This window comes from Pseudomonas sp. CG7, from assembly GCF_023701885.1.
In the GTDB taxonomy this organism is placed as follows: Bacteria; Pseudomonadota; Gammaproteobacteria; order Pseudomonadales; family Pseudomonadaceae; genus Aquipseudomonas; species Aquipseudomonas zanjanensis.
Window position 1 is genome coordinate 1 of record NZ_JABAEE010000043.1, and the last position, 56,762, is coordinate 56,762.

The 56,762-nt window shown below is 62.8% G+C and carries 52 protein-coding genes and 1 pseudogene; 20 read left to right on the forward strand and 33 right to left on the reverse strand.

Annotated elements, in window-relative coordinates; translation table 11 throughout:
- Positions 1 to 134 precede the first annotated feature (134 nt).
- The 6 genes from HGO40_RS17875 to urtA all read right to left on the reverse strand — a co-directional run bounded on the left by HGO40_RS17875 (position 135) and on the right by urtA (position 6,707).
- Positions 135 to 977, reverse strand: a complete 843-nt coding sequence (locus HGO40_RS17875; protein WP_250964080.1) for an urease accessory protein UreD — start codon at positions 975 to 977, stop codon at positions 135 to 137.
- A 30-nt stretch (positions 978 to 1,007) separates the two neighbouring features.
- Positions 1,008 to 1,706 (reverse strand): urea ABC transporter ATP-binding subunit UrtE, encoded by a 699-nt coding sequence (gene urtE / locus HGO40_RS17880; protein ID WP_063323142.1) that lies wholly within the window; start codon positions 1,704 to 1,706, stop codon positions 1,008 to 1,010.
- Between the two features lie 134 nt (positions 1,707 to 1,840).
- Entirely contained in the window at positions 1,841 to 2,701 is an 861-nt protein-coding gene (gene urtD / locus HGO40_RS17885; protein ID WP_250964081.1) for an urea ABC transporter ATP-binding protein UrtD, read from the reverse strand.
- Positions 2,701 to 3,777, reverse strand: a complete 1,077-nt coding sequence (gene urtC / locus HGO40_RS17890) for an urea ABC transporter permease subunit UrtC (RefSeq protein WP_250964082.1) — start codon at positions 3,775 to 3,777, stop codon at positions 2,701 to 2,703. The genes urtD and urtC overlap by 1 nt, the downstream gene beginning before the upstream one ends.
- Positions 3,777 to 5,279, reverse strand: coding sequence for an urea ABC transporter permease subunit UrtB (gene urtB, locus HGO40_RS17895; RefSeq protein ID WP_250964083.1), 1,503 nt, complete (start codon positions 5,277 to 5,279; stop codon positions 3,777 to 3,779). The genes urtC and urtB overlap by 1 nt, the downstream gene beginning before the upstream one ends.
- A gap of 162 nt (positions 5,280 to 5,441) precedes the next feature.
- Positions 5,442 to 6,707: an urea ABC transporter substrate-binding protein gene (gene urtA / locus HGO40_RS17900; protein ID WP_025211599.1), complete on the reverse strand. Its 1,266-nt coding sequence runs from the start codon at positions 6,705 to 6,707 to the stop codon at positions 5,442 to 5,444.
- Positions 6,708 to 6,980: 273 nt separating this feature from the next.
- On the opposite strand from urtA, the gene HGO40_RS17905 reads away from it, so the two are divergent.
- Positions 6,981 to 8,516, forward strand: coding sequence for a class I SAM-dependent methyltransferase (locus HGO40_RS17905; protein WP_250964084.1), 1,536 nt, complete (start codon positions 6,981 to 6,983; stop codon positions 8,514 to 8,516).
- On the opposite strand, the gene HGO40_RS17910 is transcribed toward HGO40_RS17905, so the two are convergent.
- From HGO40_RS17910 to cbiE, 12 genes and pseudogenes are all read right to left on the reverse strand, one after another.
- Entirely contained in the window at positions 8,491 to 9,501 is a 1,011-nt protein-coding gene (locus HGO40_RS17910; protein ID WP_250964085.1) for a FecCD family ABC transporter permease, read from the reverse strand. The two genes, HGO40_RS17905 and HGO40_RS17910, sit on opposite strands and share 26 nt — an antisense overlap.
- Positions 9,498 to 10,445, reverse strand: a pseudogene (locus HGO40_RS17915) (ABC transporter substrate-binding protein). Before HGO40_RS17915 ends, HGO40_RS17910 begins: the two are co-directional and overlap by 4 nt.
- Positions 10,442 to 11,230: an ABC transporter ATP-binding protein gene (locus HGO40_RS17920; protein ID WP_250964086.1), complete on the reverse strand. Its 789-nt coding sequence runs from the start codon at positions 11,228 to 11,230 to the stop codon at positions 10,442 to 10,444. The pseudogene HGO40_RS17915 and the gene HGO40_RS17920 overlap by 4 nt, the downstream one beginning before the upstream one ends.
- Positions 11,231 to 11,435: 205 nt before the next feature.
- A complete protein-coding gene (locus HGO40_RS17925) occupies positions 11,436 to 12,815 on the reverse strand; it encodes a PepSY-associated TM helix domain-containing protein (protein ID WP_250964087.1) in 1,380 nt (459 codons plus the stop codon).
- Between the two features lie 211 nt (positions 12,816 to 13,026).
- The gene (locus HGO40_RS17930; RefSeq protein ID WP_250964088.1) at positions 13,027 to 15,153 is read right to left on the reverse strand and encodes a TonB-dependent copper receptor; all 2,127 of its coding nucleotides are present in this window, start codon (positions 15,151 to 15,153) and stop codon (positions 13,027 to 13,029) included.
- A gap of 84 nt (positions 15,154 to 15,237) precedes the next feature.
- Complete coding sequence (locus HGO40_RS17935; protein WP_250964121.1) at positions 15,238 to 15,633, reverse strand: DUF2946 domain-containing protein; 396 nt, start codon at positions 15,631 to 15,633, stop codon at positions 15,238 to 15,240.
- Positions 15,634 to 15,691: 58 nt separating this feature from the next.
- Positions 15,692 to 16,171 (reverse strand): copper chaperone PCu(A)C, encoded by a 480-nt coding sequence (locus HGO40_RS17940; RefSeq protein WP_250964089.1) that lies wholly within the window; start codon positions 16,169 to 16,171, stop codon positions 15,692 to 15,694.
- Positions 16,172 to 16,216: 45 nt separating this feature from the next.
- Entirely contained in the window at positions 16,217 to 16,615 is a 399-nt protein-coding gene (locus HGO40_RS17945) for a DUF2946 domain-containing protein (RefSeq protein ID WP_250964090.1), read from the reverse strand.
- A 277-nt stretch (positions 16,616 to 16,892) separates the two neighbouring features.
- Complete coding sequence (locus tag HGO40_RS17950; protein WP_250964091.1) at positions 16,893 to 17,168, reverse strand: helix-turn-helix domain-containing transcriptional regulator; 276 nt, start codon at positions 17,166 to 17,168, stop codon at positions 16,893 to 16,895.
- Between the two features lie 478 nt (positions 17,169 to 17,646).
- Positions 17,647 to 18,369 carry a cobalt-precorrin-6A reductase gene (locus tag HGO40_RS17955; protein ID WP_250964122.1) on the reverse strand — a complete coding sequence of 241 codons (723 nt, stop codon included), beginning with the start codon at positions 18,367 to 18,369 and terminating at the stop codon, positions 17,647 to 17,649.
- Positions 18,370 to 18,380: 11 nt separating this feature from the next.
- The gene (locus HGO40_RS17960; RefSeq protein ID WP_250964092.1) at positions 18,381 to 19,478 is read right to left on the reverse strand and encodes a cobalt-precorrin-5B (C(1))-methyltransferase; all 1,098 of its coding nucleotides are present in this window, start codon (positions 19,476 to 19,478) and stop codon (positions 18,381 to 18,383) included.
- Positions 19,471 to 20,682 (reverse strand): precorrin-6y C5,15-methyltransferase (decarboxylating) subunit CbiE, encoded by a 1,212-nt coding sequence (gene cbiE / locus HGO40_RS17965; protein WP_250964093.1) that lies wholly within the window; start codon positions 20,680 to 20,682, stop codon positions 19,471 to 19,473. Before cbiE ends, HGO40_RS17960 begins: the two co-directional genes overlap by 8 nt.
- Before the next feature lie 295 nt (positions 20,683 to 20,977).
- Here cbiE and HGO40_RS17970 point away from each other — a divergent pair, with 295 nt between their 5' ends.
- Genes HGO40_RS17970 through cobJ form a run of 5 tightly spaced genes read left to right on the forward strand, consistent with a single transcriptional unit; the run spans position 20,978 to position 25,682 of the window.
- Entirely contained in the window at positions 20,978 to 21,328 is a 351-nt protein-coding gene (locus HGO40_RS17970; protein WP_250964094.1) for a hypothetical protein, read from the forward strand.
- Positions 21,325 to 22,644, forward strand: coding sequence for a precorrin-3B synthase (cobG, locus tag HGO40_RS17975; RefSeq protein ID WP_284739151.1), 1,320 nt, complete (start codon positions 21,325 to 21,327; stop codon positions 22,642 to 22,644). Before HGO40_RS17970 ends, cobG begins: the two co-directional genes overlap by 4 nt.
- Positions 22,637 to 23,263, forward strand: coding sequence for a precorrin-8X methylmutase (locus HGO40_RS17980; protein ID WP_250964096.1), 627 nt, complete (start codon positions 22,637 to 22,639; stop codon positions 23,261 to 23,263). The genes cobG and HGO40_RS17980 overlap by 8 nt, the downstream gene beginning before the upstream one ends.
- A complete protein-coding gene (locus HGO40_RS17985; RefSeq protein ID WP_250964123.1) occupies positions 23,263 to 23,994 on the forward strand; it encodes a precorrin-2 C(20)-methyltransferase in 732 nt (243 codons plus the stop codon). Before HGO40_RS17980 ends, HGO40_RS17985 begins: the two co-directional genes overlap by 1 nt.
- The gene (cobJ, locus tag HGO40_RS17990) at positions 23,994 to 25,682 is read left to right on the forward strand and encodes a precorrin-3B C(17)-methyltransferase (protein ID WP_250964097.1); all 1,689 of its coding nucleotides are present in this window, start codon (positions 23,994 to 23,996) and stop codon (positions 25,680 to 25,682) included. Before HGO40_RS17985 ends, cobJ begins: the two co-directional genes overlap by 1 nt.
- A 25-nt stretch (positions 25,683 to 25,707) precedes the next feature.
- Here cobJ and tspR read toward each other — a convergent pair whose 3' ends face one another.
- Positions 25,708 to 26,304 (reverse strand): type III secretion system genes modulator TspR, encoded by a 597-nt coding sequence (gene tspR / locus HGO40_RS17995; RefSeq protein ID WP_250964098.1) that lies wholly within the window; start codon positions 26,302 to 26,304, stop codon positions 25,708 to 25,710.
- Positions 26,305 to 26,548: 244 nt separating this feature from the next.
- Between tspR and HGO40_RS18000 the strand changes: the two genes are divergently transcribed.
- The 4 genes from HGO40_RS18000 (at position 26,549) to HGO40_RS18015 (ending at position 28,749) form a co-directional block, all read left to right on the forward strand.
- Positions 26,549 to 27,325 (forward strand): hypothetical protein, encoded by a 777-nt coding sequence (locus HGO40_RS18000; protein WP_250964099.1) that lies wholly within the window; start codon positions 26,549 to 26,551, stop codon positions 27,323 to 27,325.
- Between the two features lie 60 nt (positions 27,326 to 27,385).
- A complete protein-coding gene (locus tag HGO40_RS18005) occupies positions 27,386 to 27,724 on the forward strand; it encodes a hypothetical protein (RefSeq protein WP_250964100.1) in 339 nt (112 codons plus the stop codon).
- 93 nt (positions 27,725 to 27,817) lie between these two features.
- Entirely contained in the window at positions 27,818 to 28,114 is a 297-nt protein-coding gene (locus HGO40_RS18010; RefSeq protein WP_250964101.1) for a hypothetical protein, read from the forward strand.
- Complete coding sequence (locus HGO40_RS18015; RefSeq protein ID WP_250964102.1) at positions 28,111 to 28,749, forward strand: hypothetical protein; 639 nt, start codon at positions 28,111 to 28,113, stop codon at positions 28,747 to 28,749. Before HGO40_RS18010 ends, HGO40_RS18015 begins: the two co-directional genes overlap by 4 nt.
- A gap of 30 nt (positions 28,750 to 28,779) precedes the next feature.
- On the opposite strand, the gene HGO40_RS18020 is transcribed toward HGO40_RS18015, so the two are convergent.
- The 12 genes from HGO40_RS18020 to HGO40_RS18075 form a co-directional block, all read right to left on the reverse strand.
- Complete coding sequence (locus tag HGO40_RS18020) at positions 28,780 to 31,554, reverse strand: hybrid sensor histidine kinase/response regulator (protein WP_250964103.1); 2,775 nt, start codon at positions 31,552 to 31,554, stop codon at positions 28,780 to 28,782.
- 99 nt (positions 31,555 to 31,653) lie between these two features.
- Positions 31,654 to 32,949 carry a phosphoribosylamine--glycine ligase gene (purD, locus tag HGO40_RS18025; protein ID WP_250964104.1) on the reverse strand — a complete coding sequence of 432 codons (1,296 nt, stop codon included), beginning with the start codon at positions 32,947 to 32,949 and terminating at the stop codon, positions 31,654 to 31,656.
- 156 nt (positions 32,950 to 33,105) lie between these two features.
- Entirely contained in the window at positions 33,106 to 34,713 is a 1,608-nt protein-coding gene (gene purH / locus HGO40_RS18030) for a bifunctional phosphoribosylaminoimidazolecarboxamide formyltransferase/IMP cyclohydrolase (protein ID WP_250964105.1), read from the reverse strand.
- Between the two features lie 83 nt (positions 34,714 to 34,796).
- Positions 34,797 to 35,117, reverse strand: coding sequence for a DNA-binding transcriptional regulator Fis (fis, locus tag HGO40_RS18035; protein WP_003186237.1), 321 nt, complete (start codon positions 35,115 to 35,117; stop codon positions 34,797 to 34,799).
- The gene (gene dusB / locus HGO40_RS18040) at positions 35,114 to 36,121 is read right to left on the reverse strand and encodes a tRNA dihydrouridine synthase DusB (protein WP_053181619.1); all 1,008 of its coding nucleotides are present in this window, start codon (positions 36,119 to 36,121) and stop codon (positions 35,114 to 35,116) included. The genes fis and dusB overlap by 4 nt, the downstream gene beginning before the upstream one ends.
- Before the next feature lie 185 nt (positions 36,122 to 36,306).
- Positions 36,307 to 37,533, reverse strand: coding sequence for a DUF3426 domain-containing protein (locus HGO40_RS18045; RefSeq protein WP_250964106.1), 1,227 nt, complete (start codon positions 37,531 to 37,533; stop codon positions 36,307 to 36,309).
- 30 nt (positions 37,534 to 37,563) lie between these two features.
- On the reverse strand, positions 37,564 to 38,442 hold the full coding sequence (gene prmA / locus HGO40_RS18050) for a 50S ribosomal protein L11 methyltransferase (RefSeq protein ID WP_250964107.1): 879 nt from the start codon (positions 38,440 to 38,442) through the stop codon (positions 37,564 to 37,566).
- Positions 38,443 to 38,675: 233 nt separating this feature from the next.
- The gene (accC, locus tag HGO40_RS18055) at positions 38,676 to 40,034 is read right to left on the reverse strand and encodes an acetyl-CoA carboxylase biotin carboxylase subunit (RefSeq protein ID WP_250964108.1); all 1,359 of its coding nucleotides are present in this window, start codon (positions 40,032 to 40,034) and stop codon (positions 38,676 to 38,678) included.
- A gap of 17 nt (positions 40,035 to 40,051) precedes the next feature.
- Positions 40,052 to 40,516, reverse strand: a complete 465-nt coding sequence (accB, locus tag HGO40_RS18060) for an acetyl-CoA carboxylase biotin carboxyl carrier protein (RefSeq protein WP_053118072.1) — start codon at positions 40,514 to 40,516, stop codon at positions 40,052 to 40,054.
- 48 nt (positions 40,517 to 40,564) lie between these two features.
- Complete coding sequence (aroQ, locus tag HGO40_RS18065; protein ID WP_058543870.1) at positions 40,565 to 41,017, reverse strand: type II 3-dehydroquinate dehydratase; 453 nt, start codon at positions 41,015 to 41,017, stop codon at positions 40,565 to 40,567.
- 458 nt (positions 41,018 to 41,475) lie between these two features.
- A complete protein-coding gene (locus HGO40_RS18070; protein WP_250964109.1) occupies positions 41,476 to 43,422 on the reverse strand; it encodes a methyl-accepting chemotaxis protein in 1,947 nt (648 codons plus the stop codon).
- A 52-nt stretch (positions 43,423 to 43,474) separates the two neighbouring features.
- Complete coding sequence (locus HGO40_RS18075) at positions 43,475 to 45,145, reverse strand: GGDEF domain-containing response regulator (protein ID WP_250964110.1); 1,671 nt, start codon at positions 45,143 to 45,145, stop codon at positions 43,475 to 43,477.
- 284 nt (positions 45,146 to 45,429) lie between these two features.
- Here HGO40_RS18075 and HGO40_RS18080 point away from each other — a divergent pair, with 284 nt between their 5' ends.
- From HGO40_RS18080 to HGO40_RS18105, 6 genes are all read left to right on the forward strand, one after another.
- Positions 45,430 to 46,497: a DUF2333 family protein gene (locus HGO40_RS18080; RefSeq protein ID WP_186707897.1), complete on the forward strand. Its 1,068-nt coding sequence runs from the start codon at positions 45,430 to 45,432 to the stop codon at positions 46,495 to 46,497.
- 3 nt (positions 46,498 to 46,500) lie between these two features.
- The gene (locus tag HGO40_RS18085; protein ID WP_250964111.1) at positions 46,501 to 47,058 is read left to right on the forward strand and encodes an NUDIX hydrolase; all 558 of its coding nucleotides are present in this window, start codon (positions 46,501 to 46,503) and stop codon (positions 47,056 to 47,058) included.
- A 169-nt stretch (positions 47,059 to 47,227) separates the two neighbouring features.
- Positions 47,228 to 47,599, forward strand: a complete 372-nt coding sequence (locus HGO40_RS18090; protein ID WP_053118082.1) for a translation initiation factor Sui1 — start codon at positions 47,228 to 47,230, stop codon at positions 47,597 to 47,599.
- 211 nt (positions 47,600 to 47,810) lie between these two features.
- Complete coding sequence (gene speA, locus HGO40_RS18095; RefSeq protein WP_250964112.1) at positions 47,811 to 49,724, forward strand: arginine decarboxylase; 1,914 nt, start codon at positions 47,811 to 47,813, stop codon at positions 49,722 to 49,724.
- A gap of 399 nt (positions 49,725 to 50,123) precedes the next feature.
- Positions 50,124 to 51,431 carry a type VI secretion system Vgr family protein gene (locus HGO40_RS18100; protein WP_250964113.1) on the forward strand — a complete coding sequence of 436 codons (1,308 nt, stop codon included), beginning with the start codon at positions 50,124 to 50,126 and terminating at the stop codon, positions 51,429 to 51,431.
- Positions 51,428 to 52,225, forward strand: coding sequence for a DUF4123 domain-containing protein (locus HGO40_RS18105; RefSeq protein WP_250964114.1), 798 nt, complete (start codon positions 51,428 to 51,430; stop codon positions 52,223 to 52,225). The genes HGO40_RS18100 and HGO40_RS18105 overlap by 4 nt, the downstream gene beginning before the upstream one ends.
- Before the next feature lie 3 nt (positions 52,226 to 52,228).
- Here HGO40_RS18105 and HGO40_RS18110 read toward each other — a convergent pair whose 3' ends face one another.
- Positions 52,229 to 53,578 (reverse strand): MATE family efflux transporter, encoded by a 1,350-nt coding sequence (locus HGO40_RS18110; protein ID WP_250964115.1) that lies wholly within the window; start codon positions 53,576 to 53,578, stop codon positions 52,229 to 52,231.
- Positions 53,579 to 53,748: 170 nt separating this feature from the next.
- Entirely contained in the window at positions 53,749 to 54,066 is a 318-nt protein-coding gene (locus HGO40_RS18115; RefSeq protein ID WP_250964116.1) for a hypothetical protein, read from the reverse strand.
- Positions 54,067 to 54,231: 165 nt separating this feature from the next.
- Between HGO40_RS18115 and HGO40_RS18120 the strand changes: the two genes are divergently transcribed.
- The 4 genes from HGO40_RS18120 to HGO40_RS18135 are packed head-to-tail and all read left to right on the forward strand — an operon-like array spanning position 54,232 to position 56,504.
- Positions 54,232 to 54,537 (forward strand): nucleoside triphosphate pyrophosphohydrolase family protein, encoded by a 306-nt coding sequence (locus tag HGO40_RS18120; protein ID WP_250964117.1) that lies wholly within the window; start codon positions 54,232 to 54,234, stop codon positions 54,535 to 54,537.
- A complete protein-coding gene (locus HGO40_RS18125; RefSeq protein ID WP_250964118.1) occupies positions 54,534 to 55,283 on the forward strand; it encodes a methyltransferase domain-containing protein in 750 nt (249 codons plus the stop codon). The genes HGO40_RS18120 and HGO40_RS18125 overlap by 4 nt, the downstream gene beginning before the upstream one ends.
- Before the next feature lie 25 nt (positions 55,284 to 55,308).
- Entirely contained in the window at positions 55,309 to 55,926 is a 618-nt protein-coding gene (locus HGO40_RS18130) for a DUF4136 domain-containing protein (RefSeq protein WP_250964119.1), read from the forward strand.
- 20 nt (positions 55,927 to 55,946) lie between these two features.
- On the forward strand, positions 55,947 to 56,504 hold the full coding sequence (locus tag HGO40_RS18135) for a DUF4136 domain-containing protein (protein WP_250964120.1): 558 nt from the start codon (positions 55,947 to 55,949) through the stop codon (positions 56,502 to 56,504).
- Positions 56,505 to 56,762 lie beyond the last annotated feature (258 nt).

Genomic DNA, 56,762 nt, shown 5'->3' on the forward strand with positions numbered 1-56,762 from the left:
TTATTTTTTTTGGACGTAACCACGTTTCGCTTGTGTGAGGGAGGTTGGGCGGGATAGGGGTGTAACAGCCAAGGTTTATGTTGATTTTTTTTTTCCTATCGCGAGCAAGCTCGCTCCCACAGGTAAAAGCAAATTCAGGTACTCCAGATTCTTGGTGGCACGGCTTCTCTTCCAAGCAACGCCGGGCGCAGGAGCCGCCACAACTCAATCAACCCCCCCCGCGCCAGCAGCGCCTCGCTCGCCAGGCAACGGGCCACGAGCAAACCGGGCAATTGGCTCAGGTCGCCGCGCACGGCATGGCCGAGGGACCGGCAGCGGTCAAGCAGTTCGCTGTCGATCTCGCCGGTCACCAGCAACGTGGCGAACACCGGATCACCGCCCAGGCCGAGGGGCGAGTCCAGCAGCCCATCGCCACCGGCGATGCGCTGGCGCTCATGCCACAGCAACTGGCCGTCGCGACGGATGTCCAGTCGCGATTGAAAGTGCCCAAGGTTGAACCGCTCGCCGCTGGCCGGACGGCCGAGGGCAACCATGTCCCAGTAGAACAACCGGGCATCGCCTTGCAGGTCGATGCCCGTGCTGAGCTCGGCCTGGGCCGCGCTGAAGACGATGGTTTCCTGGGGCAGCCATTCCAGGGTCGCGCCGGGGGCCACGCTCAGGGTCAGTTGCTGGTACGCCGGGCCGGCGGCGCGGTACCACTTGGCCGCGCCAGGGCTGGTCAGCTGCGCCCAGGCGCCCGGGCCGACGTGGGCCGAGATGTCCAGTCGATCACCGCCGGCAATCCCGCCGGGCGGGTGGACGATGATGTGCTGGCACACCTCGGGGCCTTCGGCGTACAAGTGCTTTTGCACCCGCAGCGGGCCTTTGTGGCGGCGCTGTACCGGGCGCGTGCAATCGCCGAAGCGGGCATAGCCCAAGTCCAGCTCGGCATGCCAGCTGGGGGTGAACAGGGCGGATGGCGATACAGGTAGATTCATGATTTTCTGATTGTCGTCGGGACGCTAAGCCTAGATCGTTACCAGCCCGCGTACACCCTCGGCTTCCATATTTTCTCCGCGGCCCTGCTGCACGATCTCGCCCCGGGACATCACCAGGTACTGATCGGCCAGCTCGGCGGCGAAATCGTAGAACTGCTCCACCAGCAAAATCGCCATGTCGCCCCGGGCCGCCAGTTTTTTGATCACCGCGCCGATCTCCTTGATCACCGACGGCTGGATGCCTTCGGTGGGCTCGTCGAGGATCAGCAGGCGCGGCCGACTGGCCAGGGCCCGGCCGATGGCGAGCTGCTGTTGCTGGCCGCCGGACAGGTCACCGCCCCGGCGTTGTTTCATCTGCAGCAGCACTGGGAACAATTCATAGATAAAGGCCGGTACTTCCTTGGCTTCGGAACCCGGGAAGCGCGACAGGCCCATCAGCAGGTTTTCTTCCACCGTCAGCCGCCCGAAAATCTCCCGGCCTTGGGGCACGTAGGCAATGCCGGCGTGCACCCGTTGGTGCGGCTTGAACGTGGTGATGGCCTTGCCTTCCCAATTCACCGCGCCTTCCTTGGCCGGCAGCAGGCCCATCAGGCACTTGAGCAGGGTGGTCTTGCCCACGCCGTTGCGCCCCAGCAGGCACGTCACCTCGCCAACCTTCACGTCGAACGACAGGCCGCGCAGGATGTGGCTACCGCCGTAGTATTGATGCAGCTTGTCGACTTGCAGCATGTCTTGAATCCCCTTGTGTCCCTTGTGGGAGCGAGCCTGCTCGCGAATGCGGTGTGTCAGTCACAGTTATCCCGACTGATACCCCGCATTCGCGAGCAGGCTCGCTCCCACAGGGAACAACAGTGTTTGTCGATCTAGCGACCGAGATACACCTCGATCACCCGCTCATTGTCCTGCACCTGTTCCAGCGACCCTTCGGCCAGCACGCTGCCCTGGTGCAGCACGGTGACGTGGTCGGCGATTGCGCCGACGAAGCCCATGTCGTGCTCTACCACCATCAGTGAATGCTTGCCCGCCAGGGACTTGAACAGCTCGGCGGTGAACTCGGTTTCCGCGTCGGTCATGCCTGCCACCGGTTCGTCGAGCAGCAGCAATTGCGGGTCCTGCACCAACAGCATGCCGATCTCCAGGAACTGCTTCTGGCCGTGGGACAACAGCCCGGCGGCGCGGTTGACCGAGGTGGTGAGACGGATGGTCTCGAGCACTTCGTTGATGCGGTCGTGCTGCTCGCCGGTCAGTCTTGCCCGCAAGCTGGCCCACACCGATTTGTCGGTCTTGAGCGCCAGCTCCAGGTTCTCGAACACGCTCAGGGCTTCGAACACCGTCGGTTTCTGGAACTTGCGACCGATGCCGGCCTGGGCGATCTGTACTTCGCTCATGGTCGTCAGGTCGAGGGTCTCGCCGAACCAGGCCTTGCCGTGGCTGGGGCGGGTCTTGCCGGTGATGACATCCATCAACGTGGTCTTGCCCGCGCCGTTGGGGCCGATGATGCAGCGCAATTCGCCGACGCCGATGTACAGGTTCAAATCGTTCAAGGCCTTGAAACCATCGAAGCTGACGCTGATGTCTTCCAGGGTCAGGATGGTGCCGTGGCGGGTGTTCAGGCCCACGCCGGCCGCCTGGCCGAGGCCGATGGCGTCGCGGCTGCTGCCCTGGTCTTTGTTGGGCTCCAGAATGGGTTCGAGCATGAAATCCGCCGTTGGAGTGATGCGCATCATTCGCCCCTTTTCTTCAGCAAGCCGATCACGCCTTTAGGCAGATACAGCGTAACAACGATGAACAGGGCCCCGAGGAAAAACAGCCAGTACTCAGGAAACGCCACGGTGAACCAGCTCTTCATCCCATTGACGACGCCGGCGCCCAGCAACGGCCCGATCAACGTGCCGCGCCCGCCGAGGGCGACCCACACGGCGGCTTCGATGGAGTTGGTCGGCGACATTTCGCTGGGGATGATGATGCCCACCTGCGGCACGTACAACGCCCCGGCCAAACCGCACAACACCGCGCTCAACACCCAGACGAACAGCTTGAACCCCCGTGGATCGTAGCCGCAGAACATCAGGCGGTTTTCCGCGTCGCGCAGGGCGGTCAGCACCCGGCCGAACTTGCTGCGGGCCAGGCGCCAGCCGATGAACAGGCTCGTCACCAGCAGCAACCCCGTGGCGAAAAACAGCACCGCCCGGGTGCCTGGCTCGGTGATGCCAAAACCCAGGATCGAACGGAAGTTGGTGAAGCCGTTGTTGCCGCCAAACCCGGTTTCGTTGCGGAAGAACAACAGCATTCCGGCGAAGGTCAGGGCCTGGGTCATGATCGAGAAATACACGCCCTTGATCCGCGAGCGGAAGGCGAAGAAACCAAACACCAAGGCCAGCAAACCCGGCGCCAGCACCACCAGGCACATCGCCCAGAGGAAACTGTCGGTGCCGGCCCAGTACCAGGGCAACTCGGACCACGACAGGAAGGTCATGAACGCCGGCAAGCCATCCCCGGCGGCCTGGCGCATCAGGTACATGCCCATGGCATAGCCGCCCAGGGCGAAGAACAAACCGTGGCCCAGGGAGAGCAAGCCGGCGTAGCCCCAGACCAGGTCCAGCGCCAGGGCGACGATGGCATAGCAGAGAATCTTGCCCACCAGGGTCAGGGTGTAGGCCGAGACGTGCAGCGGATGGTCCGCCGCCAGCAGCGATAGCAGCGGCAAGCTCAGCAGCACGGCGAGGATCAGCGCGCCGACGGCGAGGGTGACTTTGGGGCCGGCCTTTTGCGTGGCCGTGAGCATCAGGGGCTGGTTCATCAGTCGATTACCCGTCCTTTGAGCGCGAAGAGGCCTTGCGGACGCTTCTGGATGAACAGAATGATCAGCGCGAGGATCAGGATCTTGCCGAGCACGGCGCCGATCTGCGGTTCGAGGATCTTGTTGGCGATGCCCAGGCCGAACGCGGCGAACACGCTACCGGCCAACTGGCCGACACCGCCGAGCACCACCACCAGGAACGAGTCGATGATGTAGCTCTGGCCCAGGTCCGGGCCGACGTTGCCGATCTGGCTCAGGGCCACGCCACCCAGCCCGGCGATGCCCGAGCCGAGGCCGAAGGCGAGCATGTCCACCCGCCCGGTGGGCACGCCGCAGCAGGCGGCCATGTTGCGGTTCTGGGTCACCGCGCGGACATTCAGGCCCAGGCGCGTCTTGTTCAGCAGCAGCCAGGTCAGCACCACCACGAACAGCGCGAAGGCGATGATCACAATGCGGTTGTACGGCAGCACCAGGTTCGGCAACACCTGGATCCCGCCCGACAGCCAGGCCGGATTGGCGACTTCGACGTTCTGCGCACCGAACACCAGGCGCACCAGTTGGATCAGCATCAGGCTGATGCCCCAGGTGGCGAGCAGGGTTTCCAGCGGCCGTCCGTAGAGGTGGCGGATCACCGTGCGCTCCAGGGCCATGCCGATGGCGGCGGTGATAAAGAATGCCACCGGCAGGGCGATCAGCGGATAGAACTCGATGGCGTTCGGGGCGAAGCGCTGGAACAGCATCTGCACCACATAAGTGGAGTAGGCGCCGAGCATGAGCATCTCGCCGTGGGCCATGTTGATCACCCCCAGCAGGCCGAAGGTGATCGCCAGGCCGAGGGCGGCGAGCAGCAAAATCGAGCCCAGGGACATGCCGCTGAACGCCTGGCCCAGCAGCTCGCCGATCAAGAGTTTGCGCTTGACCTGGCCGAGGCTGGTTTCGGCGGCGGTGCGCACGGCGGCATCGGTTTCGACGCCGGGTTCGAGCAAGCCCTCCAAGCGGGTGCGGGCCAACGGGTCGCCGGTTTCCCCCAGCAGGCGGACGGCGGCCAGGCGCACGTTGGGGTTGGCGTCCACCAATTGCAGGTTCGCCAGGGCCAGGCTCAGGGCGGCGTGTACGTCTTCGTCCTGCTCGCCGGCCAGTTGCCGGTCGAGAAACGCCAGTTGCGCCGGGCGTGCGCTTTTTTGCAGTTGCTGCGCGGCGGCCAGGCGTACGCGGGCATCCACAGCGAGTAATTGATGACTGGCGAGCGCGGTTTCGATCAGCCCGCGCAAGCGGTTGTTCAGGCGCAGGGTCTTGGGTTGGCCGTCGACGGTCAACTGGCCTTGTTGCAGGGCGTTGATCAGTTCGACGCGCTCAGGCTCCGGCTGCGCGGCCCAGGTTTCCAGAAGCTTGGCCTGCTGGGTCGGGTTGGCGGCGACGAAGTCTTCGGCGTCGCCGGCGTATGAGGCCATCGGCAGTAACAGTGCGATGGCGAGAATGAGGCGGTAAAGGGCGGTGGGCATATTGTTGGCCTTGCGCGAACTTCTTTCTCTGTGGGAGCGCGCCTGCTCGCGAATGCGGTGTATCAGCGACATGGGTGTTGGCTGACCCATCGTATTCGCGAGCAGGCTCGCTCCCACAAGGGAGTTGCGTCAGCCCGGGGATCCGGGCCGACCCCCATGGGCTCAGTTGCTCTTCACCGCGTAGTCAGGCTTCTTGTCGTTGCCGGCGATGAAGGGGCTCCACGGTTGCGCGCGGATCGGCCCTTCGGTCTGCCAGACCACGTTGAACTGACCGTCGGCCTGGATCTCGCCGATCATCACCGGCTTGTGCAGGTGGTGGTTGGTCTTGTCCATGGTCAGGGTGTAGCCCGACGGTGCGGCGAAGGTCTGGCCGGCCAGGGCTTCGCGGACCTTGTCGACATCGGTGGACTTGGCTTTTTCCACCGCTTGCGCCCACATGTGGATGCCGACGTAGGTGGCTTCCATCGGGTCGTTGGTCACCGCTTTGTCGGCGCCCGGCAGGTTCTTGGCCTTGGCATAGGCTTTCCAGGAATCGACGAATTTCTTGTTCGCCGGGTTATCCACGGACTCGAAGTAATTCCATGCCGCCAGGTTGCCCACCAGTGGCTTGGTGTCGATGCCACGCAGTTCCTCTTCGCCCACCGAGAACGCTACGACCGGCACGTCGGTGGCCTTCAGGCCCTGGTTCGCCAGTTCTTTGTAGAACGGCACGTTGGAGTCGCCGTTCACGGTGGAGATGACCGCGGTCTTGCCACCGGCCGAGAATTTCTTGATGTTGGCCACGATGGTCTGGTAGTCGCTGTGGCCGAACGGGGTGTAGACCTCTTCGATGTCCTTGTCTGCCACGCCTTTGGAATGCAGGAACGAACGCAGGATCTTGTTGGTGGTGCGCGGGTAGACGTAGTCGGTGCCCAGCAGGAAATAACGCTTGGCGCTGCCGCCTTCTTCGCTCATCAGGTATTCCACCGCCGGAATCGCCTGCTGGTTCGGCGCCGCGCCGGTGTAGAACACGTTGGGCGACATCTCTTCGCCTTCGTATTGCACCGGGTAGAACAGCAGGCCATTGAGTTCTTCGAATACCGGCAACACGGATTTACGCGACACCGACGTCCAGCAGCCGAACACCACGGCGACCTTGTCCTGGGTCAGCAACTGCCGGCCCTTTTCGGCGAACAGCGGCCAGTTCGACGCCGGGTCCACGACCACCGCTTCGAGCTTCTTGCCGTTCACACCACCCTTGGCGTTGATCTCGTCGATGGTCATCAACGCCATGTCCTTGAGGGACGTCTCGGAGATCGCCATGGTGCCGGACAGCGAATGCAAGATGCCGACTTTGATGGTCTCGGCGGCCTGGACGGTCCAGGCCATGCCCATCGCGGCAATACTTGCCGAGAGTGTAAAAGCCTTGATCAAGCTACGACGCTTCATTGTGCGATCTCCATGGACTTATGAGTTTTTTTGGGCGGCAGATGCAAACGCTGAAGGCGCTTTTGCAAGGGGTGTGCCCGGTCGGGCAAACGCTTTGAAATGTGGGGTTGGCGGCGGGAGGGAAAACGACAATGCACCATCAGTGACCGTATCGCGGCCGCTGGTGCAATACGGCGCTCCGCATTGGGGCGTGGATGTGGGCCAATTCAAGGTGAGATTTTCGACCGCCCGACTATGCTGACACTTCTGCCATTCTGAACAGGGGAAATCCGTTTGAATGATTCTGGCGCTGCGAGCAGTTTTCTTCTCGACGAGACGGCGGTTTTTGATGTGTTGCCTGGCATTGAACCGGCCGAGCATCCGAAATGGATGCATGTGACGCATTTGAGAGAAAGCAGGTATTCGCTGATTCTCACCGCTGGAGAGCACCTTCGAAGCAGCGAGTTGCAGGTATTTGCTGATTCAACCTTGCACGTTCGTTTTTCGGCGGCTCTACCCAGCATCAGTTCGGATGGGCTCACCTGCTCAGTTGTTTTTTTCGATGATCAAGCTCAAGCCGAATTTCAACTTGGAACGTTTCATGTTGGCGGAGGCTATACCGCTTCGGAATGGAGGACGGTGGATTTGGATCTGGCTTGGTTGGTGGGCAAGCGTGGCCGTCTCCTGGTGGCATGTGGGCCTGGGGCGAAGAACGATCCAACGGCAGATTGGCTGGCGATAGCTGACCTGTGCATAGCCAGAGAGTGGGAAATGAAAGCGCTTCTGGCGAAAACCCATCAACCCATGCGCATGATAAACGAGATCGCACACTTCAGCAGCGTCTACCGGAATGAGTTCTATGCAAACGTCCAGGAGCGACAAAGTGATGCTGCGATGGGCGTTGCGCGCACGGTTCGCCAACTCAATGGACCGGCTCATACGAAAGGGCCTGGTGCGCCGGCTGACATGGTCATTTTGGAGCCGTTTGAAGGAGAGGCCGCCTACTCTTATGCGACGCGCCTGCTGAGGGCGAACGTCCCGCAAATGCCGCCTGATTTTCAAGCGAGGCTACGCCGGAAAGTCACGGACCACGGGACGATAAAGGTCTTGTCACTCTGCAGTGGCGCCGCGCGGATAGAGGCCGGTGTGTCAGCGGCTGTTCCCGAAGGCGTGGAATGGTCGTTGCTGGATATCAATGAAGATCTGCTTCAAATCGCCGCAAAGCAGTTTCCGCCAGGGATCCAGCTCGATTTGATCGTGGCGGATGCGAATAACCTGGTGCCGACCGGTGAACAGTGGGATGTCATTATCTGTGTATCGGCATTGCATCATTTGGTAGAACTGGAAAAAGTCATGGGCTTTATCTCCCGTAGTTTGAAAAATGATGGGGAGTTCTGGAGTGTGGGAGAGGCGGTGGGACGTAATGGCAATCGCTTGTGGCCCGACGCAATAATTGCCGCTGACGCCGCATTCTCTACCTTGCCGGCGCGCTACCGACTCAATGCCGACACTCAGGTTGTCGATGCTGTCCTTCCGGATAAGGACCATTCGATTGGGTGTTTCGAGGGGATTCGAAGCGAGGAAATTACCGGGCTCCTTGAGCGTTGGCTGAAGCCGGTAGACGTTTACCGCACCAACTGCTTCCTCTGGCGGATGGTGAATCTTGCCTACAGCGGGAATTTCAATCTTGAACAAGCTGAAGACCGGGGGTTAGTGATTGAACTGGTGCGAGCGGAGCTCGAGCATTTTCGCAATGGAGGCCTTGGGACCGAGCTATTCGGCGTCTACAAAAAGAAGCATCTTTTCAGCGACGGCGCATCAGACCGATAAAGAACAGTCCGCCGATAGCGGCTGTAGCGACCCCAATCGGCAAGTCCTCGGGGGCGATCAACGTGCGGGCCGCCACGTCCACCCACACCAGGAACAGGCTGCCGAGCAGCACGCAAGCCGGCAGCAGCCGCCGATGTTCGGCGCCCACCAGGCGCCGGGCAATGTGCGGCACCATCAGCCCGACAAAACCAATCGAGCCGCTGATGGACACCAGTACGCCGGTCATCAGCGACGCGATCAGGAAAATCCACAACCGCACCTTCGCCGCGTTCAAACCCAGGGTCACGGCGGTCTGTTCGCCAGCCATCAGCGCGTTCAACGGCCGGGCCATGCCCAGCAGCAGCACCAGCCCCAACCCCACACTGGCGGCCGGCACGGCCAGCAGTTCCCAACGGGCCAGGCCCAGGCCGCCGAGCATCCAGAACATCACCGCCGAACTGGCACGATGATCGCCGAGGAACAACAGCAGGTTAGCCGCCGCCATCATCACGAAGGACACTGCCACACCACACAGCAACAGCCGATCACTCTCCAGCCGGCCTTGGCGGGCAGCGATGGCCAACACCAGCAACATGCTCAGCAATGCGCCGATGAACGCGGCCAGCGGCAGGGTCAGCAGGCCAATGATTTCACCGACATGCAACACCACGATCACCGCCCCCAAGGTCGCACCGGAGGTGACACCCAACAGGTGCGGATCGGCCAGCGGGTTGCGCGTCACCGCTTGCAGCACCGCGCCGATCAGCGCCAGCCCGGCGCCGACCAGGGCACCGAGCAGCAGGCGCGGGACGCGGATCAGCCAGACGATATGTTCCTGGCCGGGCGTCCAATAGACCTCGCCCACACCGAAGGCCTTGTGCAGCAGCAGATCCCAGACCACGGCCACCGGCACCCGCGCCGGCCCACAGCCCAGGGACACCACGCACGACACCAGCAGCAGCGCGCCGAGGACCATCAGCAGGGCGCTGTAACGACGATTATTCATTGGTCGTGGAAACCCCGTGCCAGGGTTTGCACCGCCAGCACGTTATCGATGCCTGGCGTGGCCTGCACGTAAGGGATCACAATGAAGCGCCGGTGCTTGATGGCATCCACCGATTGCAGGGCCGGGTTATCCAGCAGGAATTGTTGCTACTGCTCGGCGCTGACTTCGCCGTAGTCGACGATCACGATCACCTGCGGGTTGCGCGCGACCACGTTCTCCCAGTTCACCCGGGTCCAACTGGTTTCCACGTCCTCGAGGATGTTGCGTCCGCCGGCTGCGTCGATCAGGGCCTGGGGCATGCCGAGGCGACCGGAGGTCATCGCCCGGTCTTCGCCGCTGTCATACAGGAACACGCGCGGTTGTTGGGACGGCAGGTGCTTGCGCGTTTCGGCCACCTGGGCCTGCATCGTCGCGATCAGCGCATTGGCGCGATCCTGCACATCGAAGATTTTCCCGAGGTTGCGCAGGTCGTTGTAGGTGTCCTCCAGGGAGGCCGCCGGGCGTTTCATCACGAAGGCGCAGGATTCGGTCAGTTCGTAGACGTTGATGCCCAGCGGTTGCAAGGTCTGCGGCGTCAGGTCGCCGCCCACGCGCATGCCGTAGTCCCAGCCCGCGAAGAAAAAATCGACGTTGGCATCGAGCAGGGTTTCCACCGAGGGATATTTGGCGGCCAGTTCCGGCAGGCCATCAAGGATCCTAGCCATCTCGGGCGTCACCGATTTCCAACCGCTGATACCGCTGTAGCCAACCATGCGCGGCTTGAGCCCCAGGGCGAGCATCATCTGCGTCATGTTGATGTCATGGCTGACCGCGTGGCGAGGTGCCTCGTTGAACACCACCTGGCGGTTGCAGCTCTGGATTGTCAACGGGTAGCGAGTAGCTTCGGCCAGGGCATGGACGCTGCCCAGCAGGAGGGGCAGCAACAGCAGGAAACGCAAGGTCATGGTTGGGTTATCCAGGTGATTCGTGGGTAGCCGGACAGCGGGTGCTCATCCACCAGGGCTTCGACGCCGAACACCTCGCGCAACAGCTCTGCCGTGAGGACGTCCTTGGGCGTGCCGCTGGCGACGATGCGCCCGTGTTCGATCACGTACAGGCGATCACAAAAGGCGGCGGCCAGGTTCAAATCGTGGAGGCTGGCGAGGGTGCCGATGCCCAGGCCCTTGATCAATTGCAGCAGTTGCAATTGATAGCGCGGGTCGAGGTGGTTGGTCGGTTCGTCGAGGATCAGCAACTGCGGCTGCTGGGCCAAGGCACGGGCGAGGATCACCCGCTGTTTTTCCCCTCCCGACAGCGTGGCGAAAGCATGATCGCCAAAACCTTCGAGCCCTGCCGATGCCAATGCCTGGAGCACCAGCCGGCGGTCTTCGTGATTGTCGCTGTCGAACAGGCCCTTGTGGGGCGTGCGACCCATGGCGACGACTTCCTCCACCGTCAGGCCGAAGGCGTCGGGAAACTCTTGCAGCACCACCGCGATGCGTTGGGCACACCAGCGTGAGGACTGCTTCCAGAGGTTGTGATGTTCGAGTTTGACCTCGCCATGTTCTGGTCGGCTGAAGCGATAGGCGCAGCGCAACAGGCTGGTCTTGCCGCTGCCGTTGGGCCCGATCAACCCGACAAACTCCCCGGCCGCCACCTGCAGGGTGGCATCACGCAGCTGGAACTGGTGATGGCAGTGGCCATGGCCCAGGGGTGTCCAGGCGAGGTGGGAGAGGGTTAGGGAGGTCATGCGGTTACTCAAGTTATCGGGTCGTCACACACAACCCCCTGTGGGAGCGGGCTTGCTCGCGAATGCGGTGTGTCAGTCAACATCTATGTGTTTGATACACCGCATTCGCGAGCAAGCCCGCTCCCACAGTTTGAACTGTGTTCGTGGTTTGGAAAGCGGGCACGATTGTAGAGGTTTCGCGCCACCTTCCGTTAACGCACTGTCTTCAGCGTGAAGATGAAGCGATCTCAGGCTGGCGATTCAACCGCGTGACGAGGCGATCCAGCGCCCACACCACCACCAGCGAAGCCCCCACCAACGGGAACACCAGCGCCAGGGCCAGCATGATGAACACCCCGGTTTTCCAGGTCGGCAGGTCGTGTCGCAGCGGCGGCACGCCGAATTTGCCCTGGGGCCGGCGCTTCCACCAGATCACCAGGCCACTCACCGCGCTGAGCAGGATCATCAGGCAAACCTGCAGCACGAGGATCTGGTTCACCGGGCCGAACATCTTGCCTTCGTGCAGCATTACGCCGGTCTCGGTGGCGCGGGCCACGATGCCGTAATGCTCCCAGCGCACATCGGCCAGGACCTTGCCGGTGTATTGGTCCACGTGCAGGGTCGCGTCGTTGCGCGGGTCATCGGCGAACACGGCGATGGTGAACACGCCCGAGGCGGTCGTTGGGAATGTGATGCTGTAGCCGGGTTCGACCTGGCGCTCGGTGGCGATATCCTGCACCGCTTGCAGGCTGACGGTCGGGGCGGCGGGGCCTTCGTGCATGCCACCGTGGGCCATGTGCTCGGCATGGTCGCCAGACATTGGCATCGGCGTGTTTTCCATGGCCCACGGCACGGTCTGGCGATGGGCGTTGTTGAGGCTGCCGGCCTCGACGTCGGACTTTGGCACGTCATTCCACATCGCCGCCGGGAAGCGGTTCCAGAGGTCGGCGTATTGCTTGCCCCAGAAGCCGGTCCAGGTCATGCCGCTGAGAAGCATCACCAGCAGGAACGCCGCGCCCCAGAAACCGACGACAACGTGCAGGTCACGCCAGAACACCCGACCGCGCGCGCTCCAGCGCGGCCACAGCACACCCGCCGATGATTGCCCGCGCGGCCACCACAGGTAGAGGCCGGAGACCACCAGCACCACGCCCCAGCCGGCGGCCATTTCCACCAATCGGTCACCCACCGTGCCGATCAATAACTCGCCGTGTATCGCACGGGCCATGGCTTGCAGATTGTCTTTCGCATCCTGCTCGCCGAGGACATCGCCGTGGTACGGGTCGATGAACACATTCAACTCCCGGCCCTTGTCGATCACCACGAACTGCGCGCTGCGCTCGGCGTTGACCGGTGGCAGGTACTGCTTGACCTGGCCTTCGGGGTAGGCCTGGCGGACCTGCTTGAGCAGGTCGTCCGCCGCCAGGGTGTGATGCCCGGCCGGCACGTTCAGCAGGCTGCCGTACATCAGGGGATCGAGTTGCGGCTTGAACAGGTAAATGATCCCGGTCAGGGCCAGCATCACCATGAACGGCGCCACGAACAGCCCGGCATAGAAATGCCAGCGCCAGGCCAAGTTGTAGAAATTCGGTTTCGGTTGGCTCATTGCAAAGCGCTCCGCAGGGCAAATGGGTTGTTATGTTTTTAGCGGTTGCCAGGCAACCGATAAGCAGGGAGCCTTAAACACAGACCCCGTGGCGAGGGAGCTTGCTCCCGCTGGACTGCGCAGCAGTCCCTGGCTTTTTGCGGTTGCTACGCAACCGAGCGGGAGCAAGCTCCCTCGCCACAAGGTCAGGTGTCAGGCTCTGCCTGTGTTGTCAGAAACTCATATCCACCTTCGTCCAAAGCGTGCGCCCCGGTTCGTTGACGGCCTGGGGGTCGCTCGCCGGGTAGCCGAACCCGGCGTTGCCGGCCAGGTTCAAGTGCTCGGCGTAGGCTTTGCCGAACAGGTTGTCGACGCCACTGCTGACCTTCCAGTGCTGGTTGATGCGGTAGGCGCCGTTGAGGGAGAAGACCCCGAACCCCGAGCTTTTGCCATAGTCCTTGCCCACCCCGTTGCCCTTGTTTTCATCGACCCGGTGCTGCGCGGCCACCACCCGCCACAAGGCTCCGGCGCTCCAGCGGTCTTCGCTGTAGGTCAGGCCCAGGCGTGCGTCCAGCGGCGGCATCTGCGCCAGGGCGCTGCCGTCGCTGCTGTTCTTGCCCCAGGCATAGGCCAGGGTGGCGTCGGCTTTCCAGCGCTCGGTGAGCTTGTAGGCCGCGCCCAGTTCGCCGCCCATGATCCGTGCGTCGATGTTCTCGGCCTGGGAAGTGGTGCCCATCATCCCCGGCGTGTAGTCGAACAGGATGTAGTCGCGGACTTGCCCGACATAACCCGATGCCCAGGCCTCGAGGGTGTCGGTCTTGTACTGCAGGCCGAAGTCGAGCTGAGTAGTTTTCTCCGGCTTGATCGCGTCGAAAGCATTCAGCGAACCGCTCGGGCCGGCGTTTGGCGAGAACAGCTCCCAGTAATCCGGGAACCGTTGCGCGTGACCGATGCCGGCGTAGAGGGTGGCGGGGCTGTCGTCCAGGTCGTGCTCGTAGCGGACGAAACCGCTGGGCAGCGTGTCGGCGCGGGTGTCATCGGCAGTAGGATTGGGACGGGCCGACATACCGGAACCGATGCTCTGGCGGTAATCCTTGGCCGAGACGGGGTCTAGCCGGGCGCCGGTGAGCACTCGGTCGCGGTCGGCGGCGTACCAGGTCAATTCACCGAACACCCCATACTTGTGGAAGTCGGCGTCCTTGGTGTACGGCAGGTCCTTGTAGGTGTCCACGCCCATGCTGCTGCGTTGGCGATGCTCGTTGGTCTGGGCGTCCAGGCCGCTGATCAATTGCACATCGGCCCAGCGCCAGGTGGCCTTGATGCGGGCGCCGAGGGTGCGACGGTCGACATTGGAGGCCATGGGCCCGGCCATCATCCCGGTGCCGGACGGCGTGCGCAGGGTGTAGTTGTCCATCACGTGGTCGGCGTAGTTGTAGTAGACCTGGGCTTCGACTTTATCCAACACGTCACCGATGTTCGAACGCTCGAAACGCAGCCCGAGGCTTTCGCGCTTGAACTGCGATCCGTCCATGCCGCGCCCGGCGTAGCGCGCTTCACCGTCCCCCTTGCCGGCCGTCAGCTCCAGCAGGGTATCGGCGTCCGGCGTCCAGCCGAGGGCGACGTCGCCATTCCATTTGTCATAGCGCGACGGCACGGTGTCGTTATTGCCGTCGCGGTAATCGTCCGAATGGGCGGTGTTGCCGATCACCCGCACATAGCCCAGCGGCCCACCGGCGGCGGCATCCACCACCTTGTCGAAACGGCCGTTGGAGCCGGCCAGCACGCTGGCATTGACGCGGGTGCCCAGCTCGCCGAACTGCTCCGGCTCGCGCTCGAACAGCACGGTCCCGGCCGATGCGCCGGGGCCCCAGAGCACGGTTTGCGGGCCTTTGATGACGGTGAGCTTGTCGTAGGTTTCCGGCGAGATGTAGGACGTCGGCGCGTCCATCCGGCCCGGGCAAGCACCCAGCAGCATGCTGCCGTTGGTGAGGATGTTCAGCCGCGAACCGAACATGCCTCGCAGCACCGGGTCGCCATTGGTGCCGCCGTTGCGCACCAGGGCGAAGCCGGGAATGGTCTTGAGGTAATCGCCGCCATCGCTGGCCGGCACCGGTTGACGCGGGTCCTTGGGGTTGGTGACGACGGTCAGGGGCGAGCTGGGGGCGATGGCGGTGATGACCGTCGGGCTCAGTTCTTCGACCGGATGGTCGTGATGCTCGTGCTCATCGGCCAGCGCGAGTGGAGCGAGCAGCAGGCCGCACAGGGCGGCGATGGTGTGGCGCGAACGAACCCGTGGCTCGTTCAGGGGGCAGCGAACCTGGGCAGAGCCCAACGCGGTGCCAGCAGAAAACCTGGACATGATGATTCCATCGAACAGACGTAGACGACACGGTCGGGCAGCCTCGGGCTGTCTTGTATGACCGGTTGAGGTAAGTGTCGGGAGCTACGCTGCGAAGGGTGGTGCGCGGGTGCGGGCACCCGGGAAGAACGCCGACCGGGCATGGCCCAGGCGTGGGGAAGAACGGGGGTAGGTGTTGGTGTGGGGTGTGTCGAAGGCCGCGAAGGTGTGGCCGCCGGGCAGCGCGGGGCAATTGAACAGCAGGCTGCAATAACCGCACTTTTCCCACAACGCGTGGTGCTCGCTCTGGGGCGGGCAATGTTCGGCTGCCGGCGCTTCATGCGCCGTCATGTCCATGCCCATCTCCATGTCCATACTCATGGACACAGGCATGGACGAAGGCATGCGCTGATCCATCGGCATCGACTGGGAAACCAGCGGACCGATAAAGATCATCAGCATGGCGAACAAGCTGATCCAGCTGCCGCGGGTCAGGCTCATGGGCTGACGGCGGTGCGTGGACAGGCTGGCGCGACGAGGTTGCATGGGCGGCTACGTCTTACTGGCCGTGCTTATGCGTCTTGGTGCCGTCGGGTGCTTTTTTCTGCACCGCGACATCCACCGTGACATCCCCGGCTTTTTCGAAATGCAGGGTCATGGGGAAGCGTTTGCCGTCGCTGAGCAGGCTGCGGTCTTTCAGGTCCAGCAGCATTACGTGATACGCCATCGGCGCGAAGGTGACGGTCGCACCGGGGGCGATATTCACGACGGGCACTGGTTGCATTTTCATCAGGTCGTTTTGCATCACATGCTCATGAAGCTCGGCCTTGTCGGCGATGGGCGAGTCGACGCTGAGCAGTTTGTCCGCGGTCGTGCCGCTGTTGTGGATGACGAAATACGCAGCCACGGTCGGCGCGTTGGGGGGCAACTCCTGGGACCACGGATGAGCGATCTCAAGCTCGCCCGCCTTGTATTGGTGAGCTTGGGCGAAGCCGACAGGAAGCAGCAGGGCGGCCAGCAGGATAAGTTTGTTCAACATGGCAAATCTCCGGAACGATTCAGGACGCAGGTGTGTGCGGAGGAATCAGGCCAGAGGCGAGGCGCGAGGGTTCAGGCGGGGCCATTGCTGGCGCGGGGTAGGGCTGTCGAGTTTCGAATGGATGGCGGCACGATGGGCCAGTTGAGCATCCAGATACAACTGCGGCGCATGCCCGGCAAGCGCCACCAATGGCGCCGGACCTGAGCAGCACCAGCAATGTTGCATGGTCGAATGATTGTCCTGTTGCGGCGCGCCCTGTTCGAACGTGCCCAGGGAAATCGCCACCATCTTCGTGCCGCTGGAGGAACAGAAACTGCCCCACAGCACTTGCTCGGCTGGCGAATTGGCGGTCGCACCCCCGCTGTTGGATAGCGGCATGGCAAGCATGTTGAACAGCACTGCGAAGCAGGCGATCCAGGCAAATGCAAGCCGTTGTCGGGACATGGGGCAATCCGCTCGGTTGGGCGATCAGGTGGCGGTATTTAGCCTGATCGGGGGGCAGAAGTAAAAAGGCCATGTGCGGTGTAGGGTCGCAGGGCTGGGGTTAACAGTAGCAACAGATCTTCGAGTGAGTGCTTTTGTGGCGAGGGAGCTTGCTCCCGCTGGGGCGCGAAGCGGCCCTAAAACCGGACATTGCAGTGTTTCAGGAACATAGCGTTCATTTCCTTGGGGCCGCTGCGCAGCCCAGCGGGAGCAAGCTCCCTCGCCACGGCATTATTGATCATTTGAGATCCAGTCGTTCCCGATCTGCGCCGGTATAAACCTGTGCTATATCGTTTGCCCGGGCGATATCGTTGAGGGCCGCTCGAATCAAGACGCCGTCACCCTTTTCTTCTTCCAGGCAAGCATCAAGATAAGCCAACTTTTCCTCTGCCGTTTGGAGATAGCTGGCAGCATCGAAACGTGTGAAGGCTTCATCCCGCAGAATTTGGGCGAACGCTGGATCGCTTTTGGCGCGTTCCGCAATCATATGTTTGTAGTTTCGTGTAAGAGCCATTTATTCACCTGTGGGACCAGAGAACATGCGTGGTTTTTGTGGCGAGGGAGCTTGCTCCCGCTGGGGCGCGGAGCGGCCCTAAAACCGGACATTGCGGTGTGTCGGGAATATTGCGTCCGCTTTTTTGGGGCTGCTGCGCAGCCCAGCGGGAGCAAGCTCCCTCGCCACAGGGCGGCGGCTGTGCGCAGGTTAGTCGACCGGGGAGTCCAGCATTACCGGCGCGCCCGAAGGCGCCCTGCGCACAACCACCATCAAGTGCAGGGATGAAATACCTGACTGACGAAGCTTGTGAACCCGCTGAAAACCTCGGGCGACTAAACCCGATCACTGAAGGGCAGTGACGGGAATCAAGTTACCGACGGCCTCCAAGGCGCACAAGCCGGCGGATTCTGGCGTAGTTGTAGGCCGCGGCGCAGGGTGATGTAGCCTGCTGACGTAGTTCTGACAGGACAGGCTTGTAGGACGGTGCAGATTTCTGTCAGACCAACTGCCGCAGCCCCTGCAACACCTCATCCACCGTCCCAAACTCCCGCTCCACCCCCGCCAGCACCGGCCGCTTCAACACCAACACCGGCACCCCCCGCTCCCGCGCCACCTCCAGCTTCGGTTCAGTCGCCGTGCTACCGCTGTTCTTGCTCACAAGCACATCGATCCGCCGTTGTTCGAACAGCTCACGCTCGCCCTCGATATGAAAAGGACCACGGGCCCCAATCACTTCGCAGCGCTCGTTACCGGGGTAAACCTCCAGCGCCCGCAGGGTCCAGAATTGCTCTGGCGGGATTTCATCCAGGTGTTGCAGCGGCTCGCGCCCGAGGGTGAACAGGGGTCGGTGGAAGGGTTGCAGGGCCTGGATCAGTTCGCTCCAGTCGGCCACTTCGCGCCAGTCATCGCCGGCCCGGGGTTGCCAGGCCGGGCGGCGCAGGGCCCAGCAGGGGATGGCGCAGGCACGGGCTGCGTGGGCGGCGTGGTGGCTGATCTGGGCGGCGTAGGGGTGGGTGGCGTCCAGCAGCAGGTCGATGCCCTCGGCGCGGATGAAGTGCGCCAGCCCTTCGGCGCCGCCGTAGCCGCCGACGCGCACCTGGCAGGTCAGGTCAGTGGGAACGCGGCCGATGCCGGCCAGGCTGTAGATGTGCTGGGGGCCGAGGGTGCGAGCGATGGCCAGGGCTTCGGTGATGCCACCGAGCAGCAGGATGCGTTTCATTTCAAGGCTCTTCATGACAAGGCTCCCGCATGGCCGACGATCCCACCCTGGCGGTCGATGGCGAAGACTTCGACCTGGACCTGGGCCGGTACCACGCTACGGGCGAAGGCCAGCGCGTGTTCGCACACCGCGTCACCGAGGGCGATGCCGGCGGCGCTGGCCATCGCCAGGGCCTGTTGGCTGGTGTTGGCTTCTCGAATGCCTTGCTGCAACACCTCATCGGCACCGATGGCAGCCGCCCATTCGGCCAGTTGCGGCAGGTCGATGCTCGAATGACGGCTGTGCAGGTCCATGTGGCCGGCGGCGAGTTTGCTGATCTTGCCGAAACCGCCGCAGAGGCTGAGTTTTTCCACCGGCACCTTGCGCACATGCTTGAGCACGGCGCCGACGAAGTCGCCCATTTCGATCAGGGCGATTTCCGGCAGGTTGTAGACCCGGCGCATGGTGTCTTCGCTGGCATTGCCGGTGCAGGCGGCGATGTGCAGGTAGCCGTTGGTTTTCGCCACGTCGATGCCCTGGTGGATCGAGGCAATGTAGGCCGCGCAAGAGAACGGCCGGACGATGCCGCTGGTGCCAAGGATCGACAGGCCGCCGAGGATGCCCAATCGCGGGGTCATGGTTTTCAACGCCAGGGCTTCGCCGCCCTCGACATTGACCGTGACTTCGAAACCGCCGGCATAACCGCATTCTTCGGCCAAGCGACCCAGGTGATCGTTGATCATTTTGCGTGGCACCGGATTGATCGCTGGCTCACCGACGCCCAGCACCAAACCGGGGCGCGTCACCGTGCCCACGCCGCGACCGGCGATGAAACGCACGCCGGGTTCGGTGATCAAGCGCACCTGGGTAAACAGCAGGGCGCCGTGGGTCACGTCCGGGTCGTCGCCGGCGTCCTTGATCGTCCCGGCCTCGGCACCTTGGTCGGTCAACCGGCAGAACTCCAGGCGCATCTGCACCTGCTTACCCTTGGGCAGCACGATCTCCACCGCGTCGGCTTCGGTGCCGCGCAGCAGCAAGCGGGCCGCCGCCAGGCTGGTAGCGGTGGCGCAACTGCCGGTGGTCAGGCCGCTGCGCAGGGGGGCGGGTTGTTCGGCGGTGTCGTCACGCATCGAGAGGTTTCGTCAGGTCCAGCAAGGTGATCGGCAAGGCCTGGCGCCAGGTGTCGAACTCGCCCAAGGGCTGGGCCTGGGCGATGTGGATGCGGGTCAGTTCACCGCCGTGACGTTCGCGCCAGTGCATCAAGGTCATTTCGCTTTGCAGGGTCACGGCATTGGCGACCAGCCGACCGCCGGGCGGGAGTTGGGCCCAGCAGGCGTCGAGCACGCCTTCGCGGGTGACGCCGCCACCGATGAACACCGCGGCCGGACGTTCGAGGTTTTCCAGCGCCTGCGGGGCGCTGCCGCGAATCAGTTGCAGGCCCGGCACGCCGAGGGTGTCGCGGTTGCGTTCGATCAAGCCTTGGCGGCCTTCGTCGGCTTCGATAGCCAAGGCGCGGCAGCTGGGGTGGGAGCGCATCCATTCGATGCCGATGGAGCCGCTGCCGGCACCGACATCCCAGAGCAGCTCACCAGGTGTTGGGGCGAGACGGGCGAGGGTAATAGCGCGAACGTCGCGTTTGGTCAACTGGCCGTCATGCTCGAACGCGGTGTCCTGCAAGCCGGCCAGGCGTGACAGGCGCGGTGTTGATGGTTCGGCCCGGCATTCGATGGCGATCAGGTTCAGGTCGGCGACGGTGGCGTCGGACCACTGTGTCGCAGTGCTTTCGATCCGTCGTTCTGCCGTGCCGCCCAAGTGTTCCAGCACCGTCATGGCGCTTGGGCCGAATCCCCGCTCGCGCAGCAAGCTCGCCACGGCGGCGGGGCTGTGGCGATCGTTGCTCAGCAGCAGCAGCCTGACGCCTGTGGATAAATGCCCATTGAGCGCCGCCAGGGGCCGCGCCACCAGCGACAGCGTGACCACTTCCTGCAATGGCCAGCCCATGCGCGCCGCGGCCAGTGAACAGGAGGAGGGCGCGGGGATGACCAGCATCTGGTCGCTCGGTACCTGTTTCGCCAGGCTGGCGCCCACGCCATAGAACATCGGATCGCCGCTGGCCAGCACGCACACCGGCTCGCCCTGCCGAGCGAGCAGCGGTTCCAGGGAAAACGGGCTGGGCCACAGCTCCCGCTCGCCGCGGATACACAGGGGTAACAGTTCCAACTGGCGAGGGCTGCCCAGGATCCGCGATGCTCGCAGCAAGGCATGGCGAGCCGTTCGGCCCAGGCCCTTGAAGCCGTCTTCACCGATGCCCACTACGGTCAGCCAGGGGGTCATCTCTGTTCCTCGAATAGTTGGGTTGATCGACAGGCGTGTTGCCGCCGCGAACCGGGCCGCCATCATACCGCGCCCCGGCGGATCAGGCGCCTGGCGCAACATCATTGTCACCGCCAGACCGCTATCGCGAGCAAGCTCGCTCCCACAGGGGATTTGGGGTTGAACGCAGAATTCGTGAACACCCCGATCAAAACGGTGGGAGCGAGCCTGCTCGCGAAGGCGGCGGTCCATCCAGCATCGCTTTTTCAGACAGACCGCTATCGCGAGCAAGCTCGCTCCCACAGGGGATTTGGGGGTGAACGCAGAATTTGTGAACACCCCGATCCAAACGGTGGGAGCGAGCCTGCTCGCGAAGGCGGCGGTCCATCCAACATCACTTTTTCAGACAGACCGCCTTCGCGAGCAAGCTCGCTCCCACAGGGATTTGGGGTTGAACGCAGAATTTGTGAACACCCCGGTCAAAACGGTGGGAGCGAGCTTGCTCGCGATGGCGGCGATACAGACAACATCATTGGATCAGGCAGCCCGTGTTCTTGAGCAATCTCGCCTCAATCCGACAGGCAAGCTTTTCATGACCACCGGCAAAGCAGGCATAATGGCGCACCTTCGCCAATGTGGCGTTTCTCAGCTGCCGGTCTGCCCTTGAACGAACGTCCATCCTCCAACGTCATCCGCCCCTCCGCTTGCCCGGGGTTGCTGCGTGTCGTCCAGGCGTTGGACGGGGGGATCTGTCGGATCAAGCTCGATGGCGGTTCCATCCAGGCGGATCAGGCTGACGTCGTGGCCTCGGTGGCCGAGCGGTTCGCCGGGGGCGTGATCGAAGCGACCAACCGGGCCAACCTGCAGATCCGCGGGATCGGTCCCGGGCACGACGCGCTGATCCAGCCATTGCTGGCCGCCGGGCTTGGTCCTCGCAAACCGTCTGGCGATGACGTGCGCAACCTGATGCTCAGCCCCGCGGCTGGGATCGACCGACAGATGCTCTTCGACACCCGCCCATTGGCCGAGCGGATCCTCATTACCCTGCAAACCCACGAACGCTTCCCCGAACTGTCGGCCAAGTTCGCCGTGCAACTGGACGGTGGAGAAGCGCTGGCAATGCTCGAACATCACCACGACCTGTGGTTGTCGGCCTTGGTCCGTGATGGCGAGCCCTGGCTGGCCTTCGGCTTGGCCGGTTCCCCATTGGATAAACCGGCGGGCAGGGTGTCCCTGGCCCAGGGGCATGCCTTGGTGGTGGCGGTGCTGGAGCTGTTCCTCGACTTGGCCCGCCCGGACCAGACCCGCATGCGTCACTTGTTGGCTGAAATCCCCAGCGATGAATTCATGACCCGATTGGCCTGCCGCGTGCCGCTGCAAGCTTGCCTGGATTGGCAGCGGGACGAGCCCATCGACGAACGGCACATTGGCGTTCATTCACAGCACGACGACCGTGTCTACGTCGGCGCGGCGGCGCCCCTGGGGCGGCTCGATGCGTTCATGCTGCGGGGGGCGGCGCAACTGGCGCGGGAAAAGGGCGACGGCAGCCTTCGTTTCACGCCCTGGCAAAGCCTGTTGCTGCCCAACGTGTGTATCGAGGATGCCGAAGAAGTGCTGGCGCGGCTCCAAACGCTGGGCCTGTTGGTGTCGGTCGACCAACCCCTGGCGCAGCTCATCGCCTGCACCGGTTCCAGTGGCTGCGGTAAGGCCCTGGCCGACACCAAGGCCGATGCTCGTCAATTGGCCGAGCTGCTGCAACACCAGGGCCAAACCCTGAAAGTCCATCTGTCGGGCTGCCCACGTTCCTGCGCGGCAGCCCATATCGCGCCCGCCACCTTGCTGGCGGTCGCCCCCGGTCGTTACGACCTGTATTTTCGTGATGCCGCGCTGCCAGGTTTCGGCGCGTTGCAAGCCCACAATATGACTATTGAAGCGCTCGGCCCATGGCTCGACGCTCATCCCCGGAGCCCCTTTGATGCTTGATTACATCCGCGACGGTCAGGAGATCTATCGCAACTCCTTCGCGATTATCCGCGCCGAAGCCAACCTCGCGCGCATTCCGGCCGATCTGGAGAAACTCGCGGTGCGGGTGATCCACGCCTGCGGCATGGTCGAGGCCATTGATGGCTTGCAGTTTTCCGAGGGCGCGGGCACGGCCGGGCGTCAGGCGCTGGCCGCCGGTGCGCCGATCCTGTGCGATGCGCGGATGGTCTCCGAAGGCGTGACCCGGGCTCGCCTGCCGGCCAACAATCCGGTGATCTGCACCTTGCGCGACGAGAGCGTGCCGGCCTTGGCCCTGGAACTGGGCAACACCCGTTCGGCGGCGGCGCTGGAGGTGTGGCGTCCGCATCTGGAGGGCAGTGTCGTGGTCATTGGCAACGCGCCGACCGCGTTGTTCTACCTGTTGGAAATGCTCGACGCCGGCGCGCCGAAACCGGCTTTGATCCTCGGTTTTCCGGTGGGCTTCGTTGGCGCCGCCGAGTCCAAGGCGATGCTCGCGGCCAACAGCCGTGGCGTGCCCTTCGTGATCATGCAAGGCCGCCTGGGTGGCAGCGCCATGGCCGCCGCCGCCGTCAACGCCCTCGCTACGGAGGTTGAATGATGCAGCAGCCTGGACGTCTGATCGGCCTGGGCGTGGGCCCCGGTGACCCGGAACTGATTACGGTCAAGGCCCTGCGCCTGCTGCGCGAATCGCCCGTGGTGGCGTACTTCGTCGCCAAGGGCAAGAAAGGCAACGCCTTCGGCATCATCGAGGCGCATTTGCAGGACGCGCAGACATTGCTGCCGCTGGTCTACCCGGTCACCACCGAGGTGCTGCCGGCGCCGCTGTCCTATGAACAGGTGATCGCCGATTTCTACGACACCGCCGCCGAGCAGTTGGCCGTGCACCTGGACGCCGGTCGCGACGTGGCGGTGATCTGTGAGGGCGACCCGTTCTTCTACGGCTCCTACATGTACCTGCACGATCGCCTGGCCGAGCGTTATGAGGCCCAAGTCATCCCCGGCGTGTGCTCGATGCTCGGCGGAGCCTCGGTGCTCGGTGCGCCGCTGGTCTATCGCAACCAGAGCCTGTCGGTGCTCTCGGGCGTCCTGCCTCACGACGATCTCAAGCGTCGCCTCGCCGCCGCGGACGCGGCGGTGATCATGAAGCTGGGACGTAATTTCCCCAAGGTTCGCCAAGTGCTCCAGGAACTGGGCATGGACGGGCGGGCGCTGTACGTCGAGCGCGCGACCATGGCCAACCAGAAAATCGTGCCGTTGGATGACGTCGAGCCGATGTCTTCGCCGTACTTCTCGCTGATCATCGTGCCGGGCGCACGGTGGCAGGGTTGATGGCCGCCAAGACGCCGGCCATCGTCATCCTCGGCCCCGGCAGCCTGGCGACGGCCCGACGGATCCAGCAGCGCTACCCCGACGCCCTGCTCCACGGCCTGGCCGGGCGTGTCGAGGGCGATCGGCAGTACCTGGAATTTGGCGCGACGTTGCGCGAACTCTACCAGCAGGACACGCCGATCATCGCCCTGTGTGCCGCGGGCATTGTCATCCGTACCCTGGCGCCGCTGTTGCTGGAAAAAGGCGCCGAGCCGCCAGTGCTGGCGGTGGCCGAAGATGGCAGCGCCGTGGTGCCGCTGTTGGGCGGCCTGGGCGGGGTGAATGACATGGCCCGGGACATCGCGGCAACCCTGCGAGTCGCGCCGGCCATTACCACCAGCGGCGAATTGCGTTTCGGCACTTGCCTGCTCAATCCGCCAAGCGGCTACAGCCTCGGCGACCTGGAGCAGGGCAAGCGCTTCGTCTCCGACTTGCTGGCCGGTGAGCCAGTGCGTATCGACGGCGCGGCGCCGTGGCTGGATCAGGCGCAGTTGCCTGGGGATGAGCAGGCACGGCTGGCGATCCGTATCGACAGTGCCGCGGGCACACCGGGGACGAATGAACTACGGATCTATCCGCGCAATGTGCTGGTGGTATTGAATGCAGGGGCGACGCCGGACATCGGCGCGATACTGGAACAGGCTGGCCTCGCGGTGCAGTCGCTGGCGTGTCTGCTGGCGGCGGACAGTGACATGGCCCGTGCCGAGCTGCACGAAATGGCTTCGGCGTTGGAGGTGCCGCTGCGTTTTGCGGCGCCTAATGACTACCTGGAGCAGTGGTTGAGCGATGCCCTCGCCCAACCGGCATCGCTACAGGTCATGGACAGCCATGCCATTGTCGTGACTGAACACCCCTTCGATCCGCAGTTGATCGGTTGTCCACGTGGGCGCCTGGCGGTGATTGGCCTGGGCCCAGGCGCTGCCGAGTTGATGGTGCCGGCGGTGCGCGCCGAACTCGACCGTGCCACCGATGTGCTCGGTTATGAAACCTACGTGCGCATGGCCGGGCCCTTTCGGGCCGATCAGGTGCAACACTGCACTGACAACCGCGAAGAGATGCAGCGGGCCCGACATGCCTTCGAACTCGCGGCCCAGGGACGCTCCGTAGTGGTGGTATCGTCCGGTGATCCGGGCGTGTTCGCCATGGCTGCCGCTGTGTTGGAAGCGTTGCATGAGTCCTCGGATGCCCATTGGCACAACGTCGACTTGCAGATCTTGCCGGGTGTCTCGGCCTCCCTGGCCACCGCCGCCCAGGCCGGTGCGCCGTTGGGTCATGATTTTTGCGTGATGTCGCTGTCGGACAACCTCAAGCCCTGGTCGATCATTGAAAACCGCCTGGGTCTTGCGGCTGAAGCCGACCTGGCCCTGGCCTTCTACAACCCGATCTCCCGCTCCCGGCCATGGCAGTTGGGGCGGGCGCTGGAGATCGTCGGGCAACATCGCACGGCGCAAACACCCGTGGTGCTGGGGCGCGATATCGGCCGCCCGGGCCAGACCTTGCGTGTCACGACCCTGGGGCAGTTGACCCCGGATCAAGTGGACATGCGCACCATGGTGCTGATCGGTTCCTCGACTACGTGCGTATTCCCGCGCGCCCAGGGTGGCGACTGGGTGTACACACCGCGTTGGTATGGCAACAAACCTCTTTGATCGAACCCGGTGCTCGCGGGCCATGCTATGGCACCAGATAGCCTTTGACCCCGGTAAAGATAATCTGCGCGGCCAGCGCACAGACAAACAGCCCCATCAGGCGGCTGACGATCTGCAAGCCCTGGTCACCGAGGATCCGTTCGATGCGGCTGGACAGGTAGAGCACAACGCCGACGGTGAAGCTCGCCAGGGCGATGCTGATGATGGCCATGAGCTTGTCGTCCCAATGTGGCTGGCTCACGCCCATCACCAGCAGGGCGCCGATGGTGCCGGGGCCGACGGTCAACGGAATGGTCAGTGGGACGATGGTCACGTCCTGCTGCACATTGTCGGTCTGCACGGCCGACTTGCCTTGGGCCATGCCCAGTGCCGAAATGAACAGCACACTGCCGGCGCCGATCCGGAATGCGTCCACGGTGATGCCGCACACGCTGAAAATCACCCGTCCGAACAAATACAGCAGCACGCTGGAGACCAGCGTCGCGGTCGCGACCTTCCAGGCCAGGCGGCGTTGTTCCTTGCGCGAATAGCCGCGAGTCAGCCCGATAAAACATGACAGCACGAAGAAGGGGCTGTAGAGCACCAGCATCTTCAGATAAACGCTGAATAGTACATGGAGCATGGTTCAGACTCATTGCGAAAGACATTGCCGGAGTCTATCAGTCTCTGAAACGACTGTCGGCATTTGATTGAATGCGGTGGAGGCGTGTTTCTTATTTGTCGGGCTGTTTTTACTTGTCCGATGGGTGTTGGTTGGCTGAGTTATTCTAAAGTTACAAGTCAGGTGTTGTTGTATTCGGTTGGCTTGATTAGTGTGAGGCTGCAAGTCACGGAATGGCTTGTCTAATTAATTTAAGGAGTAAGTTATGAGCGTTGAAGTGCGTGATAGTGCGATAGCAGCCTGTGTGGCGCGCCTGGAAAGTTACGAAGTCCATCCTGATATTAGCCCCCGCTCGTTCTATTCCGGCGATGTTGAGCCCCCGGCCAAGGGCTCGGTCGTTGGTGAAGGTATCCTGGCTTTTGCCGGTGGCCTTGCGCCCCAGCACCAGGAAGATGCGCAGCATGCTTTTCTCTTCGCTTCACTGGTCGCCAATAGACAATTTCCGCTCGAGTCCCAGGGACGGGAGTGGTACTACAAGTTCGTCGAAGTCATGACGAATGCAGGTTGGGTCCCGACGCAGCGTTTCTATGATGACCTGAACATTTCCGGTAACACCGTGCGAATGGATAAGCTGGTGTTGGATATCCTGGCCTCCGTGGTGACGGGGGTTGCCCTCGGAGGCGCGACATCGGCGTTGCTGTTGAAAGTCGCTGAAAGTGCAATCACTGCATTGCAGAGGAAAGAAAAGGCGCTGACGCTTTATGAGCGAAACCTGTTGGAACATGGGGTCGGCGGAATGGCGGCCGGCACCTGTGTCGAGATCGAAGGTGAAGTCAGCATGTTACTGGGTACCGTACGCTTTACTCGGCGCAACAGTTCGACTCAGGTCTTGTTTGCCGATTGGAGTAGTCGTGACGTCAAGTTATATAAAGGTGAGTCGGTATTCAGGAAAGTTCCCGGTATTGTGGAGCAAACCAGAGGCATTATTATCAGTCGGCTGGGTAGCCATGCGGTGAGCAAAATCGAAGAGTACGAAATTTAAGCTTTATTTAAATAAGGCAGCCGGGCGACGGCTGTCTTATTTTCAGGGAAAATAAAAAAAATGGACAAGGAATATTCGGTTTTTGTTAACGCGGCGGCGGTTGTTTTAGTTCCCTCTTCTGCGGGGCAAACGGGAGCTGACGACCTAATGAATTCGCTCTTGCTCGCGCAATTGGTTGCTAACAAGAGTCTGCAGCGCTTGCCGATCGCTGATTGGTACGGCGCTTACATGGATGTCTTGAACGTCGCCTGGGTCTCGGGTACCAAACGGCGAAAAGACCTGTGGCCAAAAAAGGAAGACTCCAACTCGCCACTCAAGTGGGTTGCAGCCTTTCCCCTGGACGATCGGCCGGATCAACAACAGCAAATCATGGCGGTATTGGCGCGGGTCGCAGCGTAATCTGGCACTCTGCCAGCGATGTGAATCCTGCGCAAGCACGCGCATAAACAAAGTGAAGCTGACCCGACGCTGTCCCCACCATCGCCCAACCCCGTGCGCTTGCTGGTGATTGTGGCGCAAAGTGCTGTTTCGATAACCGGTCTCTGCCTGCAATTCAACACAGGAAAAGTGATCGATGCCAACCCTTGGGGACAATGCTTTGATGCCGGGGACATCGACGGTGCTGTATCGGTGCGTTATTTCCGGATGCAACTGAGCGAAACACTGTTTGCGCCGGCTCGTGAGGTTATCGCCCGTAAGGTTGGGGCGGTCGTGGCTGACAATGTCGTGGATATCTCCGAGGTGATCCACGATGCGGTGGCGCCTCCTGTCGAGGAGGTCGGCCGATGACGGGGTTCGCTCCATCCGCAGGGGTTGTTGGCGGCAGTATTGTTTCGTTCGCGGCAGGTCTGCCCGCTTCCCAGAGAGAAGACGTGTATTTGAGTACGTTTTTCGCGCAACGGGCCACCAGGGCTGCCTACGATGCTGGGTTATCCGGGAATTGGTTCGACTACTACTGCAACCAACTCAAATACCTGGGGTGGGACGTACCCCGTCCGCAGGCGTTACCGGCCATTGAGGGCCAGCCGATGGGGGCGGGGGCGGCGCAACAGATCGAGGCCCGTTTTGGCGAAGCATTTCATGCGCCGGCCAGTGGTGCGTTAACGGCGCTCAGGCACAATCCGGAAGCGCTTGGGCTGTTCGAATCAACCACCTTGTCGCGCGATACGGGTATTTTCCAGATGATTCCTTGTGTGCCCAAAGGCGCTCATCGAATTGAAATGGGCGTCTATCACTGCCAGTTCCAGCTGCGCCGACAGGTGTCTCGGTTCTTGTTCATCGAGCGAGGCGACTGGGTGCGCAACAGCGTGGAGCAAATGACCTTCATCACCTTCAATACGCTGTACTACGCCACTTTCAGAGACAAGGTAAAACGCTCGGTGATGTCTCAAGCGTCCACCTACCTCAGCGCCCTGGAGCTTTGAACAAGGCTTACTTGCAGGCTTGGGTCGGGTTCAATAAGTCGATGCGGTCGGTTTTTGCTGATCGCGCTGGGCTACCCAGTGTTCGATCAGCTCGCGCAGTTGTGACAGCTCCACAGGCTTGGCCATGTGCCCGTCCATCCCGGCCTGGCGGGCGCGCTCCTTGTGCTCGGCCAGGATGTGCGCCGTGAGCGCCACCACCGGCGTGCGGGTGCGTTGGTTACCCATTTCCCAGGCACGCAATTGCTGGGTAGCGGAAAAACCGTCGAGGATCGGCATTTCGCAGTCCATCAGGACCAGGTCGTAGCGCTGCTCCTTCATGGCCTTGAGGGCTTCCTCACCGTTGCTGGCGGTATCGGGTTGCAGGTTGAGCTTGCCGAGCATGCCGCGGATGACCTTGGTGGAGATGCTGTTGTCCTCGGCCACCAGGATGCGGAAGTCGCTCGGCACTTTCACCGGGATGGGCGGGCCTGCATTCACTTGTAGGTTCGTCGCCTGGCCCCGGTTGCGCTGGTTCAGCTCGTCCGCCAGGGTGGTCTTGAGGGTATAGCCGGCCACCGGTTTGGCGAGGATGCGCTTGACCCCGCTGTTGCGCGCCACGATCTTGCTCGGCGCGTTGCTGATACCGGTGAGCATGATCAACAGGATGTCGTGGTTCAGGCTCGGGTCTTCCTTGATCTTGGCCGCCAGTTGCATGCCGGTCATGCCCGGCATGTTCTGGTCCAGCAGCACCACGTCAAAATAGTCCCGCAGGTGCGCCTTGGTGCGCAGCAGTGCCAGGGCTTCCTTGCCCGAGGGCACCGCGCTGACGTTCAGGCCCCAGGCGCTGCATTGCTGCACCAGTACTTTGCGGCAGGTGTCGTTGTCGTCGACGATCAACACCCGCGCCCCTTGCAGCGGGCCATCGAGATCGGAAGTCGGGTGTTCGAGGCGATCCGGGTCCAGCGGCAAGGTCAGCCACAGGGTACTGCCCTGGTTGCTGCCGCTTTTGATGCCGAATTCCCCGTGCATCAGGATGATTAGCTGGCGGGCGATGACCAGGCCCAGGTTGCCGCCCAGGCGTGTGGCCGAGAGGAAGTTCTTGCTGTGCAGCTCGGCGTGCATCAGCGTGTCGCGCTCCTCTGCGTCCATCGGCGTCCCGCTGTCCTGCACGGCGATGCGCAGGCGGGGCTGATGGCTGCGCTCGTCGAGGGCGACGACGATCAGCACTTCGCCTTCGTCGGTCTTCTTCAGGGCATTTTCCAGCAGGCTCAGCAACGCCTGGCGCAGCCGCGTAGGGTCGCCGCTGATCACGCGTGGTACCTGGGGCTGGATGAAACTGATCAGCTCGACGTTCTGCTGTTCAGCCTTGGCGCGGAAGATGCTCAGGCAATCCTCGATCAGGGCATTGAGGTCGAACTGCACATCGTCCAGTTCGATCTGCCCGGATTCGAGCCGGGAAATGTCGAGGATCTCGTTGATCAGGGGCAGCAGTTCATTGCCGGCGCTATGGATCGTCTGCACGTAGTCGCGCTGCTTGACCGACAGCGGCGTGCCCAGCAGCAACTCGGTCATGCCCAGAACGCCGTTCATCGGGGTGCGGATCTCGTGGCTGATCTTCGCCAGGAATTCGGCCTTGGCATTGATTTCGGCATTGCTCGCCGCCAGGTCGCGGCTGAGGCTGAAACGGCTTTCGTTGATCGAGCGCTGGCGTTCGCCCAGGGCGACACTCATCAACAGGCCACTGATGCAGATGAAGACCAGCAGGGTGATGATCAAGCCCTGGGGAGGGACTTCCGTAAGCCCTTGCAGTGCCGGAAGGATGATCAGCGTGCCCAGGTTGAAGACCACCATGGCCGCGACGAACAGCCGGGCCGGACGGTAGCCCTTTTGCCAGTGCCAGGCGCTGACGAACAGCATGCTCAGGCCGGCCAGGGCCACCAGGGCATAGGTCATGATATTGAGTGGCAGCGTGTTGACGAACAACAGCAGCAGGCTGCACAGCATGACGAACACGATGTCCCCCAGCAGCAGCCGGTTCAACGGGTGCGGCCCCAAGGGCGCGAAGAAGCGGTAGGCGAACATCAGGCCGCAAGGCGCCGTCAGCAGTAGCGCCAGGTAGGCCCCGGGCGTCTGCACCGCCGGCCAGTCGGGCAGCCAGGGGCCGGCCAGGTTCAGCAGCAGCACCAGGCTGAGCATCAGCAGCCCTTCACAGGCGGCCAGCCACAGGCAACTGCGTGAGCGGGTGTAGGCGTAGCGGGTAAGGTTGTGCAGGATCAGCATGGCGATGCAGCCGAACAGCAACCCATAAATCAGCGTCTGGTTCTGATCGGCCGCCGCTGTGACGGCCGATTGCAACGTGACGTAGGGGCGCAGTTCGTGGCGCGAGGCCAGTCGCAGGTAGACATCCAAGGATTTATCGCTGCGCGGCAGGGGCAGCATGAAGTCGCTGCTGGGCACCGCCGGTTCGGTATGCGGAGTGGCATTACCACTGACCTGTTGCTCGACCAGGGCGTCGCCGTCCAGCACGTAGAGGTTCAGGCGTGACAGGTCGGGTGCGAAGATGCGCAGGATCTGTTCGTGCCTGTCCGGGGCCAGGCGGAAACGCAGCCACAATGCACCACCGGGCTCGGCGGCCTTGAGGCGGTCCAGATCGATGGGGCTGAATTGATTGGTGTAGCGGGCAGAGCGTATATCGCTCAGCGTCAGGTCGCCCTGTTCGTCAAGCAATACCGCCCAGCCACTGCCTGGCGCGGCCTGGGCCGGGAGCATGCAGAGCAGCGTCAGCAGGGTGACGGTAAAGCCTATGGCAATCCTGAGCCAGCGCACGGCGAAATCCCTTCGTAGGTTGATGCCAGAATATAACTATGCGCGGCGCCGGAACAGTCAGGCAAGGGCCGCAGACCCTTGCCTGGCTGAATGGCTGGGTTATTCCAGATTTTCGCCACGCTCACGGGCAATGGCACGGTAGCCAATGTCCTTGCGGTAGAAACAACCTTCCCAGTCAATCTCGGCGGCAAGCTTGTAGGCCTGCTGCTGAGCTGCGTCGACACTAGCGCCCAAGGCGGTGGCGCAAAGCACACGACCGCCGGCCGTGATCACTTGCCCATCCTTCAATGCCGTGCCTGCATGGAACACCTTGCCTTCCAGCCGGGCCGCAGCGTCCAGGCCCTGGATCGCGCTGCCCTTGGCGTAGTCGCCCGGGTAACCGCCAGCGGCCAATACGACGCCGACGCTTGGGCGCGGATCCCATTGGGCTTCGACCTTGTCCAGGGCCTGGGCCAGTGCGGCCTCGACCAGCAGGACCAGGCTCGATTGCAGGCGCAGCATCACCGGCTGGGTCTCAGGATCGCCGAAACGGCAGTTGAATTCGATGACTTTTGGGTTACCAGCCTTGTCGATCATCAGGCCAGCGTAGAGGAAACCGGTGTAGACGTTGCCTTCGTCGGCCATGCCACGCACGGTTGGCCAGATTACCTGGTCCATGACGCGCTGGTGCACTTGGGCGGTCACCACCGGGGCCGGGGAGTAGGCGCCCATGCCGCCAGTGTTCGGGCCGCTGTCGCCATCGCCGACACGCTTGTGGTCTTGGCTGGTGGCCATCGGCAGGACGTTCTTGCCATCGACCATGACGATGAAGCTGGCTTCCTCGCCGTCGAGGAACTCTTCGATGACCACGCGGGAGCCGGCGTCACCGAAGGCATTGCCCGCGAGCATGTCGCGCACGGCGTCCTCGGCCTCGGCCAGGGTCATGGCGACGATCACACCCTTACCAGCGGCCAGGCCGTCGGCCTTGATCACGATCGGCGCGCCTTTCTCGCGCAGGTACGCCAGGGCCGGTTCGATTTCGGTGAAATTCTGGTAGTCGGCGGTCGGGATCTTGTGACGCGCCAGGAAATCCTTGGTGAACGCTTTCGAGCCTTCCAGCTGCGCGGCACCAGCGGTTGGACCAAAGCAGTCCAGGCCACGGGAGCGGAACAGATCGACCACGCCGGCGACCAGCGGCACTTCCGGACCGACGCGGGTCAGCGAGACGTTCTTCTCGGCGAATTCGGCCAGTTGTTCCAAGGCCAGCACGTCGATGGCGACGTTTTCGCACTTGGCTTCGATGGCGGTGCCGGCGTTGCCTGGCGCCACGAAGACCTTCTGTACACGGGGATCCTGGGCCACTTTCCAGGCCAGGGCGTGTTCGCGGCCACCGCTGCCAATGATCAAAACATTCATTTCAAAAACCTCGGATGACGCTAGTTCTGGATGCAGCGCTAAAGCTGCCTTTCTGTGGGAGCGAGCTTGCTCGCGATGGCGGTGTGTCAGCGGACTTCAATGCTGACTGAATCGACGCTATCGCGAGCAAGCTCGCTCCCACAGTGGGTCGGTGGATCAGTGACGGAAGTGGCGCATGCCCGTAAAGACCATCGCGATGCCAGCCTCGTCGGCGGCCGCAATCACTTCATTGTCACGCATCGAACCACCCGGCTGGATCACCGCAGTAATACCGACCTTGGCCGCGTTGTCGATGCCGTCGCGGAACGGGAAGAACGCATCGGAGGCCATGACCGCGCCCTGTACTTGCAAGCCGGCGTGCTCAGCCTTGATGGCGGCGATGCGGGCCGAGTTCACGCGGCTCATCTGGCCGGCGCCGACACCGATGGTCTGGCGGTTCTTGGCGTAGACGATGGCGTTGGACTTGACGTACTTGGCGACTTTCCAGGCGAAGATCAGGTCGTTGATTTCCTGTTCGCTCGGGGCACGCTGGGTCACGACCTTGAGGTCTTCGCTGCCGATCATGCCGATGTCGCGGCTCTGGACCAGCAGGCCGCCGTTGACGCGTTTGTAGTCCCAGGCCGGCGCACGGTCGGCCGACCATTGGCCGCAGGCCAGCAGGCGCACGTTGGCCTTGGCGGCGACAATGGCGCGAGCTTCTTCGCTGACGGAAGGGGCGATGATCACTTCGACGAACTGGCGCTCGACGATGGCCTTGGCAGTCTCGGCGTCCAGTTCACGGTTGAAGGCGATGATGCCGCCGAAGGCCGACTCGGTGTCGGTGGCGTAGGCCAGTTCGTAGGCCTGGCGGATACCGCCCTCGGCGTCCGGGCTCACGGCCACGCCGCACGGGTTGGCATGCTTGACGATCACGCAGGCCGGCTTGACGAAGCTCTTCACGCATTCCAGCGCGGCGTCGGTGTCGGCCACGTTGTTGAACGACAGTTCCTTGCCTTGCAGCTGCGTGGCGGTGGCAATGCCGACTTCGGCGGGCTTGGCTTCCACGTAGAACGCCGCGCTCTGGTGCGGGTTCTCGCCGTAGCGCATTTCCTGGGCCTTGACGAACTGGGTGTTGAAGGTGCGCGGGAATTCGCTGCGGCCTTCCGTGCCCAGGGTTTCGGCAGCCTGGTTCACGGTGCCCATGTAGTTGGCGATCATGCCGTCGTAGGCGGCGGTGTGTTCGAAGGCCTTGAGCATCAGGTCGAAACGCTGGGCGTAGGTCAGGCCACCGGCCTTGAGGTTTTCCAGCACGCTGGCATAGTCGCTGGCGTTGACTACGATGGCGACGTCCTTATGGTTCTTGGCCGCCGAGCGGACCATGGTCGGGCCGCCGATATCGATATTCTCGATGGCGGTCGGCAGGTCGCAGCCAGGCTTGTTGATGGTGGCTTCGAACGGGTAGAGGTTGACGGCTACCAGGTCGATTGGCTTGATGCCGTGTTCGTTCATGATGGCATCGTCGATGCCGCGACGGCCGAGGATCCCGCCGTGGATTTTGGGGTGCAGGGTCTTGACCCGACCGTCCATCATTTCTGCAAAACCGGTGTAGTCCGCGACTTCCACTGCGGCGACGCCGTTGTCCTGCAGCAGCTTGAAGGTTCCGCCGGTGGAGAGAATCTCGACGCCCAGCTGTTGCAGCTCGCGGGCGAATTCGAGGATCCCGGTCTTGTCGGAAACGCTGATCAAGGCGCGGCGGATCGGCAGGCGGGTGGTCTGGTCGGTCATTTCAATTTCCATCAAAAGCAAGGGAAGTCAGCAAAAAAGGCGACCGTTTTTGATGCGGGCGCCTTTCTGGTTCGATTGAATGCTTACAGCAGGTCGTACTGCTTGAGTTTCTTTCGCAGGGTGCCGCGGTTCAGGCCCAGCAGCTCACTGGCTTTGGTCTGGTTGCCCTTGACGTAGTTCATCACGCTTTCGAGCAGAGGCGCCTCGACTTCGGAAAGCACCAGGTTGTACACATCCGTGACGGCAGCGCCTTCAAGGTGGGCGAAATAATTGTGCAGCGCCTTCTCGACACTCCCGCGAAGGGTCTGGCCTTCTTCGCTGGGCGTATTGAGGTGCTGTTTCAAATTCACGTTGTCGCTCACGGGTGTTGTTCCACTCACTAAAGTCTCGGTCATCATCGTCATGCGGCCACCCCTTCGTCCCCTGTCAGGCTCTTGTAACGCTCAGCGAAGAACGCCTGAACGTCGGCGCATTGTGCTTGCGTACCATCCAAACGATTGAAACGGGCGCGAAACTCCCTGGCGCCCGGCAGGGTTGCGAGATACCAGCCCACATGCTTGCGAGCGATGCGTACGCCCATGACTTCTCCGTAGAAGGCATGTAGCGCGGCCAGATGCTCTAGCAGAATACGTTCCACTTCGGACAACTGCGGCGCAGCGAGCTTTTCGCCGGTGCGCAGGTAATGTTCGATCTCACGAAAAATCCATGGCCGCCCCTGGGCGGCCCGGCCGATCAACAGCCCATCGGCACCGGTCGCGTCCAGCACGTACCGGGCCTTCTCCGGCGAATCGATGTCGCCGTTGGCAAACACCGGAATCGACACCGCCTGCTTGATCGCGGCAATGGTGTCGTACTCGGCCTCGCCGGTGTACAGGTCGGCACGGGTGCGGCCATGCACCGCCAGCGCCGTGATACCCGCCTGTTCGGCGATCTTCGCCACCACCAGGCCATTCTTGTTTTCCCGGTCCCACCCGGTGCGGATCTTCAGGGTCACCGGCACATCGACTGCGGCGACGACTGCCTGCAGGATCTCGGTGACCAGCGCTTCATCCTTCAACAGCGCCGAGCCGGCGGCCTTGTTGCAGACCTTCTTCGCCGGGCAGCCCATGTTGATGTCGATGATCTGCGCCCCCAGCTCGACGTTCGCCCGGGCCGCCTCCGCCAGCATCTGTGCGTCGCCACCGGCGATCTGTACCGAGCGGGGCTCGGGATCGCCTTCGTGGATCATGCGCAGACGCGATTTGCGGGTGTTCCACAAACTCATGTCGCTGGTGACCATTTCCGAAACCACCAGGCCTGCGCCCAATCGTTTGCACAACTGACGAAAGGGCTGGTCGGTGACGCCCGCCATGGGGGCGAGAACCAGGCCGTTCTGCAATGTATATGGGCCGATGCGTACCGCCGACATAGGACTTCCCTGAAGTGGGGCCGGATCATGAGACTTCGAAAAAGGGTTGGCATGATACCCGCTCTCGATGACTGGTTAAAGATCGAATTGGATAAAATCTGAACAGCTAATTTGTTATCGCCAGCGGTTTGGTCTGGGCGGGGTCAGTCAGAAAGCTGCCGTCAATTGGCCGACCCTGGCCGGCTTCATTCGGGGGAATGGAAGCTCAGACTGTAGTTCACCGCCTTGGGGCCCGGATCCAGGATATCCAATGCGATGTGGATGGGCGTCTGCGGCGGCATTTCGCCGCGGCCCTCGAGGTCGCCGCCCAGGTACTCCCCGGGCTTGAAGCGACGGCTGGCGATCAGGTGCCCGTTGAGGTCGGCAAAGCGCAGTTCCAGCAACGGAAAAGGTTGGGAGAAGGGCGCACGGTTGTAGATGATCGCGTCCACTATCAGGGCGCCGCTGAATTCCGGATGGCTGCGCACCACCAGGTTGCTGCTCTTGATCTTGGCGATGTCGACCTTGGACGGTACGTCGCAGCCGATGGTCGGGCAGATTTGCAGGAACCACGGCCGGTACTGGTCTTGGCGGGCCAGCTCTTCGAAATGGTAGGCAATGTACTGGCCACCCAGGGCTGCGGCGGCGAGCAGGATCAGCAGAATCCACAACAGGCGTCGGCCCCAGGGCGAACGACGTTTGCGCCAATCCAGTTGCAGCGGGTCGTCGTCCAGGTCGTGGAGGGCTTCGGCGCGTATGCCCGGCTCCTGGCGCTCCCGTGACTTGCGCAGTGGCAGCGGTGGCTCGGGTTCGTCGTCGTGGTCGTCGGTAGCGGACAGGCGCTCAAGGCGTTCTTCGGGCTCGTCGTCCGGTGCGAGGCGGAGTGGGGCGACTGGTTCGTCGTCCGGTTCCAATGGTTCGAGGGCCAGGGACAGGGACGGTTCGGTACGCGGCGGCCGCGCCGGTTCGTGGGGTTCGAACGGTTCGAAGGGCGTATCGAGGACGGTTTCGACGGGTTCGTCCGAGGTTTCGCTGTACAGGCTGTCGGGCCAGGCTTGTTGTTCGCCGGAACGCGAATCGCGTTGCGCGCTCAGGTTGTCTTCCCGACGCCGACCGGCACTGCCTGGGGCGCGATTGTCACGTCGCTCCAGGCGCGCCAGTTCCTTGTCCAGGTCATCCAGGTCCAGCTCGGCGGCGCTCCATTGTTTCTGGCTGATAGCCCGGGGTGGGGCTTCGGCGGCAGGCTTGGCGGGCGGCGCGACGGCGGGCGCGACTGGCTTGCCCGTGCGTTGTTCCAGCAGCTGTCGTGCGGCATTGAACACTTGCAGGCACGAGCCGCAACGAACCACCCCGCGGGCCACGCTCAATTGAGCATGGCTGACGCGAAAACGGGTGTGGCAATGCGGGCACAGGGTGACGAAGCTGTCAGTCATGCGGCAATCCGGTGGATACAGGCGCTCATTCTAGCGCCGACGTCCGGTGATGCGCACCCAGCCATCGCGATTGGCGATCGGGTCCAGGTCAAAGTCCGCGGCATAAGCGGCGGCGACTTCTTCGCCCTGTTCGGCTAGGATGCCCGACAGCGCCAGGCGCCCACCCGGCTTGACCAGGCTCGACAGTTGCGGCGCCAGGGAAACCAGCGGGCCGGCGAGGATATTGGCCACCAGCACGTCGGCCTGGACCTGTGGCAAGTCCTGCGGCAAGTACAGCGGGAACAAGGCTTCGGCGATGTTGTTGCGACCGGCGTTGTCGCGGGAGGCTTCCAGGGCCTGGACGTCGATGTCGGTGCCGACCGCTTCCTTGGCGCCCAGCAGGAGCGAGGCAATCGCCAGGATCCCTGAGCCACAGCCGAAGTCGAGTACGTTGCAACCCTTCAGATCCTGGCCGTCGAGCCATTCCAGGCACAGCGCGGTGGTCGGGTGGGTGCCGGTGCCGAACGCCAGGCCCGGGTCCAGCAACAGGTTGACCGCCTCGGGCTCCGGCGCGGCATGCCAGCTCGGGACGATCCACAGGCGCTGGCCGAAACGCATCGGCTGGAAATTGTCCATCCAGCTGCGTTCCCAGTCCTGGTCCTCGATCACTTCGCTGTGATGCTCGGGCAGCGGGCCGCCGGTCAGCAGTTCCAGATGGGCAAGCACACTGGCCGCCTCGGTGCCGCCTTCGAACAGGGCCAGCAGGTGGGGGTGGGACCACAGCGGCGTGGTGTTGAGCTCCGGCTCGAAGATCGGCTGGTCTTCGGCGTCCATGAAGGTTACCGATACCGCGCCTACTTCAAGAAACGCGTCTTCATAGGTTTCGGCTTGTTCCGGGCTGATGGCCAGGCGTACTTGCAGCCAAGGCATGGCGGGCACCTTTGAAAAATGATGATTGCAGCCTAGCGGCCAGCGAAGCGCGCAAGTTTACGCGAGCGCAAAGCTTTTGTGGGAGCGAGCTTGCTCGCGAAAGCGGTCTGTCAGTCACATTGATGTCAGCGGATACATCGCTTTCGCGAGCAAGCTCGCTCCCACAGGGTTTGCGAAACCTGCAGACACGACAAAGCCGCCCGAAGGCGGCTTTGTCTGGTGCGGGCTGAAGCTTAGTGCTTTTCGCCTGCCAGCTTGTGCTCGAGGTAGTGAATGTTCACGCCCCCTTTGCAGAAGCCTTCATCACGAACCAGATCACGGTGCAGCGGGATGTTGGTCTTGATCCCGTCCACCACGATTTCGTCCAGCGCATTGCGCATGCGCGCCATGGCTTCGTCACGGGTCGCCCCGTAAGTGATCAGCTTGCCGATCAGCGAATCGTAGTTCGGCGGAACGGCATAACCGCTGTACAGGTGCGAATCGACGCGAACGCCGTTGCCGCCCGGGGCATGGAAATGCTTGACCGTGCCAGGGCTTGGCATGAAGGTCTTCGGGTCTTCGGCGTTGATCCGGCATTCCAGCGCGTGACCGCGGATGACCACGTCATCCTGGGTGAACGACAGCTTGTTGCCGGCGGCGATGCTGAGCATCTCCTTGACGATGTCGATACCGGTGACCATTTCCGAAACCGGGTGCTCCACCTGAACACGGGTGTTCATTTCGATGAAGTAGAAACGACCGTTTTCGTAGAGGAACTCGAAGGTACCGGCGCCGCGATAGCCGATGTCGATACAGGCCTTGACGCAACGTGCCAGGACTTCCTGGCGAGCCTGCTCGTCGATGCCTGGAGCCGGCGCTTCTTCGAGGACCTTCTGGTGACGACGTTGCAGCGAGCAATCGCGGTCGCCCAGATGGATGGCTTGGCCCTGGCCGTCGGACAGTACCTGGACTTCGACGTGACGTGGGTTGGTCAGGAATATTTCCAGGTAGACCATCGGGTTGCCGAACGCCGCGCCAGCTTCGGAGCGGGTCAGTTTCGCCGAGGAAATCAGGTCTTCTTCCTTGTGTACCACGCGCATGCCGCGACCACCGCCGCCGCCAGCGGCCTTGATGATCACCGGATAACCCACTTCGCGACCGATGCGCAAAGCGGTTTCTTCGTCTTCAGGCAGCGGGCCGTCGGAACCCGGAACGGTCGGCACGCCGGCGGCAATCATGGCGTGCTTGGCCGACACCTTGTCGCCCATCAGGCGGATGGTGTCGGCTTTCGGACCGATGAAGGCAAAACCGGAGTTTTCCACCTGTTCGGCGAAGTCGGCGTTTTCCGCCAGGAAACCGTAGCCCGGGTGAATGGCGGTGGCGCCGGTCACTTCGGCAGCGGCGATGATCGCCGGGATGTGCAGGTAGGAGTGCGCAGCCGACGCCGGACCGATGCAGACGGATTCGTCCGCCAGGCCCAGGTGCATCAGTTCTTTGTCGGCCTTGGAGTAAACGGCGACGGTCTTGATGCCCATCTCTTTGCAGGCACGCAGAATCCGCAGGGCGATCTCACCGCGGTTAGCGATCAGGACTTTTTCCAACTTCGCAGTCATCAAAGGCTCCCCGCGGTTCAAACGATGGTGAACAGCGGTTGGTCGTACTCAACCGGCTGGCCGTCTTCGACGAGGATGGATTCGATCACACCGCTGGTTTCAGCTTCGATGTGGTTCATCATCTTCATGGCTTCGACGATGCACAGGGTGTCGCCTTTCTTCACGGTCTGGCCGACTTCAACGAAGGACGGCGAGGATGGCGAAGACTTGCGATAGAACGTGCCCACCATTGGCGAACGGGCAACAGTGCCGTTCAGCGTTGGTGCCGCCGGTGCGGCGGGTGCTGCGGCGGCAACCGGGGCTGCTGCTGGAGCAGGCGCGGCGGCCGGAGCCTGCATCGGCGCCGGTGCATAGAACTGCTGGGCCGGGGTCTTGCTGTGACGGCTGATGCGTACGGACTCTTCGCCTTCCTTGATCTCAAGCTCGTCGATGCCGGACTCTTCCAGCAATTCGATCAATTTCTTAACTTTACGGATATCCATGAATCATCAACTCCCAAGGGTCGGTCAGGGGCGTTTAACGCTTGTTGTTCAAGCTGTCGCCTGTCTTTCAAGCTGCTCTAGGGCGGCCTCCAGGGCCAGTCGGTAACCGCTGGCGCCAAGGCCGCAGATCACTCCCACTGCTACATCGGAGAAGTAGGAGTGATGGCGGAAAGGTTCGCGTTTGTGCACGTTGGACAAATGCACTTCGATGAATGGGATGCTCACCGCCAGCAGCGCGTCACGTAATGCGACACTTGTGTGTGTAAAAGCTGCTGGATTGATCAAAATGAAGTCCACGCCTTCGCCACGCGCGGCATGGATACGGTCGATCAATTCATATTCGGCGTTGCTTTGCAGATAGAGCAAATGATGGCCGGCGTTGCGGGCCCGCTGTTCCAGGTCCTGGTTGATCTGGGCCAGGGTCACGGCGCCGTAGACGCCCGGTTCACGGGTGCCCAGCAGGTTCAGGTTGGGTCCGTGCAGGACCAATAGGGTCGCCATCTGCTGTTCCTTGTTATCTGTGAGCAGGTATCAGAACCCGGCGACTATGCCGCAAAGCCTTAATGACTGTCCAGTTCTCGGCAATAGCCAGCACGATGACCGATGTTTGCGCGAAATTTATGACCCAGTCCCGTGATCCGGTCATACGGTTGGAAACCGAACCCCTGTGGGAGCGAGCTTGCTCGCGATGACGGCTGCACAGCCAACACCAATGCAAGCTGACCCACCGATATCGCGAGCAAGCTCGCTCCCACAGGCGATGGCGGTTGACGTGAGTGTTCACTTTCTCTTGGAATCGACCCGGTGGCGAGGGAGCTTGCTCCCGTTGGGCTGCGCAGCAGCCCCAAGACCATCCAACACGGTGTGTCGGAAAAAACCAGTAGGCAGGTTCTACGACTGCTGCGCAGCCGAGCGGGAGCAAGCTCCCTCGCCACAGTGAGTCATACCGTTTCTAGGTGCTAAACCCGAAACGCCTGGACTGCGGTGTGCAATTGCCCGCCCAGCACCAAGAGATGGTCGCCTTGCTCCCGGCCCTGGCCGATGCGCAGCAGGTTGTCCCCGCCCAGTTGGTGGATCCGCTCGCTGTGGTCGCGGATTTCGCTGACGGCGCCGCTTTGTTGGGCGGTGACGTCGGCGATGCGGACCGCCGTATCGGCGATGGTCTGGATGGCGCCGACGATTTCATCCAGTGCACCGTCGGCCGCTTGCGCCTGGCTGGCGGTGGCTTCGGCGTGGTCGACCTGGGCGCGCATGCCGTCCACCGATTGGCGCGCGGCCAGTTGCAGACGGGCGATCAAGGTCTGGATTTCGGCGGTGGCGCCGGCCGTGCGTTGGGCCAGGGAGCGGACTTCCTCGGCCACCACCGCAAAGCCCCGGCCCATTTCCCCGGCACTGGCTGCTTCGATGGCGGCGTTGAGGGCCAGCAGGTTGGTCTGGTCGGCAATCGAGCGAATCACCGTCAGCACGCCACCGATGGTGGCCGATTCCTCGGCCAGTTGTTCGATCATCTGCGCGTTGCCTTGCACTTCCCCCACCAGCGCATGCAGGCCCGGGAGGCTCAGGCCGATGACTTTCTGCCCTTGCTCCACCGCTTGCCCGGCGCTACGGCTGGCGTCTGCGGCCTGGCTGGCGTCGCCGGCGACTTGCTGGATCGTCGCTTCCAGTTCGCTGAGGGAATCACGGATCAGCGCCGTGTCGCCGGCCTGGTGCTCGGCCCCGCTGTGCAGTTCGCCGCTCAGCTCGGCCAGGGCCCGGCTGCTGCCCGCGACCTGTTCGGCGTTCACCCGAATGGTGCCCACCAGGTCCACCAGATAAGCGCGCAGGCGATTGAGCGAAGCCTCGATGTCTTGCATTTCGCGGTTGCTGGCGCCCACGTGGATGCCCAGGCTGAAGTCCCCTTCGGCCCAGGTCGACAGGGCCGGAGCCAGATGCGTCAAGGTGCGGGCCAGGCGTCGCTGCAAGGTGTCGATCAACAGTGCGATCAGCAGGATCAGGCCGATCATCACCCCCTGAATCAAGCGTACCTCTCCCTGGATCTGTCCATGCTGGGCCCGTACCGCCGGCTCCAGGGTATCGATCGCCGTTTGCACGTCGGCGATTTTCAGGTGCGTGGCGCTGCTTAGTTCGGTGCGTTTCTGGATCAATTCACGGGTGCGGGTCAATTCCGCCGGATAACGGCCGAGCAGGCTGTTGAGTTCGCGCTTGAGGGCGATGCCAGCGTCTTCGGCGGCGGTTTTTTCCTGGGTCTCCAGGCCCATCAACGCGGCGAAATCGTCGCTGCCCGAATCGCTGCTGGCGGTGACACCCAGCAGCGGCAGGCTGTCGAGGCGTTCGGCTTCGACACGGATGCTCGCCAGTTCCCGTTCGACATCGGTGGCCAGTTCGCTGCGGCCGCTGCTGACCAGTTTGTCCCGCGTGAGGGACAACCGGCCCAGGTGCTGCGACGCGGCGAACAAGGGAGGCAAGTAGGCCGGGGCACCGTTGGCGTATTGGGCCAGTTGATCGAGGCTGGCGCTCAGTTCGCGCTCGGCCTGCAGCAGCAACGCCTGGGGATCGCCGGCCAGTTTGCCGGCGGCCAGCAAATCGGTCTTGCTGAAGCTATCGAGGTTCGACAGGCTCGGACGCAGGGTCTTGCCCAGTTCGGGGGGAAACTCATCAAGGTCGGTGTGCAGGGTTTCCACGGCGGGGGTGGCCGCGCTCAGGCGCAAGGCAGCGCCGCTGGCCAGGTAGTCCTCGATGTTGCGCGCCACTTCGCCCTGGAACTGCCGCGACAGGCCCAGATAGCGCTCCATCAGCAAGTAGGGCCGTTCCAGGGCGATCTGCGACCACCATAGGGTGGCCCCGAGGCCCAGGCAAACGGCAACTAAAAGAAGGGTGTTGAGATTGGTCAGCAGCTTCAGGCGCATCAAGGGTCTACCGGGGGCAGAATCGTAAGTGCCTGAATTTATTGCGCTTGAGTTACAGGTTTATGACTGAATCAGTCGATTCCGATGAAAAAGTGGCACTTTGCTTTGATTGACGGGCGCTCTGTACCCGGTTGCGTCCGGCGTGCTTGGCGCGATACAGCGCTTCGTCCGCCTGGCTGGCCATCATCAGGCTGTCGGAGTCATCGCTCATTTCCACCACGCCAGCACTGAAGGTGCACCACAAATCATGGGGCTGGGCCGGGTAATGGATTTCGGCAAAGCGCTGGCGAATCTCATCCAACACCTTGCAGGCAGCATCGATGTCGGTGTCGGGCATGACAATGGCGAACTCTTCGCCGCCGTAACGGCCGATGAAGTCGGTCTTGCGCAGGCGTTGCTTGAGAAACAGCGCCAGGCTCTTGATCACCCGGTCGCCCATAGGGTGGCCGTGGCTGTCATTGACCCGTTTGAAATGGTCGATATCGAGCATGGCGAAGCTCAGGGGCTTGCCTTCGCGACGGGCGCGGAAGCTGCAATCTTCGAGCAGTTGCAGGATGTGGGTGTGGTTGTACAGGCCGGTGAGGCTGTCGCGCACCATCCGCGCCTTGAGGTTGCGCGCCCGGGCCGCACGGTTGCGTACGGTGGTGATCAGGTGCCGAGGCTTGATCGGCTTGGTCAGGAAGTCGTCGCCACCTTCGCTCATGGCGTCGAGCTGCTTGTCCAGGTCGTCTTCGGCGGACAGGTAGATGATCGGCACGCTGACGTAGCGGTCATTGTGGCGGATCACCTTGGCCAGTTCCGTGCCGGTGCAGGCGGGCATGTACATATCGAGGATGATCAGGTCGGGCTGGAAATCCGCCAGCTCGGCCATGGCCTGGATCGGTTCGATCAGAGTGCGGGTGATGATGCCGGCGCTGTTGAGCAGGCGCTCGGTGTGCAAGGCCTGGGCACGGGAGTCATCGATGATCAGCACTTTGTAGGGATCGTATTGGGCGACGCAGGTCAGCACCTCGATCTTTTCCAGCAGGCTCGAGGCTTCGAGGGTGCCGGTGAGGAATTCCTGCCCGCCGGCGCGTACCGCGGCCAGGCGTGTCGGCGTGTCGGTTTCCAACAAACTGAAGAACAACAGCGGCAACGGTTGTTCCAGGCCTTCCTGGGCTTCGGCGGCCAGTTTCAAGCCAGTGCCGGGGCCGCTGAAGTCCACATCCATGACAATTGCCGCCGGCAGGCGCTCGACCATCGAGGCCCGGAACGCCGCGACACTGTCCAGCGCTTGGGCGCTGAGGCCGAAGAATTCCAATTGCTTGGCCAGGCGCTCGGCGCGGTCATGGTCCTGCAGCATCACGTAGACGGGTTTGCGCAGCGGTGGCAGGAAGGTTTGTTCGAGCTGGTCGCCGTGGCGCAGGCCGGTGCGCGACAAACGCTGCATCAGGCGGTTGATTTCGGTGATCAGGTGGCTGCTCAGGCGCCCGCGATTGGCATCCACCGCTTGCAGCGATTGGCTGATGCCTTGGGCCAGTTGGGAGTGCTCGGGCTGTTCGAAGCGCTCGGCAAAGCGCAGCAGGCGCAGATTGGCTTCGCTGAGTTCCGAGAGGTCGGTGCTTGACCATTCGCTGCGTTGCAGGCGCTGCCAAATCTCCAGGATCTGACGAGCCTGATGAATTACCCGCTGGGCAAAGTGGTGCTTGAGGCGCTCACGGATGGGGTCTTCTGGCTCGGTCATATCCTGACTACTAGTTAGGGTGCATGCTGAGATCGACTGGTGGCTCTATGCTAGCACCTCTTTTCCCTCGCATGAGTGTCGTACGTCAATATTCTGTCCAGTCGCGAAATTCAGTTTGTGACTGGACAGTCTCGTAGGCCGATGGCAACGCTTCCTTTATAGTGCTGTTCGATTGCCCTGTCGCGCCCGGCATGATTGGCGCCGCATTATCGCGTTTCAAATCAGGCACGATGGCGTAGGGTTGTGGTCGAACCGAGAACTCAAGTGATTGAAGGAACATCGCCATGCTGGACTGGAAAAACCGCGCGGGCAGCGCGCCTGAACGCGCCGCCGAGCCGAAATCGGCCACCCGCAGCTACCTGGGTGGGCTTTTTTTCAGCCGCGCACTGGCCACGCTGATCGCCCTCTACCTGCTGGTGACCATTGCCGTCGGCTGGTACTGGAGCCAGGAGCCCGCGTTGTTCCCCGTGCAGCAGAACGCCCAGGCCGCGGCCGAGAAGGACGGTCGGCAGATGGTGGTGGGCTACACCACGGTCGAGACCCTCAAGACCGTGGCCGGGACCTTGCTGACCAAGCAGGGTGGCTACATCTCCAACGACCGCTTCCCGCCGGGCCTGTGGATGGACAACATGCCGAGCTGGGAATACGGCGTGCTGGTGCAGGTCCGCGACCTGAGCCGCGCCCTGCGCAAGGACTTCGCCCGCTCCCAGTCCCAGTCCGCCGAGGACGCCGACCTGGCCAAGGCCGAGCCGCGCTTCAACTTCGACAACCGCAGTTGGGTGCTGCCCTCCAGCGAATCCGAATACCAGGAAGGCATCAACTCCCTGAGCCGCTATCAGGCGCGGCTGTCTGACCCGAACCAGAAAAGCGCGCTGTTCTACGCGCGCGCCGACAACTTGAATAACTGGCTGGGCGACGTCGGCACGCGCCTGGGTTCGTTGTCCCAGCGCCTGTCTGCCAGCGTTGGCCGGGTCAAGCTCAACACCTCGCTGAAAACCGAAGTCCCGGCCCCGGGCCAGGTGCCGCAGGTGGACGAAGAGGTGGTCGAGACCCCATGGCTGCAGATCGACAACGTGTTCTATGAAGCCCGCGGCCAGGCCTGGGCGCTGTCGCACCTGCTGCGTGCCATCGAAGTGGACTTCGCCGATGTGCTGGCGAAAAAGAACGCCACGGTCAGCGTGCGGCAGATCATCCGTGAACTGGAGGCGTCCCAGGAACCGGTCTGGAGCCCGATGATCCTCAACGGCAGTGGCTTCGGTGTGTTGGCGAACCACTCGCTGGTCATGGCCAACTACATTTCCCGGGCCAACGCAGCGGTCATCGACTTGCGGCAACTGCTGAACCAGGGTTGATCCATGAGCGAAAGCCCCCGGGAGGTCGCTCACCGAGTGGCCTCGGATGCCGAGTTGATCGCGTGGGTCGACGAGCACGACAACCTGCTCGGCAGCCTGGTGCGTTCAGAGTTGCGCGAACGCGGCCTGATCGGACGTGGCACCTACATCATGCTCTTCAACTCGGCCGGTGAACTGTGTGTTCACCGGCGCACCCTGAGCAAGGCCATCTACCCGGGGTTCTGGGACGTGGCGGCGGGCGGCATGGTTCAGGCCGACGAGACCTACGCCGAATCGGCCGCCCGTGAGCTGGCGGAGGAACTGGGCGTGAGCGGCGTGGAACTGACTGCCCATGATCATTTTTATTTCGAAGATCCCGGCAGTCGCCTGTGGTGCTCGGCGTTCTCGGCGGTGTGGGACGGCCCGTTGGTCCTGCAACCCGAAGAAGTCCTCGAAGCGCGTTTCCTGCCCCTCGAACAGGTGCTCGACGAAATCCAGCGCATGCCTTACTGCCCGGACTCCCTGGCGGCACTTGAGCGCTATTTGCGCGTCCACGGTGGCAGCGTCGCAAAGAAGCTATAAATTGGCGTTGATTGGCCCTTAGCAAGTCGGCTTTTTGCCGTTACACTGCGCGACTTTTCAAGCTGAACCGTGTCTGCGGTCCAGTAGCGCTGCCCCTGCCTGAGTGGGGTTTCGCGGTCGAGGCACATTCTCCCCTCGACCAGTCTTTGTCCTCCCAAGAGGATTGCCGGTGGCCAAAAAAGCCGCATCCTTCGCCGCCCTGGGCGGCCTGGTATTTTCTACCGACGCCGGTCGTCATTGCCCTGATTGCCGTCAGCCGGTGGATGCCTGCATCTGCAAACAGACCGCCATCCCCGCCGGTGACGGCATTGCCCGTGTGCGCCGGGAAAGCAAAGGGCGCGGCGGCAAGACGGTGACCACGATCACTGGTGTGCCGTTGGCCGAAGACGCGCTCAAGGAACTGGCCACCACGTTGAAGAAACGTTGTGGCACCGGTGGTGCGTTGAAAGACGGCATCATTGAGATCCAGGGCGATCACGTCGAGCTGCTGCTGGCGGAACTGCTCAAGCACGGCTTCAAGGCAAAGAAATCCGGCGGCTAGCAGCTTCTGTGAAAACCACCCTCGGCTTGACCCGGACCCGCCGTCCGAGGTCGCCCGCATGGTTTTCACAGAACCTGTTCTGAACGGGTTTCTAAACTCATCGCTGGGAGCAGGGTCTACCTTGCTAACAGGCAATTCGTCATTTTCACTCTCTAGACTGCCCCAGCCTCCGACCGGATGGTGCATTTTGACTTCTTTATAGGGGACTTCGATGTCCGTACGACGCACACGCAAAGACGATGGCAGCCAATGGACAGTTGCGGACAGCCGCAGTGTTTACGGGATTCGCCATTGGGGGGCCGGGTATTTCGCGATCAATGAAGCCGGTCGCGTCGAAGTCCGTCCGAACGGTCCAGGCAGTTCGCCCATCGACCTGTTCGAGCAAGTCGACCAGATGCGCCAGAGTGGCCTCTCGCTGCCGTGGCTGGTGCGCTGCCCCGGCATCCTGCAAGACCGCGTGCGCCAGCTCACCGGCGCGTTCGCCAGCAACATCGCGCGCCTGGAATACCAGAGCAAGTACACCGCACTCTACCCGATCAAGGTCAACCAGCAGGAAGCGGTGATCGAAAACATCATTGCCACCCAGAACGTCTCCATCGGTCTGGAAGCCGGTTCCAAGCCGGAGCTGCTGGCGGTGCTGGCCCTCGCACCGAAGGGCGGGACCATCGTCTGCAACGGCTACAAGGACCGCGAATTCATCCGCCTGGCGCTGATGGGCCAGAAGCTTGGCCACAACGTCTTCATCGTCATCGAGAAAGAGTCTGAAGTCGGCCTGGTGATCGAAGAGGCCGCAGTGCTCAAGGTCAAGCCACAGGTCGGCCTGCGGGTGCGGCTGTCGTCCCTGGCGTCGAGCAAGTGGGCCGATACCGGTGGCGAGAAGTCCAAGTTCGGCTTGTCGGCCGCGCAACTGCTGTCGGTGGTCGAGCGTTTCCGCGCGGCTGGCCTGGACCAGGGCATCCGTCTGCTGCACTTCCACATGGGTTCGCAGATCGCCAACCTGGCGGACTACCAGCATGGCTTCAAGGAAGCGATCCGTTACTACGGTGAGCTGCGCAACCTCGGCCTGCCGGTGGATCACATCGACGTCGGCGGCGGCCTCGGCGTGGACTACGACGGCACGCACTCGCGCAATGCCAGTTCGATCAACTACGACATGGACGATTACGCCGGTGTCGTGGTTGGCATGCTCAAGGAATTCTGCGACGCCCAGGGCCTGCCGCACCCGCACATCTTCTCGGAAAGCGGCCGCTCGCTGACTGCTCACCACGCGATGCTGGTGGTGCAGGTGACCGACGTCGAAAAACACAACGACGACGTGCCGGCGATCGACAACAAGCAGGAACTGCCGGAAACCGTGCAATGGCTGGTTGACCTGCTGGGCCCGACCGATATCGAGATGGTCACCGAGACCTACTGGCGTGCCACGCACTACATGAGCGACGTGGCGGCGCAATATGCCGACGGCAAGCTGACCCTGGCGGAAAAAGCCTTGGCCGAGCAGTGCTACTTTGCCGTGTGCCGTCGCCTGCACAACTCGTTGAAGGCCCGCCAGCGCTCGCACCGCCAGGTGCTGGACGAACTCAACGACAAGCTGGCCGACAAGTACATCTGCAACTTCTCGGTATTCCAGAGCCTGCCGGACACCTGGGCCATCGGCCAAGTGCTGCCGATCCTGCCGCTGCATCGCCTGGACGAAGAGCCGCTGCGCCGCGCCGTGCTGCAAGACCTGACCTGCGACTCCGACGGCAAGATCAAGCAGTACGTCGATGAGCAGAGCATCGAGACCAGCCTGCCGGTGCACGCCCTCAATCCCGGTGAAGACTACTTGCTGGGCATCTTCCTGGTGGGCGCCTACCAGGAAATTCTCGGCGACATGCACAACCTGTTCGGTGATACCGACTCGGTGAACATCTACCAGAACGCCGACGGCAGCGTGTACCACGCAGGCATCGAAACCCACGACACCATCGAAGACATGCTGCGCTACGTGCACTTGTCGCCAGAGGAGTTGATGACGCACTACCGCGACAAATGCGCCAGCGCCCGCATCAGCGCCGCCGAGCGCACCCAGTTCCTCGATGCGCTGCGTTTGGGGCTGACGCGTTCGTCGTATCTGTCGTCCTGATAGAAGATAGCCCAACAGCCGCTCCCCTCAAGGTTGGCGCGATTCACTGTGGCGAGGGAGCTTGCTCCCGCTGGGCTGCGCAGCAGACCCATTCGTTGTGGCTGCTTCGCACCCAAGCGGGAGCAAGCTCCCTCGCCACAGGATTGCATCAGGTCCACCTCTTGGCTGATCGACACTGCCCGCCGGGGCTGTCAGAAAAATACACCGTACATTGCGGTTTTTTTCGGACAGTCCCGGAGGGCATTTTTGTTTATGCCACGGTTATTTCTTCACACCGGTTCATTTAATCGGCGATGTCCTTATTTCATGTAGTCCCTTTCCTAACTTGTACTTGGCCCCTCTACGCGGCCATGGCGGTCGGCGAGAATCCCCGGCCGCCCCTCCTGTAGAGAAACGCCGATGTCCGATCCAGCCTGCGAGCCAGCTTTTCGTCTGGAGATAGCCGGGCTGCCCGAGCCCGTTGACGTGGTCGCTTTTACGGGCAGTGAAGCGATCAGCGAACCCTTCGTCTATGAAGCGGAGCTGCCGTCGCTCGACCCGAGCCTGGACTTGACGGGCCTGCTGTACCGCAGCGTCTGGTTGAGTTTCGGAGCGCCAGACCGAGGCATTCATGGGCAGATCCATGAGTGGGTCCAGCACTCCCATGGCGCCGGCTGCCGGGTGCGTATCAGCCCCAGGCTGGCCTGTCTGGCTCAGCGCTTCAACCAGCGAGTGTTCAGCGCCCGCTCGGTGCCGCAGATCATTCGCCAGGTGCTCAAGGCCCATGGCATCAGCGGGCGCAGCCTGTGCCTGGACCTGAGTGGCGATTACCCACCGCAGGATTTTTGTACCCAGTATCGGGAATCGGACCTGCAGTTCCTCCAGCGCGTGTGCGCCCAAGCGGGTATCCACTTTCATTTCGAACACGCCCGCGACGGGCATTGCGTGGTGTTCGCGGACAACCCGCACAGTTTTCCCCCTGCCGGCCAGGCGGTCTATGCGGACGAGGGGCCGACTGCCGCGGTGCGGACCTTCAGTGTGCAAACCGCTGTGGCGGGGCAGCAAGTCGCCCAGGGTCGTAGCGACCTGACGAACCTGCACGCCGGCCAGATACTGACGCTGATGGCCCATCCGTTTGCCAACTGGAACCGGCGCTGGCTGTTGACCAAGGTCGAGCATCGCGCCCAGGCGGGCGTGTATGGCAATCATTTCAAGGCCATTCCCCGGGGCGTGCTGTTCATGCCGGACAACGTCCCGGCCAAGCCCCGCATGGCAAGCCGGCAACGCGGTTGGGTCGTGGCGGTTGACGAACCTCCAATGCTCGGGGCAGGGCGCGTGGCGGTGGAGTTCGACTGGGTCTATCAGGGCGAAGGTTCCAGTCCCAGCCATTGCTGGTTGCCTTTGGCGCCCGAGCTGGCTGCTGGCGGGGTGGACGCGATGGGTGACGGTACCGAGGTGCTGGTGAGCTTTATCGAAGGCGATCCGGATCGGCCGTTGATCAGTGCATTTCTGAGCGAGCCTGCCTTGGTAGAGGGCGCGGATGAGTCATTCTCGGGCGAAACACTTGGGCCATCTGGGGTCGATCCGGTGCTGTTGTCGGCGATGCGGGAGGCCGAGCCGCTGGTCTTGTTGTGCCTGTTGCCCGAAGGCGGGCCTTTCAACCCTTGCACCCAACCCCTGTGCACCTGCCGCATGCTCATGGGCCGCGGCTCGGGCGTTGCTCGATGAGCGCCGTGGCCGTGCCTGGATCGACGCCGCAGTGGTTGTTGCTGGACGCACCGAGTGCGCCTGAGGCGGTGCAGCGTGTTCACGCGCAGTTCGCCGACGCCCAGCGCTTTGCCCTGTTCGAAGGCACCGAGTTGCATGGGCTTCGCGACCACGGCCCGCTGTTGGTGGATCTGCGCCAATCGCCAGCGTTGACGAGTCTTTGCCACCTGGCCCCGCGCGCCTGGCCAGGGCTGTTGTTGGCCTGTCCACAGCCTGCGGTGCAATTACTGGCGCATCTGCGCCGCATGCTGACGGTGACGCTGGGCCTGCATCACAAAGCCTTGTTGAATTACTACAACTCGCACACCGCCAGCTATTTCTTCGACGGTTGCGACTCCCATGAACTCAGTTGCTGGCTGGGTCCGATCAGCCTGTTGCGCTGGTTCGGCGGCACATGGGCCGACCGGGCGATCGGCAGTCAGGGCTGGCAGCAACTGTCCAACCCCGGATTGCCGGTGGCGGCGCTGGAGAAGGAGCACGGCCTCAGCGACCGACAGCAGGGCCAGTTGCAGCGCTGCCTGCTGGAGCGTCACGCGTGGCAATGGTCCCTTTCCACCGGCTGTGATTACCGCCGGCTCTGGGATGATGTGCAGCAGGGGCTGGCGCTGGGTTTTACCGAGCGGACGGTGCTCGACGACTGGCTCTGGCTGCGGCTGCAATACCCCAATGCCCGACTCTTGCCGGGGCCGGAGGGTGGTTCGCAGCGCGAGCGGCTCGATCACCTGCGGCGACGCTGGCAGGGCCGTCAGGGTTGAGGGTTATTGCGTCGGCGCGCCGAGCCAACGGTCGTGCCGCTGCAAGTGCCAGGCAAACGCACCGAGGGTCAGGCTGCGCAAGGCCATGAACAGCAGGAAGGCGATCCACAGTCCGTGGTTGCCCAACCCCAGCAGCATCCAGGCGATTGGCGCCACCAGCAGCAGGGTCAAGACCATGCCGTTGCGCATTTCCCGGGCGCGGGTGGCACCGATGAACAGGCCGTCGAGCAGGTAGCTCCATACCGCGATCAGCGGCAAGGTCGCCAGGTAGGGCAGGTAGCCATAAGCGGTGGCGCGCACCTCGGGGATGTCGGTCTGCATGTCGATGAACACGTGGCCGGCGAGCAGGAACAGCAGGGCAAAGCCGAGGCTGGCAATCAGCGACCAACCGCCGGCCACCACCAGCGAGCGACGAAGGGCGAGGCGGTCGCGAGCGCCAATGGCATGGCCGCACAGCGCCTCCACGGCGTGGGCGAGGCCGTCCAGGGCATGGGCGGTCAGCAGCAGGCCGTTGAGCAACAGGGCATTGGCCGCCACGGTCGCGTCCCCCAGGCGCGCGCCTTGCACCGTGATCAGGAAAAACACCGCTTGCAGGGCCAGGCTGCGAATGAAAATGTCCCGGTTCACCGCCAGCAGCGGACGCCAGTTCTGCCACACGCCCAGGGCTGCCCAGGCGATTTGTCCGGGCCAGGCCCGCAGGGTCGTGCGAGCCAGGGCCAGGCCAACCAGCGCACCGGTCCACTCGGCAATCACCGAGGCCCGGGCCGAGCCGGTCACGCCCCAGTCCAGGCCGATCACGAACCACAGGTTCAGGGCGATATTGACCAGGTTGGTCACCAGCAGGATCGCCAACGGCGCCCGGGCATTCTGGGCGCCAAGGAACCAGCCCACCAGCGCATAGCTGGCCAGCGCCGCCGGCAAGCCGAAGAGCCGGGTATGGAAGAAGTCGCGGGTCAACTGGTTGAGCTCAGCGGACGGCTGCATGAAGTGCAAGGCCACGTTGCTCAACGGCACGCCGACGGCACCGAGCAGCACCGCCAACCCCATCGCCAACAGCAGGCCTTGCAGCAATACTTGCCGCAACGCCGCGCCGTCGCCACGCCCGGCGGCCTGTGCGGCGAACCCGGTGGTGCCCATGCGCAAGAAACCCATGGCCCACGCCAGCACCGTATACAAACTCGCCCCGACCGCCACCGCGCCCAACTGATGGGCATGGGGCAAGTGGCCGATGACCGTGCTGTCCACCAGCGCCACCAGCGGCACGGAAATGTTCGAGAGAATCATCGGCGCAGCCAACGCCCAGACCCGGCGATGGGTGAAGCGGTCGCGCCAGTCGGTGATCAGGTTGGGCATGCGGGCTCCTTGATGGAGCGCGATTGTAGCGGGTTCTTGCCTGCTCGTTCCCTGCGGAACTTGGATTCATTGTGGCTAGGGAGCTTGCTCCCGCTGGGCTGCGCAGCAGTCCCCAAAAACAGGGCCGCTGCGCGCCCCAGCGGGAGCAAGCTCCCTCGCCACAGGGTGTGTCAGGCGAGGGGACGCTGGAGGCTATAGTGAATGATCCAGCTCAACAACCACAACCCCAGCACCAGCCAGATGATGCCCATGACGATCGAGGCCCGCATGAACGCGCGAATGGCCGAGTACAGCAGCATCAGCCCGAGGATCAGGGCGATGATGCTGATGATCGAAGTGTCCATGCCCAGGGTGCGTGACAGCCCGTCGACGAAGTTGCCGCCGGCGTTGGCCAGGGTGTTGAAGAGGCCGCTGAGCAGGTCGACGATGAACCGGATCACCGAACCGAGCGCCTGGCCGAGCCATTCGAAAAAGCTTTCTGCCTGCATATGTGCATCCTGATGGGAGGGAATCTGCGTTGAGCCGTTGGCTCCTGATTGTAGGAACTGTGGCGGCCGAGTTGGTTCGATTATGGGGCAAACCGCCGCTTCGTACCGAGGACTCTTGCCTTCCCCAGTCATCCCCCTGAAGCTATGCGCATTCAGGAGAACCCGATGAACCTTGTTGAACTGACCGAACGCCTGCATGCCATTCGCGACCGTAACGATTGGCGGCAATTTCACAGCCCGAAAACCCTCGCCATGGCCGCCAGCGTGGAAATGGCCGAGCTGGGGGAGAAATACCAGTGGCTGACCGAGGACCAGTCCCGCCAGATGCCGGCGGACAAACTGGCCCACGCCGGGCAGGAAGTCGGTGACATCGTGTTGTACCTGTTGCTGCTGTGCAGCGAGCTGGGCCTGGACATGGACGCCGTGGTGCGCAGCAAGCTGGCGGACAGCGAACGGCGGTTCGGCCAATGAGCGACCGTCATTTCGATCAGCTCGCCACGCGTTTCGCGGAGAAAATCTACGGTGGGGCCAAGGGCGCGATCCGCCTGGCAGTGCTTCAGGCCGACCTGCTGGAAACCTTGCCGCAACGCCCGTTGCGCGTGCTGGACCTCGGCGCCGGCCTGGGCCACATGTCGTTGTGGCTGGCCGAGCGCGGCCACCAGGTGACGCTGGCCGAGCCGGCCGAACCCATGCTCGAAGGCGCCCGCCAACGCTTTGCCGAGGCCGGCCAGCAGGCCACGTTTATCCAGGCACCGTGGCAGGAGCTGCTCGGCCAGTTGACCCAGCCTTACGACCTGGTGCTGTGTCACGCGGTGCTGGAGTGGCTGGCCGAGCCCCACGCGATCCTGCCGGTGTTGCACCAACTCACGGTCCCGGGCGGTTGGTTGTCCCTGGCGTTCTACAACCGCGACGCGTTGGTCTATCGCAACCTGCTCAAGGGGCATTTTCGCAAGTTGCGCAAAAACGACATGGCCGGCGAAAAACAGAGCCTGACACCACAACAACCCCTTGATCCGCGCGAATTGGCGGCGCAACTTGAAGGCCTGTGGCAGGTCGAAAGCCAGAGTGGCGTGCGGGTTTTCCATGACTACATGCCCGTAGAATTCCAGGGGCGGGTGGAGCTAGCGCAGTTGCTGGAAATGGAACTGGCCCACCGTCGTCATCCGGCGTTTGCCGGGTTGGGGCGTTATCTGCACTGGGTATGTCGTCCTCTCTGATCTGAACGTGCAATCGGAGCGCGAAATGAAAGGTCGTTCAGGGTTGTTGGTGCTGTGCCTGGGGCTGGTGGCCTGCCAGGGCAGCAACCCCTATGTCGCCACTTCCAACCCGCTGCCGCCGGCGCCGCCCGAGGCCGCCACGGTATTGGACCGTAGCGCCTATCCGGCGCCGCCCCGTGATTACGGGCGCTATCGCAGTTGGGCCTGGCGTGACGGGCGTTTGCCACCGGGCACTGCCTGGGCGGATTCGGCCCAAGTGGCCGAAGCGGTGAGCAATGCCCTCGACCAGCGAGGCCTGCGGCCACTGCATGACAACCGCCCCGCCGACCTGTTCGTCAGCGCCGACCTGCGCCTGGAAACCCGCGTGCGTCAGGTTCGGGACGACTATGATGCGGGGTACTACGGAGGCTACAACCGTTACGACCGCTACGGTCCGGGTTATGGCGTGTACCGTCCGATGCCGATGGTGCGCACGTATCAGGAACAAGTCGTGGTGGTTCGGGTGGACCTGTTCGATGCCCGCACCGGTCAGCCGGTGTGGAGCGCCAGCGCCGAGACTGGCCAGCGGGGCAGCCAGACCGAGCGCACCGATGCCATTCGTGAAGCGGTGGAAAAAGCCCTGTCGGCGTATCCGCCAAGTTGATTACGCAACGGAGAAAAACCATGTTTCGCCGTCTTGCTCTACTGGCCTTCACCTTGCTGCTGGGGGCCTGTGCTTCTAACCAGGTCAATCATGACTTCGACACCAGCCGTGATTTCGCGGCGTATCGCAGTTGGAGCTGGAAAGACCCGGCGCTGCAATATCGTCCTGATGACCCCCGAATCAAGAGCGACCTGACCGATCAGCGGATCCGCCAGGCGGTGGCCGATCAACTCGACCAGCGAGGCCTGCGCCCGGCCGCGGCAGGTGGGCGCGGCGATGTGCTGGTCCAGGCCTATTTGATTGTCGAGGACCGCCAGCAGCAGGTCACGACCAACTATGGCGGCGGTTGGGGCGGCCCTTGGAACGGGTATTGGGGCGGGCCGATGTACAACGAAACCCGCAACATCAGCTACAAGGTCGCCACCGTGCAGATCGACCTGCTCGATGGCAAGGACGGCAAGCTGGTGTGGCGTGGCAGTGATGAGCAATTGCTCAGCAACTCCCCCAACCCGACCGACCGCAACACGGCTGTGCGCGAGACGGTCGGGCGGATCCTGTCCAACTACCCGCCGCGCTGAGTGGGTTGATTCAAGATGGATGCAAGCTGACCCATCGCTATCGCGAGCAAGCTCGCTCCCACAGGGATTTTTTGGCGAGCGCTTGCCCTGTGCACACCCCGGAACAAACTGTGGGAGCGAGCTTGCTCGCGATGAAGGCAGCACATTCAACCTTGATGCAAGCTGACCCACCGCTATCGCGCCCCCGGTGTCAGGCTAGTTGTCGCCTCTCCAAATTCCTAAAAGCATTTCGGGGGCGGCAAGAGTATGGTCATGCCT

Bases quoted from the DNA above. Each gene is read 5' to 3' on its own strand.
- HGO40_RS18110 (WP_250964115.1), bottom strand. From the start codon at position 53,578: ATGCCCAACCTGATCACCGACTGGCGCGACCGCTTCACCCATCGCCGG.
- urtD (WP_250964081.1), bottom strand. From the start codon at position 2,701: ATGCGCATCACTCCAACGGCGGATTTCATGCTCGAACCCATTCTGGAG.
- HGO40_RS18125 (WP_250964118.1), top strand. From the start codon at position 54,534: ATGAGCGACCGTCATTTCGATCAGCTCGCCACGCGTTTCGCGGAGAAA.
- urtC (WP_250964082.1), bottom strand. From the start codon at position 3,777: ATGAACCAGCCCCTGATGCTCACGGCCACGCAAAAGGCCGGCCCCAAA.
- cobJ (WP_250964097.1), top strand. From the start codon at position 23,994: ATGGCCGCCAAGACGCCGGCCATCGTCATCCTCGGCCCCGGCAGCCTG.
- HGO40_RS18045 (WP_250964106.1), bottom strand. From the start codon at position 37,533: ATGACTGACAGCTTCGTCACCCTGTGCCCGCATTGCCACACCCGTTTT.
- cbiE (WP_250964093.1), bottom strand. From the start codon at position 20,682: ATGACCCCCTGGCTGACCGTAGTGGGCATCGGTGAAGACGGCTTCAAG.
- tspR (WP_250964098.1), bottom strand. From the start codon at position 26,304: ATGCTCCATGTACTATTCAGCGTTTATCTGAAGATGCTGGTGCTCTAC.
- purH (WP_250964105.1), bottom strand. From the start codon at position 34,713: ATGACCGACCAGACCACCCGCCTGCCGATCCGCCGCGCCTTGATCAGC.
- HGO40_RS18120 (WP_250964117.1), top strand. From the start codon at position 54,232: ATGAACCTTGTTGAACTGACCGAACGCCTGCATGCCATTCGCGACCGT.
- accB (WP_053118072.1), bottom strand. From the start codon at position 40,516: ATGGATATCCGTAAAGTTAAGAAATTGATCGAATTGCTGGAAGAGTCC.
- fis (WP_003186237.1), bottom strand. From the start codon at position 35,117: ATGACGATGATGACCGAGACTTTAGTGAGTGGAACAACACCCGTGAGC.
- HGO40_RS18000 (WP_250964099.1), top strand. From the start codon at position 26,549: ATGAGCGTTGAAGTGCGTGATAGTGCGATAGCAGCCTGTGTGGCGCGC.
- HGO40_RS17925 (WP_250964087.1), bottom strand. From the start codon at position 12,815: ATGAGCCAACCGAAACCGAATTTCTACAACTTGGCCTGGCGCTGGCAT.
- HGO40_RS17945 (WP_250964090.1), bottom strand. From the start codon at position 16,615: ATGTCCCGACAACGGCTTGCATTTGCCTGGATCGCCTGCTTCGCAGTG.
- accC (WP_250964108.1), bottom strand. From the start codon at position 40,034: ATGACTGCGAAGTTGGAAAAAGTCCTGATCGCTAACCGCGGTGAGATC.
- urtE (WP_063323142.1), bottom strand. From the start codon at position 1,706: ATGCTGCAAGTCGACAAGCTGCATCAATACTACGGCGGTAGCCACATC.
- HGO40_RS18115 (WP_250964116.1), bottom strand. From the start codon at position 54,066: ATGCAGGCAGAAAGCTTTTTCGAATGGCTCGGCCAGGCGCTCGGTTCG.
- prmA (WP_250964107.1), bottom strand. From the start codon at position 38,442: ATGCCTTGGCTGCAAGTACGCCTGGCCATCAGCCCGGAACAAGCCGAA.
- HGO40_RS18105 (WP_250964114.1), top strand. From the start codon at position 51,428: ATGAGCGCCGTGGCCGTGCCTGGATCGACGCCGCAGTGGTTGTTGCTG.
- HGO40_RS18005 (WP_250964100.1), top strand. From the start codon at position 27,386: ATGGACAAGGAATATTCGGTTTTTGTTAACGCGGCGGCGGTTGTTTTA.
- aroQ (WP_058543870.1), bottom strand. From the start codon at position 41,017: ATGGCGACCCTATTGGTCCTGCACGGACCCAACCTGAACCTGCTGGGC.
- HGO40_RS18085 (WP_250964111.1), top strand. From the start codon at position 46,501: ATGAGCGAAAGCCCCCGGGAGGTCGCTCACCGAGTGGCCTCGGATGCC.
- HGO40_RS17920 (WP_250964086.1), bottom strand. From the start codon at position 11,230: ATGACCTCCCTAACCCTCTCCCACCTCGCCTGGACACCCCTGGGCCAT.
- HGO40_RS18130 (WP_250964119.1), top strand. From the start codon at position 55,309: ATGAAAGGTCGTTCAGGGTTGTTGGTGCTGTGCCTGGGGCTGGTGGCC.
- HGO40_RS17910 (WP_250964085.1), bottom strand. From the start codon at position 9,501: ATGAATAATCGTCGTTACAGCGCCCTGCTGATGGTCCTCGGCGCGCTG.
- HGO40_RS17985 (WP_250964123.1), top strand. From the start codon at position 23,263: ATGCAGCAGCCTGGACGTCTGATCGGCCTGGGCGTGGGCCCCGGTGAC.
- HGO40_RS17955 (WP_250964122.1), bottom strand. From the start codon at position 18,369: ATGAAACGCATCCTGCTGCTCGGTGGCATCACCGAAGCCCTGGCCATC.
- HGO40_RS18135 (WP_250964120.1), top strand. From the start codon at position 55,947: ATGTTTCGCCGTCTTGCTCTACTGGCCTTCACCTTGCTGCTGGGGGCC.
- HGO40_RS18100 (WP_250964113.1), top strand. From the start codon at position 50,124: ATGTCCGATCCAGCCTGCGAGCCAGCTTTTCGTCTGGAGATAGCCGGG.
- HGO40_RS17960 (WP_250964092.1), bottom strand. From the start codon at position 19,478: ATGCGTGACGACACCGCCGAACAACCCGCCCCCCTGCGCAGCGGCCTG.
- HGO40_RS17930 (WP_250964088.1), bottom strand. From the start codon at position 15,153: ATGTCCAGGTTTTCTGCTGGCACCGCGTTGGGCTCTGCCCAGGTTCGC.
- urtB (WP_250964083.1), bottom strand. From the start codon at position 5,279: ATGCCCACCGCCCTTTACCGCCTCATTCTCGCCATCGCACTGTTACTG.
- speA (WP_250964112.1), top strand. From the start codon at position 47,811: ATGTCCGTACGACGCACACGCAAAGACGATGGCAGCCAATGGACAGTT.
- HGO40_RS17935 (WP_250964121.1), bottom strand. From the start codon at position 15,633: ATGAGCCTGACCCGCGGCAGCTGGATCAGCTTGTTCGCCATGCTGATG.
- HGO40_RS17950 (WP_250964091.1), bottom strand. From the start codon at position 17,168: ATGGCTCTTACACGAAACTACAAACATATGATTGCGGAACGCGCCAAA.
- HGO40_RS18070 (WP_250964109.1), bottom strand. From the start codon at position 43,422: ATGCGCCTGAAGCTGCTGACCAATCTCAACACCCTTCTTTTAGTTGCC.
- HGO40_RS17875 (WP_250964080.1), bottom strand. From the start codon at position 977: ATGAATCTACCTGTATCGCCATCCGCCCTGTTCACCCCCAGCTGGCAT.
- urtA (WP_025211599.1), bottom strand. From the start codon at position 6,707: ATGAAGCGTCGTAGCTTGATCAAGGCTTTTACACTCTCGGCAAGTATT.
- HGO40_RS18015 (WP_250964102.1), top strand. From the start codon at position 28,111: ATGACGGGGTTCGCTCCATCCGCAGGGGTTGTTGGCGGCAGTATTGTT.
- HGO40_RS18080 (WP_186707897.1), top strand. From the start codon at position 45,430: ATGCTGGACTGGAAAAACCGCGCGGGCAGCGCGCCTGAACGCGCCGCC.
- HGO40_RS18075 (WP_250964110.1), bottom strand. From the start codon at position 45,145: ATGACCGAGCCAGAAGACCCCATCCGTGAGCGCCTCAAGCACCACTTT.
- purD (WP_250964104.1), bottom strand. From the start codon at position 32,949: ATGAATGTTTTGATCATTGGCAGCGGTGGCCGCGAACACGCCCTGGCC.
- HGO40_RS17940 (WP_250964089.1), bottom strand. From the start codon at position 16,171: ATGTTGAACAAACTTATCCTGCTGGCCGCCCTGCTGCTTCCTGTCGGC.
- dusB (WP_053181619.1), bottom strand. From the start codon at position 36,121: ATGTCGGCGGTACGCATCGGCCCATATACATTGCAGAACGGCCTGGTT.
- HGO40_RS17980 (WP_250964096.1), top strand. From the start codon at position 22,637: ATGCTTGATTACATCCGCGACGGTCAGGAGATCTATCGCAACTCCTTC.